Origin of the sequence: Pseudomonas sp. NY15437, assembly GCF_048068435.1 — a bacterium.
Classification (GTDB): Bacteria; Pseudomonadota; Gammaproteobacteria; order Pseudomonadales; family Pseudomonadaceae; genus Pseudomonas; species Pseudomonas nitroreducens_B.
The window spans coordinates 56,047-111,095 of sequence record NZ_JBLUQC010000016.1 but is presented as its reverse complement, the minus strand read 5'-3'; the positions used below and the strand labels follow the sequence as shown (position 1 = coordinate 111,095).

Below are 55,049 nucleotides of genomic sequence, written 5' to 3'. Positions count from 1 at the left end.
GCCCTGGCGGAGCACCAACAAGAGGACACGCTGATCCGCGCGCCCATCGACGGCGTGGTCGGCCAGCGCCGCGTCCGTCAGCGCCAGTACGTCACGCCAGGCTTGCCGCTGCTGGCGCTGGTGCCGGTGGAGCAGTCCTACGTGGTGGCCAACTTCAAGGAAACCCAGCTGCGCCGGATGCGCCCCGGCCAGCCGGTGGAGGTGCGCGTGGACAGCTTCCCCGATGCCCGCCTGCACGGCCGCGTCGAGAGCGTCTCGCCCGGTTCCGGGGCGATATTCGCCCTGCTGCCGCCGGACAACGCCACCGGCAACTTCACCAAGATCGTCCAGCGCTTCCCGGTGAAGATCGCCCTCGATGCCGACGCGCGCCGACAGGTGCCGATCCTGCCCGGCATGTCGGTGATCGCCGAGGTGGACACCCGTGGCCAAGACGAGGCGCAACGCCATGGCCAGTGATGCCGAGAAGACCTCGCTCAAGGCCTGGGTGGCGGTGATCGGCGGCCTGTTCGGCTGCTTCATGGCAGGCATGAACGTCCACGTCACCAGCGCCGCCCTGCCGGAAATCCAGGGCTCGCTGAGCGCCAGTTTCGAGGAGGGCTCGTGGATTTCCACGGCCTACCTGGTCGCCGAGATCGTGATGATCCCGCTGACCGCCTGGCTGGTGGAAGTATTCTCCCTGCGCCGGGTCATGCTGGTGGGGTCCGCGATCTTCCTGGCGGCCTCGGTGGCCTGTTCGTTCTCGCCCAACCTGGCCACCCTGATTGCCATCCGCGTCGTCCAGGGCGCAGCCGGCGCGGTGCTGATCCCGCTGTCGTTCCAGCTGATCATCACCGAGCTGCCCGCCTCGCGGGTGGCCATGGGCATGGCGCTGTTCAGCCTGTCCAACAGCGTCGCCCAGGCGGCCGGCCCCTCCATCGGCGGCTGGCTCACCGACGCCTACAGCTGGCGCTGGATCTTCTACCTGCAACTGATCCCCGGCGTGTTCCTGCTGGCCGCCGTGGCCTGGGCCATCGCCCCGCAGACACCGCAACTGGAGAAGCTGCGCCAGGGCGACTGGCTGGGCATCGCCAGCATGATCGTCGGCCTGGGCGCAGTGCAGATCGTGCTGGAAGAAGGCGGCCGCAAGGACTGGTTCGGCTCCGAGTTCATCGTCTGGATGCTGGCGATCGGCGTCGGCGCCCTGCTGCTGTTCATCTACACGCAGCTGTACGGCCGGCGCTCGTTCATCAACCTGCGCCTGCTGGCCGGCTACAACTTCGGCGTGGCCAGCGCGGCGATGTTCATCTTCGGCGCGGCGACCTTCGGCCTGGTATTCCTGGTGCCCAACTACCTGTCCCAGCTGCACGGCTACAACGCCCGGGAGATCGGCATCAGCCTGATCGCCTACGGCCTCGTGCAATTGCTGCTGGCGCCACTGATGCCGCGCCTGATGCGCTGGCTGAACCCCAAGCTGATGGTCGCCAGCGGGTTCGCCATCATGGCCCTGGGCTGCTACCTCGGCGCGCACCTGGACGCCGACAGCGCCGCCAACGTGATCATTCCCTCGACCGTGGTGCGCGGCATCGGCCAGCCCTTCATCATGGTGGCGCTGTCGGTGCTGGCGGTGTCCGGCCTGTCCAAGCAGGAAGCCGGTTCGGCCTCGGCGCTGTTCTCCATGCTGCGCAACCTCGGCGGCGCGGTGGGCACCGCGGCGCTGACGCAGATCGTCTCGCAGCGCGAACGCTTCCATTCCGAGCGCATCGGCGAGCAGGTGACGCTCTTCGCGCCGGCCCTGCAGGAGCGCGTGCAGGGCGACCCCGGCGGTGCATTCGCCCTCAACGAATGGTTGTCGGAGCAGGCCGAAACCCTCGCGCGGCTGGGCGCGCATATCCGCCACGAAGCGTTCCTCATGGCCTATGGCGATGCGTTCTACCTGTCCTTCCTCGCCCTGCTCGCCTGCGCGGTAGCCGCGCTGGCATTGCGCGGCAACCGCAACGCCTAGCGGAATGCGCCGCTGCCAGGAGCGCCGTTCGTAACTTCCACTGAACCCGCAGCCCCCTGCCCGCTCACACCCTCAGGGCGCGCTCGGCGCGCCCGTTTCGCCCATGTGCACGGGAGGTCTGAGATGAACGAGCAGAATGTCGATGGATGGGAGCGCGCCTTGTCCTTGGCAATCGGCCTGGCCGGTATCGGCAAGGGTGTGCGCCGCGGTGGCGTGAGCGGCTGGCTGGAGGTGGCGGCGGCGGTGCTGGTGGTCAAGCGCGGCCTGACCGGGCGCTGTCGGATGAAGGCGCTGCTGGGCGACCTGCAGCAGGCGTCGGTTGCCGAAGTGCACCCCTTGCCGGAGCCGGCCACGCGCCGTGGCCCGGGCCGCACCGGGAAACGCTGAGCGGGTCGCAACGCAGCCAGCCGCTCCGCTTGCCGCCGGCACGCTATAGTCAGCGGTGCCGGCGCCAGGGTGTGGTTCACACCGATGGAACGCGGCGGCTGCTCGTGTGCTCTTAACGACACAGTCCCCTCGCCACGACTCTTGCGGCCCCTGACGACATGGAACAGCTTTCCGACTTTGCCGCCGACCCGGATGTCTCCGCTGCGCACGCCTGCGCGGACGCCCCGGCGGACGTCGCCACCCTCATCCGCACGCGCGACTGGAGCGACTCGCCGCTCGGTGCGCCGGCCAGCTGGTCAGCCAGCCTGCAGACACTGATGCGCACGGTGCTGCCGGTGAAGGCGCAGATCGTCCTGTTCTGGGGCCCGCAATACGTCGCCCTGTACAACGACGCCTACGTGCCGAGCATCGGCGCCAAGCACCCGCGCGCCCTCGGCCGCCCCGCCCAGGAGAACTGGACCGAGCTGTGGGACGACCTCGAGCCACTGCTGCGCGGCGTGCGCGAAACCGGCGAAACCTTCGCCGCCAAGGATCGCCCCTTCTATATCGAGCGCCATGGCGCCGGCGAAACGGTGTACTTCGACGTCTCCTATTCCGCCGTGCGCGATGACGACGACTCCATCGGCGGCGTGCTGTGCATCGTCACCGAAACCACCGAGCGCGTGCAGTTCGAGCGGCGCCAGGCGTTCCTGCTGGAGCTGGGACGCGCCCTGCCCGCCACCAGCGCCCCCGACCACATCGAAGCCATCGCCGTGCGCAAGCTGGGCGAGGAACTGGGCGCCAGCCGGGTGTTCTTCGGCGAGGACAACGGCGATGGGGTCACTTTCGATGTCGCCCAGGAGTTTCTCGACGGCGCCCACAGTGCGCTGGGCCGCCACCGCTACCGCAACTTCGGCGGCGAGCTGCTGCGCTCCTTGCAGGCCGGCCTGCCGGTAACGCGGCACTACCGCAACGACGACGGCAACCTGCCCGAAGGCGAAGCGCAGACCCGGCGCGACCTGCAGCTGGCCGCGACCCTGCACGTGCCGGTGATCCGCCATGGCGTACTGGAAGCGGTGCTGGCGGTCCATCACGAACAGCCCCACAGCTATGCCGAGTTCGAGCTGCGCCTGGCCGAGGAAACCGCCAAGCAGGCCTGGACGGCGATCCTGCACGCCCGCGCCGAAGCGGCGCTGCGTGCCAGCTCCGCGCAACTGTCGGCGATGTTTGACCAGGCTAGCGCCGGCATTGCGCTGTGCGACCGCGAGGGGTACTTCAAACGCGTCAACGAGCGTTACTGCGAGATCGTCGGGCGCTCGCGCGAGGAGCTGTTGCATACCCGCCTGCAGGAGATCGACGAGCTGTCACCGAGCGGCTCGCTCATGCCAAAGGAGATCGTCCGTCGTCATCTGCGCCCCGATGGCAGCGACGTCTGGGTGCAGGACCAGCTCACGCCGCTGCTCGATGAACAGCGCGCCGTCACCGGCATGCTCTGCGTCTGCGTCGACATCAGCGCACGCATCCGCGCCGAGAACGAGCTGCGCGGGGTCAACGAGGGCCTGGAGGAACGCGTGGCCGCCATGGTCGCCCAGCGCGAGACCGCGGTGGCTCAGCTGCACGAGGCGCGCAAGATGGAGATGATCGGCCAGCTCACCGGCGGCATCGCCCACGACTTCAACAACCTGCTGACGCCGATCATGGCGTCGCTTGAGCTGGTGCGCCGACGCCTGGACGACGAGCGCTCCACCACCCTGATCGATGGCGCGCTGCAAGCGGCCGATCGTGCGCGCATCCTGGTCGGCCGCCTGCTGACCTTCGCCCGCCGGCAGACCCTCAAGCCCCAGGTGGTGTCGCTGCGCGAGCTGGTCAGCGACATGCGCGACCTCATCGAACGCTCCCTGGGCAGCATGATCGAGGTGGTGATCGAGATTCCCGAACGCCTGCCGGCGGTGATCGTCGACCCGCACCAGCTGGAGCTGGCGGTTCTCAACCTGGCGGTGAACGCCCGCGATGCCATGGCCGAGGGCGGCCAGCTGAAGATCGGCGGCAAGGTCAGCGACATTGCCGACGGCCAGTTCGACGGCATCGCCGCCGGGCGCTACGTCGGCCTGGTGGTGAGCGACAACGGCAGTGGCATGAGCGCGCAGACCCTGGCGCGCTGCCTGGAGCCGTTCTTCTCCACCAAGGGCGTGGGCAAGGGCACGGGGCTCGGGCTGTCCATGGTGCAGGGGCTGGCGGCGCAGTCCGGCGGCGGCCTGGGCATTGCATCGCAGGTCGGCAGCGGCACGCAGGTCACGGTGTGGCTGCCGATCACCGACGAGCTTGCCAGCGACGATGACGGGGAGGTCTTCGACGCGCCGGTGGCGCCGCGGCCGATCCACGTGCTGCTGGTGGATGACGAGGACCTGGTGCGCTACACCACGCGCCTGCAACTGCGCGACCTCGGCTACCAGGTCACCGATGCGCCGTCGGCGGCGGCGGCCATGGCGCTGATCGACAACGGCCTGGTGCCGGACGTGCTGGTCACCGACCACATCATGGCCGACCGCACCGGCGCGCAACTGGCCCAGGACCTGCGCCAGCGCTTTGCCCAGCTGCCCGTGCTGATCATCACCGGCTACGCCAACCTCACGCCGAGCCAGATTCGCGGCTACGAGGTGCTGTCCAAGCCCTTCCGCCGCGCCGAACTGGCCGCGCGCCTGCTGCAGCTGGTGAACCCCGGCTGAGGGAGTGGGGGCGCTGTCGCAGGAGCGGACCTTGTCCGCGAAGGCCGTTCGTGCGCAGCGGGTGACGGTGCGGGTTGGAGGGAATCGCCTGCCGGCGAGGTCGCGGGCATGGCCCGCTCCTACAAGGGAACGCCTGTGGTGCGGGCGCGCGTAGGAGCGGACCTTGTCCGCGAAGGCCGCCCGTGCGCAGCGGGTGTCGGTCGCGGGTTGAAGGGAATCGCCTGCCGGCGAGGTCGCGGGCATGGCCCGCTCCTACAAGGGAGCGCCTGCGGTGCAGGCGCGCGTAGGAGCAACTGTCTTCTTCTGAAATGCCTTGCCTGGGTTTCCCTCTCCCCCGCCCTCTCCCTGAAGGGAGAGGGAGCCGCCCGTGCCGGCTGATCCTATGGTTTCATCCTGCTCCGAAACAGTCCCCTCTCCCTTCAGGGAGAGGGTTAGGGAGAGGGCAAACCACAACGCAGGAGTTGAGGTAGGAGCGGACTTCGTCCGCGATCGGCCCCGGCCTATCCGTGGGGATTCAGGGGCGAGTCTTCTTCGACGACAGGCCAGGCCGGGCGAACTTGACGATCAGCAGGTTGCCGTCCTTGTCGCGCTTGACCGTGACCTCGGCCACGCGGATGTTCGCCGGCAGCGAGCCCAGCACCTGCTGGGCGCTCAGGCCCGGCTTGATGTACTGGTCGAGCTGCTCGTACAGGCGGTAGGTGATGCTGCCGTTGCGCAGCGCGTGGGTTTCGAAGTCGCCGATGGCCTTGGCGTCGGCTTCGGTGCGGTTAGGGTTCAGGGTGTGGGCCAGCACGTCCACGACGTTCTTGTCGTCGGCGATCGCCACCAGCATGTAGGTCTTCGCCACCTGCTGCAGCACGCGGCGGTAGTTCGCGTCGCTGTATTCGCCGTACAGCGAGGCGTCCACCAGTTTCTGCTGGTTGAAGGTCAGGGCCAGGCGGAAACGCGCGCCGGCGTACTCGACGTTCTCCTTGCAGCGCACGGTGGCGCCGGTGGACTCCAGGCACGGGGCAAAACCCTGCTTCTCGCCGATGCCCTTCTGCGCCGCGCCATAGTTGTACTTGCCGAACAGCGGGTCAGCCGCGCACGCCACGCCCGCCACGCACATCAACAGTGCCCCGATCGCCCATCTGCCCATCACACGCCAACCTCGTTCAATGCAAAGCACGCGAGGATAGAGGATTCGCAGCGCGAATGTTCATCCGATGCCGATGATCGGGCATGGAAGAAGGCAGGTTCGCGAGCAAGCTCGCTCCTACAAAAAGCAGGCGCTGCGTGTAGGACCGAGGGGGACGCCTAGTCCTTGCTCGCGAACCACCCGGCACTATCAGTCGAACCGGTACTCCAGCCCCGCCCCCGCATACCAGGAGCGTCCCGGCGCCGCCTCGTAGTAGCGGCCGTTGCTGTCGCCGACGATCACCGAGCCGACGTACTGGCGATCCAGCAGGTTGTCCAGGCGCACCAGCTGGTGGAAGGTCCAGGGCCCCACGTGCTGTTCGAAGCGGGTGCGCCAGTTGAACACCGCGTAGCTGGGGGCGGGCTTGTCCTCGTTGCTGTCCTCGACGTAGACCTTGCTGCGGTACTGGCCTTCGACGCCCATGCTGATGCCGTCCTGCGGCTTCCACACCAGCTCGCCGAACAGGCTGCTGCCGGGCACGCCGGGCAGGTGGTTGCCTTTTTCGATGGTGCTGCCGCTCTCGACGAAATCCTCGTCATAGGTGGCGTCCAGACGGGTGTAGGCCAGGTTGGCCTGCCAGTGTTCGGACAGGTCGCTCTGCACGCCCAGCTCGAAGCCGCGGCGCAGCGTCTTGCCGGCGTTCTGGTAGCTGGTGCGGCCACCGGTGGAGCTGGCGACGACGATCTCGTCGTCGGTACGGATGTCGAAGATCGCCGCATTGATCCGCGTGTTGCCGGCGACCTTGGCCTTCAGGCCGATCTCGTACTGGGTGCTGGTGGCCGGGTCGAGGCCGAAGTTGAAGCTCTCGGTCAGGCCCGGCGCATAGGCCATCTCGGCCTGGGTGGGGGTCTCGAAGCCCTTGCCGGCGCTGACGTAGCCGTGCAGCTGCGGGGTGAAGGCGTACATCACCGAGAGCGACGGGGTGTTCTGCTGGTACTTCTTCGAACCGCTGGAATCGCCGTTGGCCAGGTAGTGGTCGTCCACTTCCATCTTCATGGTGCTGTGCCGCAGGCCGGCGTCGACGGTCCAGTTGCCCAGCTCCCAGCGCGCCTGCACATAGGGGTCGAGGCTGGTGGCGATGTCGTTCTCGTTGCGCCGCAGCTCGCCCTTCACGCCCAACTGGTCGCCGCTGAAGTTCTGGAAGCCCTTGCGGTCATCCTCGCTGCGGTCGTAGTCCACCCCCGTGGTGACGGTCAGCTCGCCCGGCCCGCCGTGCACCGGCTGGATCCAGCGCAGGGTGCCGCCATGGAATTCGCGGTCGAAGTCCACCACACCGCCGCCACGCTGGGCGTTGGACACCACGCCCCGCGGGATCGACAGGTACTGCACCACGCTGCGCTGGCCGGCGTAGAGGTTGAACTGCAGGGTGGCGTCGCCGACGTAGCGCTCGTAGTTCATGCCCAGTTGCTGGTGGTCGATGCTCTTGCGCGTGTTGTACAGCTCGGCGGCTGGCGCGACCGAACGCGGGTCGTGCTGGTAGGCGTCCCAGGTCTGGCCCAGCGGGTCCTGGGTGTTGTTCTGCTCCAGGCTGCTGTAGATCAGCGCCATCCGGCTGTCTTCGTCGGGCTTGAAGTTGAGCTTGGCGAAGGTCTGGTCGCGGCGCGCGGCGCTGTGGTCGCGGTAGCCGTCGGTATCCATGCGCGAGGCATCGAGCAGGAAGCCGGCCTGGTCGGTGCCACCCTCGGCATAGAGGTGGTTCTTGTTGAAGCCGTCGCTGCCGACGGTGGATTCGGCGCCGACCTTCGGCGGGCCATAGCCATCGCGGGAGAACATCTGGATCACCCCGCCGCTGTTGCTGCCATAGAGCGTCGAGGCCGGGCCGCGCAGCACTTCGATGCGGTCGGCGACGTCGAGGTTCAGCGTCGCCGCCTGGCCCTGGCCGTCCGGCGTGCTGGCCGGGATGCCGTCGCTGAGCAGCTTCAGCCCGCGAATGCCGAAGGCCGAGCGCGCGCCGTAACCGCGCGAGGAAATCTGCAGGTCCTGGGCGTAGTTCTGGCGGTTCTGCACCACCAGGCCGGGTACGCGCTGCAGCACTTCGGAGGCATTGACGCCGAGCTGGCCGTCACCGAGCTGCGGTTGCTGCACGGTATCGATGGAGAACGGCAGGTCGAAGCTCGACACCGGCGCATAGGCCCCCGTCACCACCATGGGCGCGGCCAGCACGTCCTCGGCGGCCTGGGGTTCGGCCGCACGCACCGCCTGGCCATGGGCGACGCCGCAGATCAGCAGCGGCAGGAGCTTGAGCCGGGCGGGCACAGCGGAGCGGGAATCGGGCACGGCAGCTAGGATTCTTCTGTAGGACCGAGCAGCGATGCTGCCAGTCCGGGCGGCTTCTGCACAGGGGCTTCGCGCGCCGGCATGTTCCGGGCGGGGGCGGGAGTCCATCGGGTTCGTCCCGGCGTTTTTTGACAAAAGGCGCATCTTCGACGTTTGTACTATCTAGTTAATTAGCTTGCTAAGAGTATAATCGGCGAATCCAACAGTGAGAACCTTCTGTATGAAACCGATACAGCGTGCCTCCCGCGCGAGCACTTTCCTCCTCCTCGGCCTGGGCGTGGTCATCGCCCTCCTCGGCCTTGCCCTGGCGGCCGGCGGCGTTCGCCTGGTCAGCCTCGGCGGCTCCTGGTACTTCCTCATCGGCGGCCTGGCCATGGCCCTTTCCGGCCTGCTGATTGCGCTGCGCAAACCGGCCGGCGCCTGGCTGTTCGCCGCCTTCCTGGTCGCCACCGCGGTCTGGGCCGTGGCCGACACCGGCCTGGTGTTCTGGCCGCTGTTCTCGCGCCTGTTCATGTTCAGCGCCATCGGTGTGGTGGTCGCGCTGGTCTACCCGCTGCTGGCGCGCTCCGCTGGCCGCGCGGCCGGTCGCGGTGCGTACGGCGTCGCCGGCGTGCTGGCGGTGCTGGTGGCGATTGCCGCCGGCAACATGTTCGTCGCCCACCCCAGCGTCGCCCCCACCGGCAACGGTCCTGGCCTGACGCCGGTGGACCCGGCCCACGCCCAGAAGGATTGGGCGCGCTACGGCAACACCGAGGGCGGCAGCCGCTTCGCCGCGCTGGACCAGATCAACCGCAGCAACGTCGATAAGCTCAAGGTGGCCTGGACCTACCACACCGGCGACGTGGCCATCAGCGACGGCAACGGCGCGGAAGACCAGCTGACCCCGCTGCAGATCGGCGACAAGGTGTTCATCTGTACCCCGCACAACAACCTCATCGCCCTGGACGCGGACACCGGCAAGGAACTCTGGAAGAACGAGATCAATGCCCAGTCCAAGGTCTGGCAGCGCTGCCGTGGCATGGCCTATTTCGATGCCACCCAGGCCATCGCACAGCCGACCCAGCCCAACAGCTCGCAGGTCCTCCCGGCCAGCGTCCCGGCGGGCGCCAACTGCCAGCGTCGCCTGCTGACCAACACCATCGACGCGCGCCTGATCGCCGTCGACGCCGACACCGGCGAGTTCTGCCAGGGCTTCGGCCACAACGGCCAGGTCGACCTGAAGGCCGGCCTGGGTGACGTGCCCGACTCCTACTACCAGCTCTCCTCCGCCCCGCTCATCGCCGGCACCACCGTGGTGGTCGGCGGCCGCGTCGCCGACAACGTCCAGACCGACATGCCCGGCGGCGTGATCCGTGGTTTCGACGTCATCACCGGCGCCATGCGCTGGGCTTTCGACCCGGGCAACCCGGACGACAAGCAGGCCCCGGCGGACGGCAAGACCTACGTGCGCAGCACGCCCAACAGCTGGGCGCCGATGTCCTACGACCCGGCGATGAACACCGTCTTCCTGCCCATGGGGAGCTCCTCCACCGACATCTATGGCGTGGAGCGCACCCGGCTCGACCACACCTACGGCGCGTCCGTCCTCGCCCTGGACGCCACCACCGGTGCGCAGAAGTGGGTCTACCAGACCGTGCACAACGACCTCTGGGACTTCGACCTGCCGATGCAGCCGAGCCTGATCGACTTCCCGCTGGCCGACGGCAAGACCGTGCCCGCCGTGGTGATCGGCACCAAGGCCGGGCAGATCTACGTGCTCGACCGCGCCACCGGCAAACCGCTCACCGAGGTGAAGGACGTTCCGGTCAAGCCGGGCAACATTCCCAACGAGCCCTATTCGCCGACCCAGCCGCGCTCCGTCGGCATGCCGCAGATCGGCGCGCAGACCCTCACCGAGTCGGACATGTGGGGCGCCACGCCCTATGACCAGCTGCTGTGCCGCATCGACTTCAAGAAGATGCGCTATGACGGCCTCTACACCGCGCCGGGCACCGACCTGTCGCTGAGCTTCCCCGGCTCCCTGGGCGGCATGAACTGGGGCAGCCTCTCCACCGACCCGGTGCATGGCTTCATCTTCGTCAACGACATGCGCCTGGGCCTGTGGATTCAGATGATCCCCTCGGCGAACAAGGGCGCCGCGGCCGGCGGTGGTGAAGCGCTGAACACCGGCATGGGCGCCGTGCCGCTCAAGGGCACGCCCTACGCGGTGAACAAGAACCGCTTCCTCTCGGTGGCCGGCATTCCCTGCCAGGCGCCGCCGTTCGGCACCCTCACCGCCATCGACCTGAAGACCCGCCAGGTGGCCTGGCAGGTACCGGTGGGCACCGTCGAAGACACCGGCCCGCTGGGCATCCGCATGCACCTGCCGATCCCCATCGGCCTGCCGACGCTCGGCGGCACGCTTTCCACCCAGGGCGGCCTGGTGTTCATCGCCGGCACCCAGGACTTCTACCTGCGCGCCTACGACAGCAGCAACGGCCGGGAAATCTGGAAGGCCCGCCTGCCGGTCGGCAGCCAGGGCGGCCCGATGACCTATGTCTCGCCCAAAACCGGCAAGCAATTCATCGTCGTCACCGCTGGCGGCGCGCGCCAGTCCCCCGACCGTGGCGACTACGTGATGGCCTACGCCCTGCCCGACCAGCAGTGAGCGCCCAGGCGTAAGCATCCCATCGCGCCCACCTCGTGCGGGCGCTTCCTTGCGGCGCGGCCCTACTACCGCGCCTTTTTTATTCGCAGCACGATCAGGAACTACCATGCGCACTACCCTTCGCCTCACGCCCGGCCTGCTGCTGTGCGTCGCCTCGCTACCGACGCTGGCTGAAGAAGGCCTGCTTGAACGCAACACCCTCACCGGCGACTGGGGCGGCCTGCGCCACCAGCTGGAAGCGGACGGCGTCAAATTCACCGGCGACTACAGCGGCGAGACCGCCTACAACGCCCACGGCGGCCAGCACCGCTCGGCGCGCTATTCGCAGAACATCAAGCTGGGCGTGCAGTTCGACCTGTCGAAACTCTACGGCCTGGACAACGGCGGCAAGGTCCAGCTGACCCTCAATGACCGCCGCGGCAACAGCGCCTCGGAAGACCTGGTCGGCAACCGCCTGCCCATCCAGGAAAACTACGGCGGCCTCTACACCCGCCTGACCGAGCTGAGCTACGAGCGCGACCTGGGCCAGGCGGTGAACCTCAAGCTCGGCTACATGGCGATGGGCAACGACGTGGGCGGGCTGGACAGCGGCATCCTCTGCCACTTCATGAACGCCGGCTTCTGCGGCCACCCGCTGAACATGTCCGGCGGCAGCGGCTGGACCAACTACCCCAACGCCCACCTCGGCGCACGGGTGAAGTACAGCTTCGCGCCCGACTGGCAACTGCGCATCGCCGCCTTCAACGTCGACCCGCAGAGCAACGGCAACTCCAGCCGCGCCTGGCACCTCACGCCCAAGCACACCACCGGCACCGTGGTGCCCATCGAGCTGGTCTACAAGCCCCAGGGCGAGCTGCCGGGCGAGTACAAGCTGGGCTGGTACTACGACAGCTCCGACGCCCAGCGCATCGGCAGCAGCAAGGAGGTGGCCGGTCGCGGCGGCCACTACCTGCTGGTGGACCAGGCCGTGTGGAACGACCCGGCCTCCCGGGGCCGCAGCCTGCACCTGTTCGGCCAGGCCTCGGCCGCCAGCAGCGCCGCCTCGCCCTTCACCAAGTGGTACGGCGCCGGTGTCGTGCTCTACAAGCCGTTCGACGGCCGCACCAAGGACAGCCTCGCGCTGGGCTATGGCCGCGCCGTACCCAACCCGCGCAGCCGCGACGTGCAGCAGGACAACGCCTACGCCAATGGTCAGGACTACCCGAACCTCGACAGCGGCGAACAACTGATCGAGCTGAGCTACGGCTACCAGGCCACCCCCTGGCTGACCCTGCGCCCGGACCTGCAATACGTCATCGAGCCCGGCGCCTTCTCCGGCCAGGACATCGACAATGCCCTGCTGCTGGGCCTGCAGGTGAAAGCGAGCTTCTGAAACCTTCCTTGAGACAAATTGATACAGTAACTCTTTGTTTTATAGGACTTTTCCTATACGCCTGGCACGAGCGTGCTCCTACAATGGACTGTCACCCTGCGGGACCACCCGCAGATGTTGACACCGGTTATTTGGAGCGACTCATGCCTGGTTGGTATGAAATCAAGGAACTCAGCAGCGGCACTCGCCGTGTCCTTCTCAAGAACACCGCACACGGTACCCTGCTGGAAACTCTTGCCTACCCCACACAGGAGGCAGCCGAGCAGGCCATCACCAGCCTGCGCAAGTCCTGTGCGGCCGTCGAGCGCTACAAGCGCCAGATGTCCGCGGGTGGCAAGAATTTCTTCGTGATCCGCGACAATACCGGTGCCGAGCTGCACACCAGCAAGCTGTACGACTCCGAAGCGTCCCGCGACCAGGCAATCGACATCATCGCCCAGGCGGGCCTCAGCACCGAACTGCGTTCCCACGGTTGAGTGAAGCCTGAATGAAAGAGCCCCGCGTCCTGCGGGGCTTTTTTATGGGCGGACGATGGCGCTGACACGCGCGCCGCCCCCACCCTGTAGGAGCGAGCCATGCTCGCGACCCCAGCGCCGGCCCTGCCGGCGGATCGCGGGCATGGCCCGCTCCTACAACAGCCGGGCCACGGCGCCATGGGCGCGATCTACCACACCGGTGCCGCACCCTGTAGGAGCGAGCTTGCTCGCGAACCCAGCGCCGGCCTCGCCGGCGAATCGCGGGCGTGGCCCGCTCCTACAGGTCCGGGGCGGCGACGGTGGACATGCTCTTGCCATCCACCTGCCGCGCCGGCAGGGAGGCGGGGTCGAAGCCATCGATACAGCAGGCATTCACGCTCAGCAGCGCCGGGTTGCTGCGGCGCTGGTGATAGACGTAGATCCCGCACGTCCCGCAGAAATAATGCAGGGCCACGCCACTGTTCCAGCGATACAGGCGCAAGGCCTGCTCGCCGCGGGTCAGGCGAAATCGGTCCTTCGCCACGGTCGCCATCAGGGCATTGCGCTTGCCGCACAGCGAGCAGTCGCAGCGCACCAGTTCATCGAGTTCCGCCTCGAAGGCGAAGGCCACCGCGCCGCAGTGGCAGGTGCCGGTGTAATGCATGAGCAAAGTCCTCCTGCTGGATACCCACAGCCTAGACGGCCGCCCTATTCGTGAATGCAGTTCAACTATCCTTTGCCGTTCAGCGCGTTTTTCTCAATGACCGACTTCCGGACAATGCCCCCATCGCATCCCATTCGTCCGGAGCCCCACACCATGCCACTCGCCCTGCTGGCGTTGACCCTCAGCGCCTTCGCCATCGGCACGACGGAGTTCGTCATCGTCGGCCTGATCCCCACCATCGCCAGCGACCTGGGCGTCACCCTGCCCTCCGCCGGCCTGCTGGTCAGCCTCTATGCCCTGAGCGTCGCCATCGGCGCGCCGCTGCTCACCGCCATGACCGGGCGCATCCCGCGCAAGGCGCTGCTGGTCGGGCTGATGGCGCTGTTCACCCTCGGCAACCTGGTGGCCTGGCAGGCGCCCAGCTACACCTCGCTGATCGTTGCGCGCATCCTCACGGGCCTCGCCCATGGCGTGTTCTTCTCCGTCGGCTCGATCATCGCCACCAACCTGGTGAGCAAGGACAAGGCCGCCAGCGCCATCGCCACCATGTTCAGCGGCATGACCGTCGCCTTCGTCACCGGCATCCCGCTGGGCACCTTCATCGGCCAGCACCTGGGCTGGCGCGTGACTTTCCTGGTGGTTGCCGCCTTCGGCGTGGTCGCCCTGCTCGGCAGCCTGCTGTTCGTACCGAAGAACATCCAGCACACCCCGCCGGCGCCGCTGCTGCGCCAGGCCCGGGTGCTGCTGCAGCCGCGCCTGCTGCTGGTCTACGCGATGACGGCGGTGGGCTACGGCGGCTCGCTGATCGCCTTCACCTTCCTCGCGCCGATTCTCCAGGACCTCGCCGGCTTCAGCCCGAACATGGTCGGCGCCGTGCTCCTGGCCTACGGTGTCTCGGTGGCCATCGGCAACATCTGGGGCGGCCGTCTGGCCGATGCGCGCGGTCCGGTCAGCGCCCTGAAGATCATCTTCGGCCTGCTGGCATCGGTGCTGCTGGTGCTCACCTTCACCGCTGGCAACCCGTGGCTGGTGGTGCTGACGGTCCTGGCCTGGGGCGCCGTCGCCTTCGGCAACGTGCCGGGCCTGCAGGTCTACGTGGTGCAGCAGGCCGAGCGCGTGGCGCCGGACGCGGTGGACGTCGCCGCCGGCTTCAACATCGCCGCGTTCAACCTCGGCGTGGCCGGCGGTTCCTGGGCGGGCGGCCTGGTGGTCAGCCACCTGGGCCTGGGCCATACACCGTGGATCGCCGCCGTCGTCACCCTCGCCGCCTTCGGCCTGACCGCCCTCAGCGGTCGTCTGGACCGTCGCAATTCCACGGAACCGGCCGCCCCTGGCGCGGTTCCCACTCACTGATCGACCAAGGAGATTTCCCATGAGCGTTCCCGCATTCGGCCTCGGCACCTTCCGCCTCAAGGGCCAGACCGTCATCGACTCGATCCGCACCGCACTGGAGCTGGGCTACCGCGCCATCGACACGGCGCAGATCTACGGCAACGAAGCCGACGTCGGCGAAGCCATCGCCGGTAGCCGGGTCAAGCGCGACGAGCTGTACCTGACCACCAAGATCTGGACCGAGAACTACGCCGCCGACAAGCTGATCCCCAGCCTCAAGGACAGCCTGCACAAGCTGCGCACCGACCGTGTCGAGCTGACCCTGATCCACTGGCCGTCGCCCAAGGGCGAGGTGCCGGTCGCCGAGTTCATGGGCGCCCTGGCCGAGGCCAAGGCCCAGGGCCTGACGGGCGAGATCGGCGTGTCCAACTTCACCATCGCGCTGATGCAGGAAGCCATCGACGCCGTCGGTGCCGGCCAGATCGCCACCAACCAGATCGAACTGCACCCCTACCTGCAGAACCGCAAGGTGGTGGATTTTGCCCGCAGCCAGGGCATCCACATCACCTCCTACATGACCCTGGGCTATGGCAAGGTGCTGGGCGACGAGACCCTCATCGCGATCGCCAAGCGCCACGGCGTCACCCCGGCGCAGGTCACCCTGGCCTGGGCGATGCAACTGGGCTATTCGGTGATCCCGTCCTCCACCCGGCGCGAAAACCTCGAAGCCAACCTGCGTGCCGTCGACCTGCGCCTCTCCGACGCCGACCTGGCCGCCATCGCCGCGCTGGATCGCAACGAGCGCATCACCAGCCCGGAAAGCCTCGCGCCGGCCTGGGACTGATCCGCCGCCGTCCGACAGCCGCCCCCTCGGGGCGGCTTCGCCGTTTCCAAGGAGTTCCCATGAATACACCCGTGCATGACTACGCCGCCTGGACCTGGACGCCCGGCAATGGCCTCGACGGCCTGACCCTCGCCCGCCTGCCGGTGCCCACGCCAGGTCCGGACGAGGTGCTGGTGGCCAACACGGCCATCGCGCTGAACCCGGTGGACTGGAAGATGATCGACTGGGGCCGCGACGACTGGCAGCCTGGCCAGGTGCCCGGCGTGGATGGCGTCGGTATCGTCATCGCGGTGGGCAGCGAGGTGAACCTGCGCGCCGGCGCCCGCGTCGCCTACCACCAGGCGCTGAGCCGTGGCGGCAGTTTCGCCGAGTACAGCGTGCTGCGCGCCCGCGCCGTCTACCCGGTGCCGGATGCGCTGGACGACGCCACCGCCGCCAGCCTGCCCTGCCCCGGCCTCACCGCCGCGCAGGCACTGGACAAACTGCCGGCCTGCGACCACCGCGACGTGCTGGTGACCGGCGCCGGTGGCGCCGTCGGCTACCTGCTGGCGCAACTGGCGCTGCAACGCGGGCTGCGGGTGTGGGTGACGGCTTCGGCGAAACACCGCGAGCACCTGCTGCAACTGGGCGTCGCCGGGGTGTTCGACTACCGCGACGGCCACTGGCCCCAGCACCTGCTGGAGGCCCTCGGCCCGCGCCGCCTGCACGGCATCTTCGACACTATCAGCGGCAGCCATGCCGCCAGCCTTGCTCCGCTGCTGGGCTACAACGGCCACCTGGTGTGCATCCAGGACCGTCTGGAAAGCGCCCCGCTGCCGGCCTTCAGCACCGCCGTTTCGCTGCATGAAGTGGCGCTCAACAGCATCCACGCCCATGGCGAACGCCTCGATTGGCAGGTACTGCACGCCGCCGCGGCGCGCCTGATGCAGGGCGTCGCCGACGGCCAGTTGCAGGCGCCGGCCAAGCAGTTCTTCGAATTCTCCGAACTGCCCGATGCGTTGCGCCGCTTGAAGTCTGGCGACGGCGGCGGTAAATGGATCAGTCGCCTGCCGGCGCCGATGGTCATGGCCTGAACGGCGCCTTGGCGCAGGGGCGACATTTTACGTAGGAGCGGACTCCGTCCGCGATAGGTCGGCTGCGCGCCCTGGTTAGCCGAAGCCGCGATGAATCGATCGCGGACGGAGTCCGCTCCTACGCCAGTCTGACACTCCAGCGAATGACGCTGAACAGGAGAACAACATGGATCTTGGCATCAAGGGCCGCTGGGCCGTGGTCTGCGCCGCCAGCAAGGGCCTGGGCAAGGGCTGCGCCCTGGCGCTGGCCCGCGAGGGCGTGAACCTGGCGATCAACGCCCGCGACGGCGCCACCCTCACCGCCACCGCTGCCGAGCTGCGCCAGCTGGGCGTGGAGGTACGCGAAGTGGTCGGCGACATCAGCCAGCCGGAGGTGCGTGCCGCGCTGATCGCCGCCTGTCCGCAGGTGGACATCCTGGTCAACAACGCCGGCGGCCCGCCGCCCGGCGACTTCCGCGACTGGGAACGGCAAGACTGGCTGCGCGCCCTGGAGCTGAACATGCTTACGCCCATCGAGCTGATCAAGGCGACCATCGACGGCATGGCCGAGCGCGGCTTCGGGCGCATCGTCAACATCACCTCCGGCGCGGTGAAGGCGCCCATCGACGTGCTCGGCCTGTCCAACGGCGCGCGCAGCGGCCTGACCGGCTTCGTCGCCGGCCTCGCCCGCCAGCCCCGGGTGGCCGGGAATAACGTGACCATCAACGGCCTGCTGCCCGGCTCCTTCGACACCGACCGCCTGCGTAGCGGCCTCCAGCGCGCGGCGCAACTGAGCGGGCGCGACGAAGGCGAACTGGTGAACGCCGAAAAACGCGCCATCCCCGCCGGGCGTTTCGGCACGGCCGAGGAGTTCGGCACCTTCTGCGCCTTCCTCTGCAGCGCCCAGGCCGGCTACCTGACCGGGCAGAACCTGCTGCTGGATGGCGGGGCTTATCCGGGGACGTTCTGACCTCCGCGCAGGAGCGGACCGCGCGACGCCCTGACCTACCCTATCGCGGACGGAGTCCGCTCCTACGCCACCCCAAACATCTGTAGGAGCGGGCCACGCCCGCGATCCGCCGGCAAGCCCGGCGCTGGACACATACCGGCGCTCGCCGGGAACGACAAGGCACCGCACGGGACCTCGCGGACAAAGTCCGCTCCTACGCACCGCACTGACCCTGTAGGAGCGGGCCACGCCCGCGATCCGCCGGCAAGGCCGGCGCTGGGCACACGCCAGCGCTTGCCGGGAAACGACAAGGTCCCGCGCGGAACCCCGCAGACACGGTCCGCTCCCCCGATGGAGTCCGACGTTCAAGACAACCCGCCCGCGCCTCCCTACAATCACTCCGCCGCCCCCGAACAGGCCTGCCGATGAAAGCCCATTCCGACGAACTCAAGACCTTCGCCACGGTGATCGACTGCGGCTCCATCACCGCCGCCGCCGAGCAGTTGGGGCTGACGCCCTCCGCGGTCAGCCGGGCCTTGTCGAAGCTGGAGGAAAAGCTCGGCACCACCCTGCTCAACCGCACCACGCGGCGCATGAAGCTCACCGAGGAAGGCGAGTTCTTCCTGGAGAACGCCCGCCATATCCTCGAACAGATGGACGCCCTCGAAGAGCGCCTGGCCCTGCGCCAGCAATCCCCCGCCGGTCGCCTGCGCATCAACGCTGCCTCGCCCTTCATGCTGCACGCCGTGGTGCCGCACATCGGAGCCTTCCGCGAGCGCTACCCGGACATCGAGCTGCAGCTCAACACCAACGACCTGAACATCGACCTGCTGGAACAGAGCACCGACATCGCCATCCGCATCGGCCAGCTCGCCGACTCCAGCCTGCACGCCCGTCCGCTGGGCAGCAGCCGGCTGAACCTGCTGGCCGCGCCCGAGTACCTGGCGCGCCACGGCGCCCCGGCCGACCTGGAAGCGCTGCTCGACCACTCGCTGCTCGGCTTCACCCAGCCCGAGGCGCTGAACGTCTGGCCGATCCGCCATGCTGGCGGCGACACGCTGGCGATCACCCCGTCGCTGTCCGCCTCCAGCGGCGAGACCCTGCGCCAGCTGGCCATCGGCGGCCAGGGCATCGCCTGCCTCGCCAGCTTCATGACCTGCGACGACATCCGCGCCGGCCGCCTGGTGCGCGTGCTCCCGGAACTGACCAGCGAGCGCCGCCAGCCGATCCACGCCGTGTACTACCGCAACTCGCAACTGGCGCTGCGCATCCAGTGCTTCCTCGACTTCATCCAGGAGCGTCTGGCGCAGTCCCTTCACGCCACCGGCTGAACCAAGAAATTTCCCACAGCCGAAAATCCTCGACCACACTGAACAGGGTTCGCGACGCCCGCCGCCGGGGCGTCATCCCGCCAAGATCGAGGGGGTTGGCATGTCACCCATGCTGCTGTACCTGCGCGCCATCATCCACCCTGGCCGCGATACCCTGCTGTTCGCCCTGCGCACCGTGCTGGCGGGGCTGCTGACGCTGTACCTGGCGTTCCTGCTCGACCTCGACCAGCCCAAATGGGCGACCATGACGGTGGTGATCATCAGCACCCCGCTGGCCGGCATGACCCTGCAGAAGAGCTTCGCCCAGGTGATCGGCACCACCATCGGCGCCATGGTCGCCGTGGCCATCATGGCGCTGTTCCCCCAGGCGCCGCTGCCCTTCATCGTCACCCTGGCGCTGTGGCTGGCGATCTGCACGGCCGGCGGCACGCTGATGCGCTTCACCTACTCCCACGCCTTCGTCCTCAGCGGTTTCACCGCGGTGATCGTCGCCCTGCTGGCTCAGCCGGCGCCGGAGTCCACCTATACCCTGGCCATCACCCGCGTCACCGAAACCCTGCTGGGCGTGGCCTGTGTGACCCTGGTCAGCCTGTTCTTCGCCCGTCCGCAGAGCGTGGCGCGCGGCTACTTCGCCAAGGTCGACCAATTGATCCGCCTGATCGCCGTGCACGCTGCCGCGGTGATCCGGGGTGAAGAGCGGGAGGAGGACTTCCAGCAACGGCAGAAGCAACTGCTCAGCGAGATCGCCGCCCTGGAAATGCTCCGCCGCCACCTCTATTTCGACGCCCCGCGCCTGCGCGGCGCCGATGAACTGGTGCAACAACTGGCCAACCAGCTGGTGCTGATGACCTCGCGGCTGGCCATCCTGCGGCGCCAGCGCAAGCTGATCGAGGCGCGCCTGAGCGGGCCGCTGCCCGAATCCGTGCGACGCCTGCGCGAAGACGAGCTGGCCTGCCTCGCCGAACTGGCCGAGTTCGGCCGCGACCTGCCCAGCCCCACCCGCAAGCGCATCACCCAGCTGCGCCAGCGCTTCGACAGCGCCGCGCGGCAGGCAGAGGAGCTGGCCGACGGCCTGCCCACCTCGCTGCGTTCGCTGGCCTGGGCCCTGCGTTTCGAGCAGGCGCGGCTGATGCAGCAGCTCGACGAGATGATCGAGCTGAGCGAGGCGATCCAGGACGGCCGCCCCGGCAGCAGTTCCTATCCGCAGAGCCAGGCCCAGGCGCTGCACCTGGACTTCCACCTCGCCGCGATGAACGCCACCCGCGCCTTCGTCGCACTGTGCTGCGCCGGCTGGATCTGGATCGAGACCGCCTGGGATGGCGCCCGTGCCGGCATGATCCTGATCGGCATCCTCTGCTCGCTGCTGGCCACCTTCCCGCGCCCGCTGATGGCGAGCCTGGCGTACATGCGCGGGCTGGCCATGGCACTGGTGGCGGCAGCGCTGCTGCAGTTCCTGCTGCTGCCCAGCGTCGGCGATTTCGAGATGCTCGCGCTGTTCCTCACCCCGCTGCTGTACTTGATCGCGGTGGGTCTGGCCAACCCGCAGACCGCCGGCATCGGCATTGGTCTGGGGCTGTCCACCTTCCTGCTGGTCGGCCCGCAGAACCAGGGCGCGTGGATCAACACCTCGCTGCAGTGGTTCGAATTCGCCGGCGGTTATGTCAGCGCCGGCGTCCTGGCCCTGCTGGTGTACGCCTGGGTGTTCCCCTTCGATGCCGACGCGCGCCTGCGCCGCCAATCGCGCCGCACCCGCGCCGAGGTGCGCTCGGTGCTGCTGTCCAAGCCCAGCGAGGCGCGCCGCTTCCTGTTCGAAAGCCGCCTGGTGGATCGCCTGGCGATCATGCTCGGGCTGCTGCCGGCGGCGCGCGACAGCCAGTCCGCCGAACGCTTCCAGTGCAGCCTGGCGAGCATGACCCTGGGCGTGGTACTGCACCAGCTGCGCCGCGAGAGCCTCAATGCCAACGGCCTGCCGCAAGCCCTGCGGGCTCGGCTGTCGCTGCTGCTCGACGAACTTGCCGCCTGCCTCGACCAGCCGCCCGCCGCACCGCTGCACCGCGTGCTGCCGGCGATGCGCGAGCTGGGCAACGAGCTGGACGAACTGCAGAACCACGGCAACTACCCCAGCGGCGGCGCCCTGCGTCCGCTGTTCGTCAGCGGCGTGGCGCTGCTGGTGGCGGCCGACCTGCTGGAGCGCTTCCGCGACCTGTATGGCGAATCCACCGCCTTCCATGACGACCACGGGGAACCCGCCCTGCATGCCCGTTGATATCGAACTGGGCGGGGTCTACCTGCCACCGCTGGCCCAGGCGCTGCTGCTGGCGCTACCGATCTTCCTGCTGCTGGACTGGACCTTGCGCCGCCTCGGGGTGCTGCGCCTGGTCTGGCACGAGGCGCTGTTCGAGGGCGCGCTGTATGCCTGCCTCTGCGCCGGCCTGATCCTGCTCATGGGAGCCCTGCACTGAATGGCCGATCTGCGCAAAGCCGTGCCGCCGCTGATCACTCTCGCGGTGGTCGCGCTCGCCCTGGTCCTGGGTTACTTCGCCTGGACCTACTACACCCGCGCGCCCTGGACCCGCGACGCCCGCGTGCGCGCCGACGTGGTGACGCTGTCGGCGGACGTCACCGGGCGCATCGTCGAGTTGCGGGTGAAGGACAACCAGCACGTCCGCAAGGGCGAGCTGCTGCTGACCATCGACCCGGCGCGCTACGAGCTGGCAGTGCTGCACGCCGACCGCGCAGTGGAGGTCGCCCGCGCCGCGCTCGGCCAGTCCGAGGCGGCCATCGCCGCCAACCAGGCGCTGCTGCAACAGCGGCAGAGCGAGGAAGCCCGGCGCAAGGCGCTGAAGGCGCGCTCCGCCATCTCCAACGAGGAGTGGGAGAAAGCCCATACCGATGTCACCGTGGCCCAGGCGCAGCTGCTGCGCGAGCAGGCCAACCTGGGCCTGGCGCAAGCCAACGTGGCCCTTGCCGAAGCCGCACAGAAGCAGGCCCGCCTGGACCTGGAGCGAACCCAGGTGGTAGCGCCGGTGAACGGCTACGTGACCAACCTGCTGACCCGCGCCGGCGACTACGCCACCGCCGGCCACTCGCTGGTGGCGCTGGTGGACAGCGACTCCTTCTACGTCGGCGGCTACTTCGAGGAGACCAAGCTGCCGCGCATCCGCGAGGGCGATGCCGTGGCCGTGCAGCTGATGAGCGGCGAACGCTTCGACGGCCGCGTCGAGAGCATCGCCTTCGCCATCACCGACCGCGAGAACGCCCCCGGCGCGCGCCTGCTGGCCAACATCAACCCGAGCTACACCTGGGTGAAACTCGCCCAGCGCATCCCCGTGCGCATCGCCATCGACCCGGACTATCCGGGCCGCGACCGCCTGCGCGCCGGCACCACCGCCACGGTCAGTGTCACGTCCAGCAACAATGACGACGACGATCGATAGGCCGGTTGCGGAACTTTCATCACCGCCCGGTCATCAACCCATCGCGTGATTGTCACCGACCCGGTGCAGCATGCCCCCAGCTTCCCGCATTCCGCGCGGATGCCCGCGCCCGAGGATGCCCCTTGCCCCGCTTTCGCCTTCGACTGCTCGCCGTCGCCCTGCTGACCTGCACCACCCTCGCCCTGGCGGCCCGTTCACTGCCCTCGCCGCAGGACGAGGTGCCCAGCAGCAGCCTGTTCGCCCAGAACTGGGCCCGTGGCGGCGTCGTCCTGCTGGTGCGCCACATGGAGCGCTGCGACCGCTCCAGCGCCGAGTGCCTGGGCGCCGCCGACGGCATTACCGCTCGCGCCGCCGACCTCGCCAGGAGCATGGGCGACAGCATCGCCCGCCTGGGCCTGAGCGCCACCGACATCTACAGCAGCCCGGCCAACCGCACCGCGCAGACCGCCGACCTGATGTTCGACCACAGCGTGGCGCGCCAGGACTGGCTGCTCGGCTGCAAGGACGGCGATCTGGCCGCGCAGATCCGCGAGCACAAGGCCGCGCACCGCAACCTGGTGCTGGTCACCCACAGCGAATGCTTCGACCTGCTGCGGGAGAACCTCAAGGCGCGGGAGACCGATACCCCCGAGTACGGCAGCGCCCTGGTGCTGTTCGACGAGCGCGAACCGGCGCTGCGCATCGCCGGCGAAGTCGAGACCGACGAGTGGCGGACACTGCTGGACGCGCACAACCGCAGCTGAGGCCGCTGCCAGAACGCGCTTTCTGTGCCATCTTCTTGCGATCGTTCCAAGGAGAGGCTCGATGCCCGCCCTGCTCACTACCCACCCGCTGTTCGCCGCCCCCGTCCTGCTGCTGATCGACCTGCTGCTCTGGCGGCTGGTCGGTGCGGCCCACCCGCACTGGCGCCTGGCCGTGCGCCTGCTCGGCTTCCTGCTGTTCAGCCTGCTGCTGTTCAACGCCGGGATGAACCCGCTGCGCGCCGCGCCCTGGCCGGACGACCTGCCCAGCCACATGGTCGCCACCGCCGTGCAGATCATCTGGTGGCTGTTCGCCGCGCGCTGCCTGACGGTGGTGCTGGGCTTCCTGCTGGTGCAGCGCATCGGCCATGGCGGCCGGCTGCTGCAGGACGTGGTCGGCGCGCTGATCTTCCTGGTCGCCATCATCGCCGCCGCCGGCTACGTGCTGGAGCTGCCGGTGAAAGGCCTGCTGGCCACCTCCGGGGTGGTCGCCATCGTCCTCGGCCTGGCGCTGCAGAGCACGCTGAGCGACGTGTTTTCCGGCATCGTGCTGAACACCACCAAGCCGTACCAGCTCGACGACTGGATTTCCATCGACGGCATCGAGGGCAAGGTCACCGAGATCGACTGGCGCTCGACCTACCTGCAAACCTCCCAGGGCACCCTGGCCGTGGTGCCCAACTCGCTGGCGGCCAAGGCCAAGGTGCTCAACCTGAGCCGCCCGGCGAACCTCTACGGCGTCAGCGTGAGCCTGACGGTCAGCCCGCATATCCGCCCGCGCAAGGTGATCGAGGCGCTGGAACACGCCCTCGGCGGCTGCCGCGCCCTGCTGGCCAACCCGGCGCCGGCGGTCAGCGTGCGCAAGTCCGCGCCCGATGGGGTGGAATACGAAATGAGCGGCTTCGTCGCCGCCATGGGCGAGAAGCGCGAGGTGCGCAACCAGTTGTTCGACCTGGCCTACCGCCACCTGCAGGCCGCCGGCATCAACCTGCTGGCCGAGGCCGACGCGCCGATGCGCGAGAGCACCTCGCGGGCGCGGGCGCTGCTGGTGCGCTCCGGGCTGTTCGATGCCCTGCGCGATGAAGAACGCGACGAACTGGCGACGCGCATGCAGCGCCGCCCCTTCCGCCGCGGCGAAGTGCTGCTGGCGCCGGGGGATATCAGCGACCGCCTGCTGATCATCGACTCCGGCGTCGTCAGCGTCACCCTGCCCCACGATGGCCAGCCCATCGAGGCCGGGCGCATGGGGCCGGGGGAAGTCTTCGGCGAGGCCGGCGTGCTCACCGGCACCGCCTGGCAGGCGCAGTTCACCGCCATCAGCGACGGTGCCGCGTACTACATCGACAAGCAGACCCTGGCGCCGTGCCTGGAAGCGCGCCAGGAAATCGCCGACGCCATGGGCCGCCTGCTGGACTTCCGGCAGAAGGCCAGCGCCGCCCTGCTGGTGGAACAACCCACGGTGGTGCAGCAGCGCGGGCTGATGGCCTGGCTCAAGCAGCACGCCGGGCGCCGCTACAAGGCCTGAGGCCGAGGCGGAATCAGGCGCTGACTTCCTGCAGGCACTCCAGCGGCACCCAGCCGGCTTCGCCGCCGGCGCGGACGCACCAGAGCCAGCCGCCCAGCTCGCGGCCGCCTTCGAGCCGCTCGCCGACTTCCACATCGAGTTCGCGGGCGGTGTAGTCCTCCATCGCCACCCCGGCGCCCGGCGCGGTCATGTTGAACACCTGCGCCGGCACCCAGCCGTCGCGCTGGCCGGGCGTGGAGCAGAAATACCAGTCCTCCCAGCCCTGCGCGCCTTCGTAGCGCTCGCCGATGAACAACGGCGCGCCCTTGGCGAAGGTGATGGGCGCGGGGTACTCGCTGCGGTGGCGCTGAATCACTTCGTAGTGCATGTCGATCTCCCGGTTCCCTGGACCGATCCATGCTACTCCTCACAGCGCATCGTGGAAGATCACCCCGAGGTGAAGCGCTCGCCGGTATGCACGCGGCTGACGCCATGGCGCTGGTTGGCCCGGTGATCACCGTGCACGCCGCGGCCTACGTGTAGGAGCGGGCCACGCCCGCGACCGCGGGCAGAGCCCGCATCTGCCATGGGCGAATGAGTTCAGCGTGTTGCAGGGGATTCCGCCGCGTGGGATTTCGCGGACAAGGTCCGCTCCTACGGGGAGTCCGCCTCCCCAGGGAGAGGGAAAGCCGGCCCGTTGGAAAGCCGTGCCGTTCAGGTTCGCGAGCAAGCTCGCTCCTACGAAGAGTGCGCCGGGGTAGGCCTGTAGGAGCGAGCTTGCTCGCGAACCCGGCCACCGCCCATTCGCCAGTAGGTCGCGGGCGTGGCCCGCGGCTGCACGGCAACCCCCTGGGCCGGGCCCGTCACACCGGGCGCAGCTGCAACGGGTCGACCAACCCCGCCGCAATGGCCATGCCCACCAGGTCCGGCAGCGTGCCGGCCTGCATGCGTTTCATCACCCGCGCGCGGTACAGGTCGACGGTCTTCACGCTGATGTTCAGCTGCTCGGCGACTTCGCGGCTGGTGTAGCCGCGCACCAGCGGCAGGAACACGTCGCGCTCGCGGGGGGTCAGCGCGGCCAGGCGCTGCGCAAGCTCGCCCTGACCGGAGCGCGACGCCTGCTGGCGTTCGCGGGAGCTGAGCGCCTGCTGCACGCTGTCCAGCAGCAGTTGCTCGTTGTAGGGCTTCTCGATGAAGTCCACGGCGCCAGCCTTGAAGGCGCGGATCACGATGGGCACGTCGGCGTGGCCGCTGACGAAGATCACCGGCAGTTCGATGCCGCGCCGGCGCATTTCCTCCTGCACCGCCAGCCCGCCCAGGCCGGGCATGCGCACGTCCAGCAGCACGCAGGCGTGGGCGTCGTTCGGGCCGGCGTCGAGGAACTCGCGGCCGCTGGTGAACGGCCGCGCCTTCAGGCCCACCGACTCCAGCAGCCAGACCGTGGAGTCGAGCATCCGCTGGTCGTCGTCCACCACAAACACCACCGCCGCTTCCATCGCTGTCTCCGTCATTGTTCGATTTTCCGTGCCGGCAGCCGGCATTCCAGGCGCAGGCCGCCAGTGGCCGCGGCCATGGCGTCCAGCGTGCCGCCAAAGCCTTCGACGATGCCGCGGCTCATGGACAGCCCAAGCCCCAGGCCCTCCGGCTTGCTGGTGAAGAACGGCGTGAACATCTGCTCCAGCGCCGTGCCGCTCGCCCCCGGCCCTTCGTCCTCCACCCAGACGCACAGCTGGCCGTCAGCGTCGCGGCGGCTGCCGATACGCACGGTGGACGGCGCGCCCGCATGGCGTTCGCGGTTGGCCTCGATGGCGTTGCGCAGCAGGTTGAGGAATACCTGCTCCAGCAGCACCCGGTCGGCGTAGACGGGCGCGAGATTGTCGGCGAACGCCTCGCCGATCGCCACCTCTGCACTGGCAGCTTCCCAGGCACACAGGCCCAGGGCCGTGCGGGCCACCTGGTTGAGATCGAGCGCCTGCATGCGTCGCTGGCCCTTGCGCAGGAAGGCGCGCAGGCGACGGATCACCTCGGAGGCGTGGGTGGTGTGCTCGACGATCTGCGCCAGCCCCTGGGCCACGCGCTGCGCGGCGTCCGGCTGGCTGTCCAGGGTCTTCAGGTAGCGCTGGCTGGCGCTGGCGTAGTTCATCACCGCTGCCAGCGGCTGGTTCATCTCGTGGGCGATGCCCGAGGCCAGTTCGCCCAGGGTCACCAGGCGCGCGGTGTGGGCCAGTTCGTCCTGGTGCCGGCGCTGCTGGTTCTCGCGCAATTCGCGCTCGGTCATGTCGCGGGCCACCAGCGAGTAATAGCGCTCGCCGCCGGCCGCGCGGTGCGCCAGCAGGACCAGCGACAGCGGCGCAGCGGTGCGCCCGCGCAGGCGCCCCTCGGCGCTCCACACGCCCTCGCAGCGGGCCGCTTCCCAGCCTTCGCCTTCCAGCTTCTCCAGCAGGCCGTCGTCTAGCACCTGGGCGACCGATGCCGGCAGCGTCTCGCCGTCCAGGCCAAGCGCACGCCGCGCCGAGGGGTTGAGATAGGTGACGCGGCCACCGGGATCGACGAACAGCACCAGATCGGTATTGGCCTCCACCACCTCGGCCAGGCGCCGCAGGCCTTCCTCGGCGCGCACCCGGGCAGTGATGTCGCGGGACACGCTGACCACCTCCATCACATGCCCGGTGTAGGTCTCGCGGATGGCGCGGCTGGCGGTTTCGAACCAGAGGTAATGGCCGTCGCGGTGGCGCAGGCGGTAGGTCAGGGTCACGTAGCCGTCCTGCACCAGCGCGTCGCGGGTGCGATCGGCCACGCGCTGGCGATCCTGCTCGTGCAGCAGCGGCAACAGCTCCCTGCCGCGCAGTTCTTCGGGCCAGTAACCGAGCAGCGTCCAGGACGCCGGCGAGACGTCCAGCAGGCGACCGTCGAGGGTGCGCCGGGAAATCAGGTCGGTGGTGTTTTCGATGATCTGCCGGTACAGCCGGCTGGCACGGGCCGCTTCACGCTGTTCGCGCCGCTGCGCGGTGACCTCGCGGCCATGGACCAGCACCTGGCGCTCGGCGGGCATCGGCACGAAGCTCCAGAGGAACTGCCGGGCGTCGCGCTCGCCGCTCACTTCGTGCACCGCGCGCCCCTGCTCCAGGCAGGTGCGCAGCAGGTGTGCGTAGTTGCTGGGCAACAGGTCGTACACCTGGCTTGCGGGGAACTCGGCGAGCAACTGGCGCAGGGCCTGGTTGCCGTCCACCTGCACGGCTGCCTCATCCAGCACCAGCGCCGGCTGCGGGTCGGCGCTGAGCAGCGGCGCGGTGCGCCGGGCCTGATGAGCCAGGGCGAGCACGTCGCCCAGCAGCTCGGCGATCCACGCCAGCCACTGCTCGGCGTCAGCGCCAGTGCCTTGCACCAGCAACATCCCCTGCCGCCCGGCCTGCAACGGCAGGACCAGCGCCAGCCCCTGGCTCCAGCCGGCGCGGCGCAGACGGCCGCCGAGCCAGCTGGGCACGGCGAGCAACTCCTGGAGCGGCAGCCGGGCGCGCTCGCCGAGGTGTTCCAGCAGCGCCAGGTCGTTGGCCTGCAACGGATCGCCACTGCCCGGCGGCAGGCGCGAGCCGCCCGCCAGCGCTTCGAAGCTCTGGCTGCGCGGCTGCCATTGCAGGTACAGCGCGCGCTCCACGGTCTCGCGCTCCAGGCAGAGCCGCTGCAGGGCTTCGGCCTGCACGGCGACAGGCGCCTGTTCGCGCACCAGGCGCACCAGGGTGTTCAATTCGGTCATGGCAGAGGCTCGGAGGCGCTTCAGGTGGATATAGTAGTTATACCATACACCATAGGTTTAACTTCCATATCCCGTTCCAGGTTGCTATAAAACCTCGCACTGACCGCGCGACAGCTTGCCGCAGCGGTCACGACCCGCCTGCTGCCCAGCGAACCACGGGTCATACCAGAACAATGAGCTAACAATCAGCCACAGGGTGTCCTCATGTCGATCTTCGAACATGGCTTGCCGCGCGCGGCCGTCAACCACATCGCGCTGTCGCCGCTGAGCTTCATCGAACGCACCGCCCAGGTGTACCCCGAGCGCACCGCGATCATCCACGGCAGCCTGCGCCGCACCTGGAAGGAAACCTACCAGCGCTGCCGCCGCCTGGCCTCAGCCCTCGCCGCGCGCGGCATCGGCCATGGCGACACGGTGGCGGTGATGCTGCCCAACACCCCGCAGATGATCGAGGCGCACTTCGGCGTACCGATGATCGGCGCGGTGCTCAATACCCTCAACGTGCGCCTGGATGCCGAAGCCATCGCCTTCATGCTGCAGCACGGCGAAGCCAAGGCGCTGATCACCGACCGCGAGTTCCACGAGGTCATCCATGCGGCCCTCGGCATGCTCGGCCGGCCGCTGCTGGTGATCGACGTGGACGACCCCGAGTACGGCGAGGGCGAGGCGGTCAGCCCCCTGGACTACGAGGCCCTGCTCGCCGAGGGCGACCCGGATTTCGCCTGGCAGTGGCCCCAGGACGAGTGGGACGCCATCTCCCTCAACTACACCTCCGGCACCACCGGCAACCCCAAGGGTGTGGTTTACCACCACCGCGGCGCCTACCTGAACGCCCTGGGCAACCAGATGACCTGGTCCATGGGCCAGCACCCGGTGTACCTATGGACCCTGCCGATGTTCCACTGCAACGGCTGGTGCTACCCCTGGACCGTCACCGCGCTGGGCGGCACCCACGTGTGCCTGCGGCGGGTCGACCCGCAGAAGATCCTCACGCTGATCCGCGAGCACCAGGTCAGCCATCTGTGCGGCGCGCCCATCGTGCTCAACGCGCTGATCAACATGCCCGACTCCGCCAAGGCCGCCATCGACCACCCGGTGCACGCCATGGTCGCCGGTGCCGCGCCGCCGGCCAAGGTCATCGGCGCGGTGGAAGAAATGGGCATCAAGGTCACCCACGTCTACGGCCTCACCGAGGTCTACGGGCCGGTCACCGTGTGCGCCTGGCATGAGGAATGGGATGCGCTGACGCTGGACGAGCGTGCCCGTATCAAGTCCCGCCAGGGCGTGCGCTACCCGACCCTGGAAGGCGTGATGGTCGCCGACCCGAAGACCCTGGAACCGGTGCCGCGCGACGGCCTGACCATCGGCGAGATCTTCATGCGCGGCAACACCGTGATGAAGGGTTACCTGAAGAACCCCACCGCCACCGAGGAAGCCTTCGCCGGCGGCTGGTTCCACACCGGCGACCTGGCGGTCTGGCACCCGGACGGCTATGTGGAAATCCGCGACCGGCTCAAGGACATCATCATCTCCGGCGGCGAGAACATCTCCACCATCGAGGTCGAAGGCGTGCTCTACCGCCACCCGGCCGTGCTCGAGGCCGCCGTGGTGGCTCGCGCGGACGAGCGCTGGGGCGAGACGCCCTGCGCCTTCATTACCCTGAAGACCGAGCACGCGGCCGTCGAGGCGCAGGACATCATCGCCTTCTGCCGCGAACACCTGGCCGGGTTCAAGGTGCCGCGCACCGTGGTGTTCACCGAGTTGCCCAAGACCTCCACCGGGAAGATCCAGAAGTTCGTCCTGCGCGACCGGGCCAACGCCCTCTGACCCCACCCCTCGCCCGCCATTGCGCGCTCCCGCCGCCGGGAGCGCCGGAGCTCCGCCATGCCTGACTACAACGCTCCCCTGCGCGACATGCGCTTCCTGCTCGACGAGGTGTTCGACGCCCCCGCCCTGTGGGCACGCCTGCCGGCGCTGGCCGAGCGCATCGACGCCGACACCGCCGACGCCATTCTCGAAGAGGCGGCGAAGATCACCGGCAGCCTGCTCGCCCCGCTCAACCGCAGCGGCGACGAGCAAGGCGTGCAGTTCGCCGACGGCGAGGTGCGCACGCCGGCCGGCTTCCGCGAGGCCTACGCGACCTACGCCGAGGGCGGCTGGGTCGGTCTGGCCGGCAACCCCGACTACGGCGGCATGGGCATGCCGAAGATGCTGTCGGTGCAGTTCGAGGAGATGATGTACGGCGCCAACGCCAGCTTCAGCCTCTACTCCACGCTTTCCGCCGGCGCCTGCCTGGCGCTGGATGCCCATGCCGACGAAGCGCTCAAGCGCACCTACCTGCCCAGGATGTACGCCGGCGAATGGGCCGGCTCCATGTGCCTGACCGAACCCCACGCCGGCACCGACCTGGGCCTGATCCGCACCCGCGCCGAGCCACAGGCGGACGGCAGCTACAGCGTCACCGGCACCAAGATCTTCATCACCGGCGGCGAGCAGGACCTCACCGGCAACATCGTCCACCTGGTGCTGGCCAAGCTGCCCGACGCCCCGGCCGGCTCGCGCGGCATCTCGCTGTTCCTGGTGCCCAAGTTCCTGGTGCAGGCCGACGGCTCGCTGGGCGCGCGCAACGCCGTGACCTGCGGTTCGGTGGAGCACAAGATGGGCATCAAGGCCTCGGCCACCTGCGTGATGAACTTCGACGGCGCCACCGGCTGGCTGGTGGGCGAGCTGAACAAGGGGCTGGCGGCAATGTTCACCATGATGAACTACGAACGCCTGTCCATTGGCATCCAGGGCATCGGCTGCGCTGAGATGTCCTACCAGAGCGCCGTGGCCTACGCCCGCGAGCGCCTGCAGAGTCGCGCCGCCACAGGCCCGGTGGCGAAGGACAAGGCCGCCGACCCGATCATCGTGCACCCCGACGTCCGCCGCATGCTGCTCACCATGAAGGCGTTGACCGAGGGCGGCCGCGCCTTCTCCACCTATGTCGGCCAGCAACTGGACGTCGCCAAGTACGCCGCCGACGCCGCCGAGCGCGAAGCCGCCCAGTCCCTGGTGGCGCTGCTGACGCCGGTGGCCAAGGCGTTCTTCACCGACACCGGGCTGGAAAGCTGCATCCATGGCCAGCAGGTGTTCGGCGGCCACGGCTTCATCCGCGAATGGGGTCAGGAGCAATTAGTGCGCGACGTGCGCATCGCGCAGATCTACGAAGGCACCAACGGCATCCAGGCGCTGGACCTGCTGGGGCGCAAGGTGATCGCCGACGGCGGCCAGGCACTGGCACTGTTCGCCGGGGAAATCCGCGCCTTTGCCGAAGCGGCCCCAGCCGATCTGCACGCCTTCACTGCGCCGCTGCTGGATGCGCTGGAGCGGCTCGAATCCGTCACCCGGCAGGTGCGCGAGCGCGCCGCCAGCCAACCGCAGGAGGTCGGCGCCGCCTCGGTGGAGTACCTGCACCTGTTCGGTTACACCGCCTATGCCTACCTGTGGGCACGCATGGCGCAGGCCAGCCTGGGCAAGGACGACGAGTTCCATCGCGGCAAGCTGGCCACCGCACGCTTCTATGTTGCCCGCCTGCTGCCGCGCGTCGAGTCGCTGGCAAGCGCCATCCGCGCCGGCAGCGAGAGCCTGTTCGCGCTGCACGCCGAGCAGTTCTGACGATTTGAGCGTGATTGCGCGGCCAGCCCTGACGGGCGCGCCGCGCTTTTTTCGTCTCGGCGAAAGGCGTGGCGCCACGTAGAATGGGGCATCCATTCGCCAGCGGCCTGCCTCATGAGCACCCACGATCCGTTCCTGCGGGACATTTCCCGCGTCACCCTGCAGCACTACCAGGACAGCGCCGAGTCCTTCCGCGAAGGCACCTGGGACCACGACGTCAGCCAGAACATCGCCGCACTGCTGCGGCACATCCAGGGTGAACCGCCCTTCGCCCTGCTCGATTTCGGCTGCGGCCCGGGGCGCGACCTGTGTGCCCTTAAGGCCATGGGGCATGCGCCGGTGGGCCTGGACGGCTGCGCCGAGTTCGTCGCCATGGCCCGCGAGGCCAGCGGCTGTGAGGTGCTGCAACAGGACTTCCTGGCCCTGGACCTGCCCACCGCGCGCTTCGACGGCATCTATGCCAATGCCAGCCTGTTCCATGTGCCGCGCAGCGAACTGCCGCGTGTGCTGCGCCAGTTGCAGGCGGCGCTGAAGCCCGGCGGCGTGCTGTTCAGCTCCAATCCGCGCGGGGACAACCAGGAAGGCTGGAATGGCGGCCGCTATGGTGCCTACCATGATCGCGAGAACTGGACGCGGCTGATGGAAGACGCGGGCTTCCGCGAGCTGGAGCACTACTACCGTCCCGCCGGCCTGCCGCGGGAACAGCAGCCGTGGCTGGCGAGCGTGTGGCGCAAGGTGTGACGGTACTCCGCTGCGCTTTTCGTAGGAGCGAGCTTGCTCGCGAACCCGCCTGACGCCGGCCCTGCCGGCGGTGTCGCGGGCGTGGCCCGCTCCTACAAGGGCGCGATGCCGCGGGCTCATCGTCAGGATCAGAGCCCGCCGCGGGGGATTTCGCGGACAAGGTCCGCTCCTACAGGGATACTCCAGCGCTCGGGCCTGTCCTCACCCTAACCCCCTGGACCAGTCGGTGCAGGATGAAACTACAGCGTCAGCCGGCACAACCTGCTCCCTCTCCCTCCGGGAGAGGGCTGGGGTGAGGGGGAAACGTCGGTACGAACTTGCCAGGAAGGAGACAGTTGCTCCTACTGGAAACTGCTGCGACGGGACCTACCCCTTCCCACCCCGTCATCGCCGATGTCACCCCCGCGCCAACAGACGTATCACCCCTTCGCCGCCCAGGCGTTGAAGCGCTGCTCCAGGTCCTCGCCGTGGTCCACCCAGAACTCGAAGTTCACCGGCACCGCCTGTTCCAGGTTGGCCGGCGCGGTGTTCAGCCGCTCGACGAGCGCAGGATCGAGCAGTCGAGTCGTCCCCAGGTTCACCGAGCCGTAGCCCAGTTTCACCGTGTGGATCTTCTGCTGCTCAGGCTTGAGCGAGAAGGCGATGAAGTCCTCGGCGGTCTTCTTGTTCGGGCTTCCCTTGGGGATCGCCCAGGAGTCGATGGCGTACAGGCTGCCGTTCCACACCACCTTCATCGGCGCGCCCTCCTCCTGCGCGGCGAAGGCGCGGCCGTTGTAGGCGGTGCTCATGGCGACGTCGCCACTGGCGATGAACTGCATCGGCTGCGCGCCCGACTCCCACCACTGGATCGACGGCTTGATCTGATCCAGCTTGCGGAACGCACGGTCCACGCCGTCCCGGGTCGCCAGCACCTTGTACAGGTCTTCCTTCTTCACACCGTCGGCCAGCAAGGCGATTTCCAGGGTGTACTTGGCGCCCTTGCGCAGGGAGCGCTTGCCGGGGAATTTCCGCGTGTCCCAGAAATCCGCCCAGCCGGTAGGGCCGTTGGCGAAGCGCTTGCCGTCGTAGACCATGGCCATCGACCACACCAGCAGGCCGGCGCCGCAATCGGAAAGGGTCCCCGGCACATAGTCCTCGGCCTTGCCGAGGATCGCCGGGTCGAGGGGTTCGAACAGGCCCTCTTCGCAGCCGCGCAGCAGCTCCGGGCCTTCCACCTGGACGACGTCCCAGTTGACGCTGCCGGTGTCGACCATGGCCTTGATCTTGCCCATCTCACCGTTGTATTCGCCGGCGATCACCTTCACCCCCTCCTTCTTCTCGAAGGGTTTGTAGAAGGCTTCGGTCTGCACGTCCTTGCTGGCGCCGCCGAAGGAGATCACGGTCAGGTCCGCGGCCATGGCGCCGGACGCCACGCCCATGAGCAGGGCTCCCAGAATCGGATTCTTCATTTCCACCTCTTGGCTTTGTTGTTGGCAGATGGTTCAAGCACGCAGGCGCCCGGTCTCTGCGGACCGGGGCACGCTATCGGACGGATGCGCCCGTTGTCTCACGTGCGATAGTCGGCGCCGCCGTCCTCGATCAGGCGCAGCGCCGACTCCCAGGCCAGCAGGTGCAGGCCGTCGACCAGCGCCTCCTCTTCCTGCACGGCCACGCGCTCGCACACCGCGTGCGGCGGATAGCGCAGCTGGCGTCCGCCGGCCAGCGCCTGGACCTGCGCCTGGCAGGCGCGCTCGAGGAAGTAGATCTGGTTGAAGGCTTCGGCGATGCAGCGACCGGTGGCCAGCAGGCCGTGGTTGCGCAGGATCATCACCATGTGGCCGCCCAGGTCGTTGACCAGGCGCGAACGCTCGTCCGGGTCCAGGGCGATGCCTTCGTAGTCGTGGTAGCCCAGGCGGTTGTAGAACTTCAGCGCGTGCTGGCTGATCGGCAGCAGGCCGTCTTCCTGGGCGGACACCGCGATGCCGGCGGCGGTATGGGTATGGATCACGCAGGCCACGTCCTCGCGGGCGGCGTGCACCGCGGAATGGATGTTGAAGCCGGCGCGATTGACGCTTTTCGGCCCGAAACGCGGATCGATGACGTCACCCGCGTGGTCGACCTTCACCAGGTCCGAGGCGCGCATTTCATGGAACATCACGCCGTAGCGGTTGATCAGGTAGTGGCCCGGCTCGCCCGGCACCCGCGCGGAAATGTGCGTGTCGATGTGGTCGGTCCAGCGGAAGTGCGCGATCAGCCGGTACAGCGCGGCGAGGTCGCAGCGGGCCTGCCATTCTTCGGCGGAAATACTCGACGGGTCGATGTTGTAAGCTGTGTCACGCATTGCGGGCGGTCCTTGTTCTTTTCAGGCAGTGCGGCGGATTGCCGCTTCACGGGCCCGAGTGTGCTGGCCATGCCCGGCCCGCACCATGCACAGGGACCTCGCAGATTTTGCAGTGCTGTTATGGTCCGCCGACCTGTACAGATCCCCTCCACAAGAACCGGACCTTCGGATGCTGTTGCTCGACCCCACCTCGGACATTCCCCTGGTCACCCAGATCGTCGACGGCATCGCCCAGGCCATCGACGACCAACGCCTGCGCCCCGGCGCCAAGCTGCCCTCGATCCGCAAGTTCGCCCAGGCCAACGGCGTCAGCCACTTCACCGTGGTCGAGGCCTACGACCGGCTGGTGGCGCGCGGTTGCCTGAATGCGGTGCCCAACGCCGGCTTCTATGTGCGCGGCCCGCTGGTGGAGGACAGCACCGGCGATGACGCACCGCCGGAGTTCGACTTCGACGCGCACCTGCTGCTGCACAAGGTCTTCCAGCCGCTGGGCATGGAACTGCGCCCCGGCGTCGGCCTGCTGCCCGAGCACTGGCTCGATGGCGAGGGCCTGCTGCGCGGCCTGCGCAGCCTGGCACGGGAGGAGCCGACGCAGTTCGGCAACTACGGCCACAGCAAGGGCAACCTCAAGCTGCGCGGCAAGCTGGCCGACCGCCTGGGCGATGCCGGCGTGGCCGCCAGCCCCGAGCAGATCCTGCTCACCGCCGGCGCCAGCCAGGCGCTAGACCTCACCGTGCGCTACCTGGTGCAACGCGGCGACCCGGTGCTGGTGGACGAACCCGGCTACCACAACCTGTTCCTCAACCTGCGCCTGCAGGGCGCGCAGCTGCTGGGCGTGCCGCGCAGCGCCGATGGGCTGGACCTCGACCGCCTGGAGCAACTGGCCCGCGAGCACCGCCCCAAGGTCTACTTCACCCAGGCGCGCCTGCAGAGCCCCACCGGTGGCAGTCTGTCGCTGGCCGCCGCGCATCGCCTGCTGCAACTGGCGGAGAAATACGATTTCCTCATCGTCGAGAACGACATCTACGCCGACCTCGACCCCGCCGGCCAGTTGATCCTCGCCAACCTCGACCAGCTGGCGCGGGTGATCTACATCGGCAGCCTGTCCAAGGTCATCGCTCCGGCGCTACGCACCGGCTTCATCGCCGCGCACCCCGAACTGATCGAGGAGCTGGTGCCGCTGAAGATGGTCAGCGGCCTGACCAGCTCGGAACTCACCGAAACCCTGGCGCTGGACATCCTCCTGCAGGGCCGCCACCGCAAGCACGTGCGCCAGTTGCGCGACCAGCTCGGCGAAGCCCACGACAGCGTGGCGCGGCGCCTGGAAGCCGCCGGCATGGACATCTTCCACGAGCCCCGCGCCGGCCTGTTCCTCTGGGCCCGCCATCGCGCGGTGGACGACGCCACCCTGCTCGCCAGCCGTGCCAAGGAGGCCAAGATCCTGCTGTTCCCCGGCCAGCTGTTCATGCCCGACGGCCGCAGCGTGCCGTGGATGCGCTTCAACGTTGCGCACTCGCTGGACGAGCGGCTCTACACCTTCCTCGCCGCCCAGGGCTGAGCAACCAGCGGGCGCGAGCTGCATGCGAACGGACTCGCCGTCGGAGACAATGCCTGGGCTGTTCGCGAGCAAGCTCGCTCCTACAAAAAAGACCAACGAGCCGCGTGGGGTCGATAACCCGCGTCGGGGTCTACGCCCTGCAAAAGCAGGCATCGGTCCGCCAGATATCGCCAGCGGGCGCGCCAGCCCTTAGACTTGCCGCCCATCAGCAACCGCCAGCAAGAGATCACTATGGGCGCCCAGTGGAAAGCCAAACATAAAGAAGCCGCAGCCAACGCCAAGGGCCGCGTGTTCGGCAAACTGTCGAAGGAAATCATGATCGCCGCGCGCAACGGCGCCGACCCGGACATGAACCCGAAACTGCGCCTGGTCGTCGAGCAGGCGAAGAAAGCCTCCATGCCCCGCGACACCCTGGAGCGCGCCATCAAGAAAGGCGCCGGCCTGCTGGACGGCGGCGCCACCTTCGAGCGCGTGGTGTACGAAGGCTTCGCCCCGCACCGCGTGCCGGTGATCGTCGAGTGCCTGACCGACAACGTGAACCGCACCGTCGCGGAAATCCGCGTGCTGTTCCGCAAGGGCCAGCTGGGCGCATCCGGCTCGGTGGCCTGGGACTTCGACTACCTGGGCCTGGTGGAAGCCACCCCGGCCAGCGCTGACGCCGATCCGGAACTGGCGGCCATCGAAGCCGGCGCCCAGGACTTCGAGCCGGGCGAGGAAGACGGCGACACCCTGTTCCTCACCGACGCGACCGACCTCGACGCCGTGTGCCGCGCCCTGCCCGAACACGGCTTCACCGTCGCCTCGGCCAAGCTGGGCTACAAGGCGAAGAACCCGGTGAGCCTGTCCGGTGCGGAGCTGGAGGAAGTCGAAGCCTTCCTCGATGCCCTGGACGGCAACGACGACGTGCAGAACCTGTACGTCGGCCTGGCGTAAGACGAAACGGGCGGTCAACAGGCCGCCCGTTTTCATTCCGCGTGCGCGTGAATTGTAGGAGCGAGCTTGCTCGCGAACCCGCTTCACGCCCGTCATTACCGGTAACCCCGGTTCGCGAGCAAGCTCGCTCCTACAAGGGCGCACGGCGGTTGATCTGGCGGTCACAGCTGACGCGCCACCAGGGCGGATAACGCTCTGGTGTTATTCGCCGTCCCGGCGTGCGGTCGCAATCTCTTCCTTCTGCAAGCACCTCGGCGGATAAGTCGTTCCAATGTAAGCGCCCTACGCGCCCCGCCCCATCAGCACCTCCTGGCTGCCTTCCGCCTTCTCCCGGAGAAAATCCCAGGTGGTGCGCATCCGTGCGATGTCCTTGAGCTCCGTGGGCATCAGCATCCAGAAGGTCCGCACGAATTCGATTTCGCCCGTCAGCACCGGCTGCAATGCCGGGTCTTCGCTCGCCGCGAACGCCGGCAGGATCGCCAGCCCGGCGCCCTCCGCCACCGCGCGCTGCTGGGCAAGGATGCTGGTGCAGCGCAGCGCCATGTGCAGCGGCCGGCCGATCTCGTCGAGGTACTGCAGTTCCTTGCTGTAGAGCAGGTCGTCGACGTACCCCACCAGCGCGTGCTCGCGCAGGTCGTCGCGGGTGCGGATCGGCCCGCGCTCGGCGAGGTAGTCCTTCGAGGCATACAGGCGCAGCACGTAGTCGGTGAGCCGGGTGATGATGTAGGGCCCTCGGCCGGGGCGCTCCAGGGTGATGACGATGTCCGCCTCGTGGCGCGACAGCTGCAGCGCGCGCGGCACCGCCAGCAGGTCCACGCCCAGGTGCGGATGGCGCTGGTTCAGCTCCACCAGCTGCGAGGTCAGCAGCGTCGAGCCATACCCCTCGGTGGCGCCGATGCGCACCTTGCCGGAGAGATTGTCCTCGGCGCCCGCCAGGCGTTTCTCGATCACCTTGCAGGCGCTTTCCATGGCTTCGGCTTGCGGCAGCAGGCCGTGCCCCGCTTCGGTCAGCCGATAGCCGCCGGGCTCGCGCACCAGCAGTTGTGCGCCGATGCTCTTCTCCAGCGCCTGGAGACGGCGTGCCACGGTGGTGTGGTCCACGCCCAGGCGGCGGGCGGCGACGGTCAGCTTGCCGGCCCGTGAAAGTTCGAGGAAGAACCGCAGGTTGTCCCAATCCATAACCGCCTCATTGTGCCGCACGTGTGCAAAAACGCAGACCATACTTGCACATCACCGCATTGAGCACATCAAAAATGCACTGTTAGGATCGGACCACACAACAAGAAAGCCTTCAGGCTGGGAGAACCCCGATGACCGCACCTGCCGTCCCGACCGTCAAACTCTTCCTCGACGGCAAGCCCGTCGAGTCCACCACCTCCGAATGGCGCGAGGTGATCAACCCCGCCACCCAGGAAGTCCTCGCCCGCGTACCCTTCGCCACGCCCGAGGAAGTCGAGCGCGCGGTGGCCAGCGCCAAGGCCGCGTTCAAGACCTGGAAGAAAACCCCCATCGGCGCCCGCGCCCGCATCTTCCTCAAGTACCAGCAGCTGATCCGCGAAAACATGAAGGAACTGGCGGCGATCCTCACCGCCGAACAGGGCAAGACCCTGCCTGACGCCGAAGGCGACGTGTTCCGCGGCCTGGAAGTGGTCGAGCACGCGGCCGGGATCGGCAACCTGCAATTGGGCGAGCTGGCCAACAACGTGGCCGGCGGCGTGGACACCTTCACCCTCCTGCAGCCCATCGGCGTCTGCGCCGGCATCACCCCGTTCAACTTCCCGGCGATGATTCCGCTGTGGATGTTCCCGATGGCCATCGCCACCGGCAATACCTTCGTCCTCAAGCCGTCCGAGCAGGACCCGATGGTGACCATGCGCCTGGTCGAACTGGCCCATGAGGCCGGTGTGCCGCCGGGCGTGCTGAACGTCATCCACGGCGGCCCGGACGTGGTCAACGCGATCTGCGACCACCCCGATATCAAGGCCGTCTCCTTCGTCGGCTCGACCCGCGTCGGCACCCACGTGTACAACCGCGCCTCCCTGGCCGGCAAGCGCGTGCAGTGCATGATGGGCGCGAAGAACCACGCGGTGGTACTGCCCGACGCCAACAAGGAACAGACTCTCAACGCCATTGCCGGCGCGGCCTTCGGCGCGGCGGGGCAGCGCTGCATGGCGGTGTCGGTGGCGATCCTGGTGGGCGAAGCCGGCCAGTGGATCCCCGACCTGGTGGCCAAGGCCAGGACCCTCAAGGTCAGCGGCGGCACCGAGGCCAACACCGACGTCGGCCCGCTGGTCTCCTGCGCCGCGCTGGACCGCGTCAGCGGCCTGATCGAACGCGGCGTGCAGGAAGGCGCCACGCTGGAGCTGGACGGCCGCAACCCGCAGGTGGCCGGCTACGCCAAGGGCAACTTCGTCGGCCCGACCGTGTTCTCCGGCGTCACGCCGCAGATGACCATCTACCGCGAGGAAATCTTCGGCCCGGTGCTCTGCGTGGTGTCGGTGAAGACCTTCGACGAGGCCATCGAACTGATCAACGCCAACCCCAACGGCAACGGCACCGCGCTGTTCACCCGCTCCGGCGCCGCCGCACGGCACTTCAAGGAAGAGATCGACGTCGGCCAGGTGGGCATCAACGTGCCGATCCCGGTGCCGGTGCCGCTGTTCTCCTTCACCGGCTCGCGCGGCTCCAAGCTGGGCGACCTGGGCCCGTACGGCAAGCAGGTGGTGCAGTTCTACACCCAGACCAAGACCGTCACCGAACGCTGGTTCGACGAGAACGAGGTCGGCGGCGCGGTGAACACCACCATCAACCTCAAGTAGCAACGCCTGCCCGCCCGCTCGCCCCGAGCCGGCCCGGACATCAGCACGGATGCTGGTCCGGACCCGGCGCCACGCGGGCGGGCACCTCCTTTCGCGCCTGCCCTGCGGGCGCCCCGAACAAGAAGAAGAGGACCACCCCATGCGCATCGGTTTCATCGGACTCGGCAACATGGGCGGCCCCATGGCCGCCAACCTGCTCAAGGCGGGCTTCGACCTGAGCGTCTTCGATCTGTCGGCCAAGGCCGTGGAAGCGGCCGTCGCCCTCGGCGCCCGCGCCCTGGCCTCGCCCGCCGAGGTGGCGCGCGACGATGTCGAGGTGATCATCACCATGCTGCCCGCTGCCGCCCACGTGAAGCAGGTGTTCCTCGGCGACGACGGCCTGCTGGCCAACGTGCAGCCGGGCGTGCTGCTGATCGACTCGTCCACCATCGACCCGCTGAACGCCCGCGACGTCAGCGCCGCCGCCCTCGCCCACGGCAACCCGATGCTCGATGCGCCGGTGTCCGGCGGCACGGCGGGCGCCGCGGCGGGCACCCTGACCTTCATGGTCGGCGGCGAACAGGCCGATTTCGAGCGCGCCCGCCCGGTGCTCGCCGCCATGGGCAAGAACATCGTGCACTGCGGCGGCGCCGGCAACGGCCAGGTGGCCAAGGTGGCGAACAACCTGCTGCTGGGCATCTCCATGATCGGCGTGGCGGAAGCCATGTCCCTGGGCGTCAAGCTGGGCATGGACGCGGAGGTACTGGCCGGCATCATCAACACCTCCAGCGGCCGCTGCTGGAGTTCGGAAGTGAACAACCCGCTCACCGGCGCCCCGGCGGCGCGCGGCTACAGCGGCGGCTTCGGCACCGACCTGATGCTCAAGGACCTGGGCCTGGCCAGCGAAGCCGCCCGCCAGGTGCGCCAGCCGGTGCTGCTCGGCGCGCTGGCGCAGCAGCTGTTCCAGACCTTCAGCAATCAGGGCAACGGCCAGCTGGACTTCTCGGCCATCGTGAAGCTCTACGAACAGAACTGACCTCTGCAGGAGCGGGCCATGCCCGCGAATTCGCCGGCAGGCGAATCTCGGCGCTCCTTGCCCTGGCTGCGCGCACGGACAGTCTTGGCTTCGAAGGCCCGCTCCTATCTGGGAAACTACTGCGCTGGGGCTCCCCTCTCCCCAGCCCTCTCCCTGAAGGGAGAGGGAGCTGTCCTGCCGACTGACGCCGCAGTTTCAGCCGGTACCGATCCAGTCCCCTCTCCCTTCGGAGCGGGGCGCGCAGCCAGGGTTAGGGAGAGGGAGTTATCGGCACGGGCTTTCAGGGAAAGACAGTTGCTCCTACGGCCGCAATTCTGGTCCATCCGTCCCCTGTCGCCGCGTCCCATGGACGCGATCGCGGGCATGGCCCGCTCCTACAGCGGTATCCCGCCCCTATCTCGGTTATCATCCGCGCTCCGCCCCACCGGATGCCGCCCGATGATCCTCCGCCCGCAAACCCCGACGCTCTGGGTCCTGCTGTTCTCCCTCAAGGGTTCGATCATCCCGGCGATCTGGCGCAAGGTGCTGTACACGGTGCTGCTCAGCTCGCTGGTGGTGGCCACCCACGGCACGCTCTACCACTACAAGGTGATCATCACCTCCACGCCCTTCACCCTGTGGGGGCTGACGCTGGCGATCTTCCTGGGCTTTCGCAACAACGTCGCCTACCAGCGCTTCTGGGAAGCGCGCACGCTGTGGGGCGAGTTGCTCATCGTGACCCGCAACCTGGCGCGGCAGACCCGCTCCCTGCTGCCCACGCTGGATGCGCAAGAGCGCCGCCAGCTGTGCAATCCGCTGATCGCCTTCAGCTACACCCTGCGCGACCAACTGCGTGGCAACCCACCAAGCGACGACGCAAAACGCCTGCTCGGCGATGACGCCGCGGCCCTGGCCGCCAGCCGCAGCCCGACCAATGCCCTGCTCGCCAGCCTCGGCCAGCGCTTCGCCGAGCGCGGCCGCGCCAGCGGCGCCAGCGACGTCACCCTGGCCGCCATCGACCAGCAGATGACTCGCCTGTCCTACGTGCTGGGCGGCTGCGAGCGGATCCGCAACACGCCGATCCCCTATCCCTACATCCTGATGCTGCACCGCATCGTGCATGTCTATTGCTTCCTGCTGCCCTTCTGCCTGGTGGACAGCATCGGCTGGTTCACCCCGCTGGCGGTGTGCGTGCTGGCCTACACGTTCTTCGGTCTGGACGCCCTGGGCGACCAGATCGCCGACCCGTTCGATACCCAACCCAACGACCTGCCGCTGGATGCCATGAGCCGCAACGTGGAAATCGCCGTGCTGGAAATCCTTGGCGAGACCGACCTGCCCGAACCGCTGAAGCCGGTGGACGGCCTGCTGCTCTGAGCCAGCCCTGAGGACCCTCGAATGAACCACCTGAAAGACGTGCCGCTGAACAAGGCCTACCTGCTGCTCAACCACGGCCCGAGCACCCTCGTCACCAGCGAGCACGACGGCGTCGCCAACGTCATGGCGGCCGCCTGGGTCATGCCGCTGGACTTCGACCCGCCCAAGCTGATGCTGGTGCTCGACCGCAACACCTGGTCGCGCCATCTCGTGGAAGGCTCCGGCGCCTTCGTCATCCAGCTGCCGTCGCGCCAGCAGGCCGAGCTGACCCTGGCGGTGGGTTCGAGCAACGGGGGCGAGGCCAACAAATTCGAGTTGCTGGATATCCGCACGTCCCGTGCGAAGCAGGTCCAGGCGCCGGTCGTCGACGGCTGCGTGGCCTACCTGGAATGCAAGGTGATCAGCGAGCCGCACAACCAGGAGAAGTACGACCTGTTCATCGCCGAGGTGGTCGCCGCCTATGCCGACGAGCGCGCCTTCTCCCATGGCCGCTGGCACTTCCCCAGCGATGAGCTGCGCACCATTCATTACCAGGCCGGCGGCGCGTTCTTCGCCACCGGCGAGGCCTTCCAGGTCAGTCGGGGCTGACCGGCTGCCAGGCGGCCGGCGCTGAGCCCAGCGCGGAGGCCGGCCACTCCCAGTAAAGCGGCGACCCGGCTAACTGCAGCGGCGCGCGCAGGCGCCGCGCCGGGCCCCAGGTGGTGCTTTCGATACCCGGGGCCAGATCAGCGGCCGTCTCGGCCGCCAGTTCCAGCGCGCCCACCGACGAAACACCCGCCTCCAGCAAACAGTGAGCCGTGCGGGCCAGCGATAACCGCCAGCGGCTGCCGCGCCCGCTGCGACGGCGCTCCGCCAGCCCGCGCAGGGCCGCGGCGGCGATCAGATAGCCCGTCGCATGATCCAGGGCCTGCACCGGCAACGGCACGGGCTTGTCCTCGCCACGCCAGATGCGCCCCGCCTCCGCGATACCGCTGCTCATCTGCACCAGGCTGTCGAAACCGCGCCGATTGCTCCACGGCCCCGACCAGCCATAGGCATTCAGGCTGACGTCCACCAGCCCCGGCGCGATCGTCCGCCGCACATCGGCGCCGAATCCCAGGCGTTCCAGGGCATCGGCGCGATAGCCGTGGACCAGCACGTCGGCGCTGGCGAGCAGCGCCTGGAAGCGTTCGCGGTCCGCCGGCTGGCGCAGGTCCAGCCGTGCACAGTGCTTGCCCAAGGTGACTTCCGGCACCACGCCCGGCTCGTCCCAGCCAGGCGGGTCGATGCGCAGCACCTCGGCGCCGAAGCCGGCGAGGAAGCGCGTGGCAACCGGCCCCGCCAGTACGCGGGTCAGGTCCAGAACGCGCAGGCCGGCCAGCGGACGCTCGCGGTCGATTTCGATATCCAGGGCAGGCGCGGACACCAGTTGCAGATCACGCAGCACCAGCGGCTCGCGGGCTACGGCGATACCTTGCGGATGTGCTTTCCAGGCGTCCCAGGAGCGCATCTGCGCCCCGCAGCCGCCTTCCGCGACGATCGCCAGCTCCAGATCACCCGCATTCCAGCCCGCCACCGCGGCCGCAACCTGCTCGCGATCGTTCCCGGTGCCCAGCACCCGCAGGGCCGCGTCGCGGTGATGTGGCGCATTGGTGTGCAGGCGTATCCAGCCGTCGCGCGTAGCGTAATTGCCGGCAATGGCGTCCCACATGCCGGGCGGCGCCCAGCCCTGCGGGCGCAGGGAAGTGGAGAACCAGAAGGAAGCGAGACGGCGGTCCACGACCAGCGAAGTGCCGGCGCCGGAGTCGGGCTCCAGCCATTCGCCCAGCGCCAGTCCCGCGCTGGCGATACTGGCGGCCGCCAGTTCGGTGGTGAAGAACGCCGAAGGCAGCGAGCCTTCGCTGCGAAAGGCCAGGTGGCTGAGGCGCTCGGCCTGGCCGCCCAGGGCTGTCCAGAGTCGTTCGACGAGAACCCGCTGCATGTCTATCTCCGCCATTTCCGTGGAGTTTCACCTTAGCCGCGCTGCGTCGAACGGGCGAGCCGATCGTGGACGACAGGCAATAAAAAGCCCGCAATCAAGCGGGCTTTTCGATGGGGAGCTAATCCCTTAGCTGGTTTTCATCCTCTGCCCCTGGGTGTGAAAAAAACGTGAAGAAAGGAGCAATCGAAACATTTTGTTGGAGATCAGACCGGGCGGGCTTGATCAGCTCGAATAATCCAGCGCGGTCCACACGCGACTCAGCCCTTCGCTGATCTGGCAGCTCGACAGATCGTCCGCTTCACCGCGCGAAGACAGGCGCACGGTGGAATCTCCCTCGCCTTCGGTCAACCACTGCAGGCGGCCGCAATTGGGCGTGTCGATGACGTAGCTGGCGGCGATCGCCGAACGCTGCCGGGGCAGACGAATGGCATCGCGCACGGTGCCGCGCTCCTCGATGCGCTTGCCGTCCGCCACCAGCACCGCCCAGGCCTCCTTGCCCTCGATGATGAGGTAAGCGCCATTGGCGCGCGGGACATCCGCCTGGGGCTGGGCACAGCCCGCCAGCATTGCCACACCGGCACACAGCATGAGTTTCTGCAGCATCGCCATCACTCCTGTTCGTCGAGGAATGCCTGTCAGACCACTGCTGACGGGCGCTTCAGGGTTTCTGTCAGACCGTGAAAGCGATACTAGGAGAAAATACTGTTCATGCATACAGTATTTTGCGAAAATTTTTTAAACCTCGACGAATGGCCGCAGTCCATTGGCTACGTCGATCACCCCGGAACAGGGCATGGGCCTGATACCCATTGAGGAGCAAGCGATGGTGAGCATCCATCAGCTGAAATACACCGTGAACCACATGGCCATCGAGGAAGTCAGCGAGGCGGTGGCGGAATTGCTGCTGGAGGGGTTGGTCACGGAGGGCAAGACGCCTTTCAGCCGTACCCACTTCAATGTGTGTTTCGCGGAAATCGAGGCCCTGATGCAGCGCGCCGGCTACCACCGCCCGCTGGATGTGGTGGGCTACCAGGGCCAGGCCTACGCCATGTTCGACCCCAGTCGCTGGGACGCCGTGGAAGTGCTGCGCTGGCTGAAGGAGTACGTCGAAGAGTCGAAGGCGGTCAGCATCGCCTGACGACACGGCCTTTTTCGCAGGTCGCGATTGCGGGAGCAGCGACTTGCGAAGGCCCAGCCGGCGCACTAATGTCCCATGCACTCTTTCCCGCTTGCCGAATCAAGGACGATTCCATGCGCGCTTCTTCTTCCAACGACAGCTGGCTCTGGGCCTACCGCAAACTCCGTAGCTGGGATGTGGGCCGTTGCAGCTCCGCGTTTCTCGCCACACTCTTCCACTGGCGCGGCGACACCGGGCTGTTCTACAGCCACGGCGGCCTGCGCAAATCCCGCCTGACCCGCGACGACCTGCTCGACTGACCCGGTCTACTGCTGCTGGTAGCTGCCATTGCCACGCGGGTAGACCGCGCCGTTGGGGTATTCGATGCTCTGACGGATACCGCCGCTGCCCTGGTCGATGATCACCGTGCCCGAACGCGACTCGCCGTAGCCGCTGGGCACGCGCACGCCACCGTAACCGTCCTGTCGCTGCCAGGTGGAGGAGCTCTCCACGCTGCCGCTGGCGCCTGGGCTGATGTAGATCCGCTGGATCACCGGCGGGGACTGCTGCCATTGCGGCGAAACCGGCTGGCCCTGTCGCTGGTTTTGTTGCCCGGTGAACGTCTGCGCGAAGACCGGCATCGCCAAGCTGCCGCAGAGGATGAATGCCAGGCTTCTGAGACCGATCATGGCGATCTCCCACTGATGGAAAGGCTTCAGCTTACCAAGCTCTGGGCAGATCGTGGAGACGGCTTTTATAAACACAAAAATCATTATCTATCAATAAGTTACGACCGTTATCTAAGGTTTTGAATCACAAAAACCGCTTGAACCCAGCGCAGCCGACTCTCTGCCTGGCAAAAAAGCCTCGCACCCAATCGGTTAGGTCGCATTCTTGAAGTGATTTCTAGTTATTTTTATGCTTTAAAAACAAAGTTTTACAGGTATAACCTCATGCGCTTCATAAAGCTTAGCGCTCCTATCGCGATACTCTCTCAATCCCAGAAACGCCCGCCCCGTCCTATCAACCGCCGGCCACCGTTCTGGCCGCGTTGCCATTCCATTGCCACGATTGGCATTTCCCTATCAATCAGTAAGATGCAGCGACTTTCGTAAGGAACGCCTCATGTTCGGACGCTGCCTGACCCTGCTGCTGGTCCTCACACTGCCCACTTTCGCGTCGGCTGCCGCGCCGCGCACCTTCGAGGAAGCCAAGAAGGTCGGTCGCACGCTGTATGCCCGCCAGTCGGTGGAGTTCTATTGCGGCTGCCGCTACAACGGCACCAAGGTCGACCTGAAGAGCTGCGGCTACTCCCCGCGCAAGAACGCCCAGCGCGCGTCACGCATTGAATGGGAGCACATCGTCCCCGCCTGGGTGATCGGCCATCAGCGCCAATGCTGGCAGAAAGGCGGCCGCAAGAACTGCTCGCAGAACGACCGGACGTACCAGAAGGCCGAAGCCGACCTGCACAACCTGGTGCCGAGCATCGGTGAGGTGAACGGCGACCGCGCCAACTACAGCTTCGCCTGGCTGCAGCAGAAACCGTCGCAGTACGGCGCCTGCCCCATGGTGGTGGACTTCAAGGCACGCAAGGCCATGCCCCGGCCGCAGATCCGCGGCATGATAGCCCGCACCTACTTCTATATGAGCGACCGCTACGGCCTGAAGCTGTCGAAGCAGGACCGCCAGCTGTTCACCGCCTGGAGCAAGCAGTACCCCGTGGAAGCCTGGGAGCGCCAGCGCAACCAGATGGTTGGCTGCGTGATGGGTTGGGGCAATCCGTACGTCGGCCCGATCGAGACCGAGCGCTGTCCGGCCCCGAAAATCGCCAGGCGTTGAAGCCTGGCGACAGCCGCAAACGCCAGCAGTAGACTCCGACAGCCGTCCCACGGGACGAGCTCAACCTTTATCTGTCTGGAGTAAGCAGCATGTCCTTCTCGATCTACCAGGCTTCGGTTCCCGTCTTCATCCGCATGCTCGGCAACCTTTCGGCGATTCTCGCCAAGGCCGCCGCCCACGCCGAAGCCAAGTCCATCGATCCTTCCGTCCTGATCAACGCCCGCCTCGCCCCGGACATGTTCGCCCTGGCGCGCCAGGTGCAGATCGCCTCGGATTCGGCCAAGGGCGCTGGCGCGCGCCTGGCCGGTGTGGAAGTGCCGAGCTTCGCCGACGACGAAACCACCTTCGACGAGCTGCAGGCGCGCATCGCCAAGACCGTCGAGTTCCTCAAGGGCCTCAAGCCCGAGCAGTTCGAAGGCGCCGAGGCGCGCACCATCGAGCTGAAACTGCGCGCCCGCGAGGTCAGCTTCACCGGCGCGGACTTCCTGCTGGGCTTCGTCAATCCGAACTTCTATTTCCACATCACCACGGCCTACGACATCCTCCGCCACAACGGCGTGGAAATCGGCAAGATGGATTATCTGGGCGGCGTCTGACCGCCCGGGCGCCGGCCAGCCCGGCGCCCTTCAGCCGCGCGGCAGCGGCAGGCTGGTGGTGGACTTGATCTCCGACAGGGCGACGATGGAGTTGATCTCCTGCACGCCGGGCACCTGGGACAGCCGCTCGAAGAAGAAGCGCTCGTAAGCCTCGACGTCCTCGGTGACGATGCGCAGCATGAAATCCACGGCGCCCATCAGCACATGGCACTCCAGCACCTCGGGGAACTCCTGCATGGCCTGGGCAAAATCGGTCAGGTGATTGCGCCCGTGGGCGTTGAGCTTCACCTGGGCGAAAATCTGCGTGTTCAGGCCAATCTTCTTGCGATCGAGCAACGTCACCTGCTTGCGGATCACCCCTTCGTCCTTCAGGCGCTGAATCCGACGCCAGCACGGTGACTGCGACAGCCCGATGCGTTCGGCGATCTCGGCCGTCGACAGGGTCGCCTCTTCCTGCAGGAGGGCGAGAATCCTGCGGTCATGGGCATCGAGCGAAACGGACATGAACAAGTCCTTCATGCTGACTATGAAGACTTATTAATGCACAAATAATCAGAAACCGGTAGAAAACAGGCAAATCTATCCGCCGCCACGGCCGCAGAATATCTGCACTCCAACTGCATCGGCCGGCTGTCATGACTCTTCCAGCACTCAACCTCGTCGACCTCCCCCTGGACCATCAGGATCGCCCCGTTCCGACCGAGATCGCTGCCGACGTGCGCTACCTGATCCGCGCCGAGGTCGACGCCGACATCCTTTGCCGCCTGCTCAACCAGTTTGCGCTGCAGGGCCATGTGCCCGCAGAGGTGGAGGCCTCGCGCCGGGAGGACTGGATGGATATCGCCCTGCGCGTGAATACGCTGCCGCGCTACCGCGCCGAGGTGATCGCCCAGCGCATGCGCGGCATGGTCAGCGTCTGTTCCGTGGACCTGCATGTGCAGGGTGCGGAGGCTGTCCTTTCGGCGACATAAGCTGGCTTTCTGGCGTTAGCCGGCACAATCTCTCCCCAGTAGAGTGCGAACCTGACCCGACGTGGTCGTTCACACAACAACGAAGAGAGATGTGCCCATGGCCCGCCCACGCCTGCTTCCCGACAACTTCACCCTGGCGCTGATCGCCACCGTGACCGTTGCCAGCCTGTTGCCTTGCGAGGGCACCGCTGCGGTGGTCTTCGGCTGGATCACCAACCTGGGGATCGCACTGCTGTTCTTCCTCCATGGCGCGAAGCTGTCGCGCCAGGCGATCATCGCCGGCGCCACCCACTGGCGCCTGCACCTGCTGGTGTTCGCTTGCACCTTCATCCTCTTCCCGATTCTCGGCATGGCGCTCAAACCCGCGCTGTCGCCGCTGGTGACCCCGGACCTGTACCTGGGCATGCTCTACCTCTGCGCCCTGCCCGCCACCGTGCAATCGTCCATCGCCTTCACCTCGCTGGCCCGCGGCAACGTGCCCGCGGCAATCTGCAGCGCCTCGGCCTCCAGCCTGATGGGCGTGTTCCTGACGCCGCTGCTGGTGCAACTGCTGATCGGTGCCCACGGCGATACCGGTATGTCGACCCTCGACGCCATCGGCAAGATCACCCTGCAACTGCTGGTGCCCTTCCTTGCAGGCCAACTGCTGCGCCCGTGGATTGGCGGCTGGGTCGAGCGCAACAAGCCGGTGCTGAAATACGTCGACCAGGGCTCGATCCTCCTGGTGGTCTACACCGCGTTCAGCGCCGCGGTGATTCAGGGGCTGTGGCACCAGATCCCGCTGCCCGCCCTCGCTGGCTTGGTGGTCGCCTGCTGCGTGCTGCTGGCCCTGGCGCTGATCGCCACCAACCTGCTGGGCCGCTACCTCGGCTTCTCCCTCGAAGACCGCATCACCATCGTCTTCTGCGGCTCGAAGAAGAGCCTGGCCACCGGCGTACCCATGGCCTCGGTGCTGTTCGCCAGCAGCACAGTCGGGGTGATCCTGCTGCCGCTGATGCTCTTCCACCAGATCCAGCTGATGGTCTGCGCCGTTCTCGCCCAGCGCTACGCGCAGCGCCAGGACGCCAACCCCGCCTCCCTGGAGCGCGTCAACTGACGGCATACCCGGGCATGAAAAAGCCGGTGCAGATGCACCGGCTTTTTTCTTGCCGACGAAGCGATCAGGCGCCGACCGGCGTGCGCAGCGTGACGAACTCTTCCGCGGCCGTGGGATGAATGCCGATGGTTTCGTCGAACACCCGCTTGGTTGCCCCGGCTTTGAGCGCCACGGCGATGCCCTGCAGGATTTCCCCGGCGTCCGGCCCGACCATGTGACAGCCCAGGACCTTGTCGCTGTCGGCATCGACGATCAATTTCATCAGGGTCCGCTCCTGACTTTCGGTCAAGGTGAGCTTCATTGGCCGGAAGCGGCTTTCGAAGATTTTCACCTTGTGCCCGGCAGCCCGGGCTTCGTCCTCGGTGAGCCCGACCGTACCGATGTTCGGCAGGCTGAACACCGCGGTTGGGATCAGCTTGTAGTCCACCGGGCGGTACTCTTCCGGGCGGAACAGCTTGCGTGACAGCGCCATGCCTTCCGCCAGCGCCACCGGCGTCAGTTGAACGCGGCCGATCACATCGCCAATGGCATGGATCGACGGCTCGCTGGTGCCATACGCCTCGTCCACCTTGATGTAGCCCCGCGCATCCAGCTCGACCGAGACATTCTCCAGCCCCAGGTTGTCCAGCTGCGGGCGGCGGCCCGTGGCGTAGAACACGCAATCGGCCTCCAGCACGCGGCCGTCCTTCAGGGTGGCCGCCAGGGTGCCGTCGCCCTGCTTGTCGATGCGCACGATGTCGCTGTTGAACTGCAGGTTCAGGCCCTTTTTAGTCAGCTCGTCGCGCAGATGCTCACGCACGCTGCGGTCAAAGCCGCGCAGGAACAGCTCGTTGCGGTACAGCAGCGAGGTTTGTGCGCCCAGCCCGTGGAAGATGCCGGCGAATTCCACCGCAATGTATCCCCCGCCCACGACCAGCACGCGGCGCGGCAGGGACTCCAGGAAAAACGCCTCGTTGGAGGTGATCGCATGTTCCTTGCCGGGAATGTCCGGCACCTGCGGCCAGCCGCCGGTGGCAATGAGGATGTGCTTGGCGCGCAAGCGCTGCCCGTCCACTTCCACGGTATGCGCATCCTGCAGCTTGGCGTGGCCCTCCAGCAGGGTGACACCGCTGTTCACCAGCAGGTTGCGGTAGATGCCATTGAGGCGATGGATTTCGCGGTTCTTGTTGGCGATCAGGGTCGCCCAGTCGAAGCTCGCCTCGCCCAGGGACCAACCGAAGCCGGCGGCCTGCTCGAAGTCCTCGTGGAAGTGCGCTCCGTATACCAGCAGCTTCTTCGGCACGCATCCGACATTGACGCAGGTGCCGCCCAGGTAACGACTTTCCGCCACGGCCACCTTGGCGCCAAAGCCCGCGGCGAAGCGCGCGGCACGCACACCGCCGGAACCCGCACCGATGACGAACAGGTCAAAATCGAAAGACATCATGGTTCTCCGCTTGGATATGTCGGGCAGCATACCTCAAGGCGCCTGTCCTATCCTGCAATTGCCGGCCCCGAAGGAGGTAACGCCATGCGCCCGACCCTCACCCACCTGGCCCTGCATGTGCCCGACCTGGACGCCTGCGTAGCCTTCTACGAGCGCTTCTGCGGCATGCGGATCATCCACCAGCGCGACGGCAAGGGCTCGCGCATCGTCTGGATGGCGGAGCCGGGCAAGGAGCACAGCTTCATCTTCGTCATCATGCCCGGCGGCCAGGAACGCCACCTCGCCAGCGACGACTACAGCCACTTCGGCTTTGCCGTGGCCACGCATGATGAGGTCGACCGTATCGCCAGGGATGCCGAAGCCGCAGGCTGCCTGATCTGGGCGCCGCGGGAGGAACCCTACCCCGTCGGATACTACTGCGGCCTGCGCGACCCTGCGGGCAACTACGTCGAGTTCAGCTACGGCCAGCCGCTGGGGCCCGGCTCGGAAGCCATGCCGATCCCTCGCTCGCTGTAGGCCGGAAACGAAAAAGCCACCCGAAGGTGGCTTCTTTCAGGAACGGAAAGCTCGGGATTACCAAGCCTTGCCGGTCTTGTAGAGGTGCTCGTAGCAGAAGTTGGTCGCCTCGATGTAACCCTCGGCGCTACCGCAGTCGAAACGCTTGCCCTTGAACTTGTACGCCAGCACGCAACCGTCCTGGGCCTGTTTCATCAGGGCGTCGGTGATCTGGATCTCACCGCCCTTGCCCGGCTCGGTCTGCTCGATCAGGTCGAAGATGTCCGGGGTCAGGATGTAGCGGCCGATGATCGCCAGATTGGACGGCGCATCCTCGGGCTTCGGCTTCTCCACCATGGTGTTCACGCGATAGATGTCGTCACGGATCATCTCGCCGGCGATCACACCGTACTTGTTGGTTTCTTCCGGCGGCACTTCCTGAATCGCCACGATCGAGCAGCGGAACTGGTTGTACAGCTTGACCATCTGCTTGAGGACGCTGTCGCCTTCGAGGTTCAGGCACAGGTCGTCCGCCAGCACGACAGCGAACGGCTCATCGCCGATCAGCGGGCGGCCGGTCAGGATGGCGTGGCCCAGACCCTTCATTTCGATCTGGCGGGTGTAGGAGAAGGTGCACTCGTCGATCAGGCGACGAATACCGACCAGGTATTTTTCCTTGTCGGTGTTGCGAATCTGGTGCTCCAGCTCGTAGCTGATGTCGAAGTGGTCTTCGAGGGAGCGCTTGCCGCGACCGGTGACGATGCCGATTTCGCCGAGACCGGCTTCCAGCGCCTCTTCAACGGCGTACTGGATCAGCGGCTTGTTCACCACCGGCAGCATTTCCTTGGGCATGGCTTTGGTGGCCGGGAGGAAGCGGGTACCGTAGCCGGCGGCCGGGAACAGACATTTCTTGATCATGAGAGTCCTTCGAGAGGGACAGGGGTGCGAGTTGCGCGCAGTCTAATCAGGCTGCGCCCGCCTTACAATGCCCCGTATTGCAAGCTGCACGACTCGTGTGAAGACTTGCGAATCGGGTGGCACCGGCATCTGACCACCCAGGCGCAGATTTAGTTCGTGAAATTAATGGCAAAGCGTCAGCATCCTGCTCCATCGCCCGTCAACCGTGCGCTCGGCTGTCCTGAACCACCTCGCTGCCGGACAACCGCTGACGCACCACGCCCCAGATCGACAGCTCATCGCCCTCCTCAACCTTGAGCGTTGGAAAATCATCGCTCGCCGCCTGCAATGCGAACGTGCCATCGACGATGGCCAGACGACGGATCAGCGCTTCGCCATTGAGCGCCGCGACGACAATCTCACCGGGCGACGCCAGTTCGGAGCGATCCACCAGCAGCAGGTCGCTGTGATGAATGCCGGCCTTTGTCATCCCTTCGCCACAGGCGCGGATTATGTAGGTATGAACAGAGGCAGCGGTCGCCGCACCACCGCGACCCACCACGTCCCCGACTTCCAGAATGGCTTGCTGCATGGGCCTTCTCCGAATACTGTATATCCATACAGATAACAGATACTCGTCGGCCCGACAAGCCATTGAATGGAACCTCTTGAGAGAAATGCCGCTCAACCGAAAGGACAGCGCACCGATGACGGTGGACTACCCTTAGGGAGGGGTGAGGATATCGATATGAATCCAGGCACGTTCGTCACGCTCATGATTCTGGGCTGGGTCCTGCTGGCGCTGGTCACACTGTGGGCCATTCTGCGCGTACCCATGCGTCGAGCCCGACTGCAGAAGCCCAACGGCAAGGCCAAAACTACGTCTTCGCAACACCACCCGATCCCGCACTGAATATCGATCGTGCAAAATGCCACGAAGTTTTCCCACAGCCTTGCAAGCTGCATGGAAAGCGAGTCGGCATAAAAATATAAATTACTGATTTTAAAGGACTTTTTATTTTCTAGAGATTGGTATGCACCCTGCAAAGAAAGGGAAGGAACCGCCCATTCATTGCCGAGGACGACACCATGCCAATCGACCGCCTGCCTGCCGCCCAATATCTCTGCCAGGTCTTCTCCGATTTCGACGTGAGCTTCAGCGCTCGACCGGACGGCAATCTGATCATGACATTGAGCAAGGACGCGGGCGAACACGTTGCCTGCCGCGTCATCCGCCAGGAAGAACAACGCAACGAAGCCTTGCTGACCAGTCTGGTCAGCCGCATTCGTCGCGACCTGGCCACGGAATTCGGCCCGCTGCAGGAGCGCGACGCCGATCACTTCAAGGAGGAAGTGCCACTGCAGAACTTCTACGAGTCCGCCGGCCCGCGGCGCCAGCGCCGAATCGTCAAGGCCGGTGCGAAACTGCGCTCGATGGCGCAAATCAGCGCTTGAATTGCAGGAAATAAAAAACCCGGCCGAGGCCGGGTTTTTCATGTGTGATGCGCCCCCCAAGTCGGGACTTCAACGGTAATGACTCGGGGAGACTGGAAGTGGTGCCCGGAGCCGGACTCGAACCGGCACGCCCAAAGGGCGAGAGATTTTAAGTCTCCTGCGTCTACCGATTTCGCCATCCGGGCGGTAG

At 67.3% G+C, this 55,049-nt stretch carries 50 protein-coding genes, 1 tRNA gene and 1 pseudogene (1 of these 52 running past the window's edge); 34 read left to right on the top strand and 18 right to left on the bottom strand.

What is annotated here, in order from left to right; genetic code table 11:
• From ACNFIA_RS27315 to ACNFIA_RS27300, 4 genes are all read left to right on the top strand, one after another.
• On the top strand, window positions 1-456 hold the final stretch of the coding sequence (locus ACNFIA_RS27315) for an HlyD family efflux transporter periplasmic adaptor subunit (RefSeq protein WP_416790112.1). The gene continues 693 nt to the left of window position 1, outside the view; 456 of the gene's 1,149 nt are visible here — the last part of the coding sequence; its start codon lies off the left edge, out of view; the stop codon is at window positions 454-456.
• Window positions 446-1,981 carry an MDR family MFS transporter gene (locus ACNFIA_RS27310; RefSeq protein WP_416790173.1) on the top strand — a complete coding sequence of 512 codons (1,536 nt, stop codon included), beginning with the start codon at window positions 446-448 and terminating at the stop codon, window positions 1,979-1,981. Before ACNFIA_RS27315 ends, ACNFIA_RS27310 begins: the two co-directional genes overlap by 11 nt.
• Before the next feature lie 123 nt (window positions 1,982-2,104).
• Complete coding sequence (locus ACNFIA_RS27305; protein WP_416790111.1) at window positions 2,105-2,368, top strand: DUF2892 domain-containing protein; 264 nt, start codon at window positions 2,105-2,107, stop codon at window positions 2,366-2,368.
• A 158-nt stretch (window positions 2,369-2,526) separates the two neighbouring features.
• Complete coding sequence (locus ACNFIA_RS27300; RefSeq protein WP_416790110.1) at window positions 2,527-5,073, top strand: PAS domain S-box protein; 2,547 nt, start codon at window positions 2,527-2,529, stop codon at window positions 5,071-5,073.
• Between the two features lie 514 nt (window positions 5,074-5,587).
• Here ACNFIA_RS27300 and ACNFIA_RS27295 read toward each other — a convergent pair.
• Together ACNFIA_RS27295 and ACNFIA_RS27290 are read right to left on the bottom strand one after the other, a co-directional pair.
• Window positions 5,588-6,211, bottom strand: coding sequence for a hypothetical protein (locus ACNFIA_RS27295; RefSeq protein ID WP_416790109.1), 624 nt, complete (start codon window positions 6,209-6,211; stop codon window positions 5,588-5,590).
• A 189-nt stretch (window positions 6,212-6,400) separates the two neighbouring features.
• Window positions 6,401-8,398, bottom strand: a complete 1,998-nt coding sequence (locus ACNFIA_RS27290; protein ID WP_416790172.1) for a TonB-dependent receptor family protein — start codon at window positions 8,396-8,398, stop codon at window positions 6,401-6,403.
• A gap of 349 nt (window positions 8,399-8,747) precedes the next feature.
• Here ACNFIA_RS27290 and ACNFIA_RS27285 point away from each other — a divergent pair, with 349 nt between their 5' ends.
• The 3 genes from ACNFIA_RS27285 to ACNFIA_RS27275 all read left to right on the top strand — a co-directional run bounded on the left by ACNFIA_RS27285 (window position 8,748) and on the right by ACNFIA_RS27275 (window position 13,022).
• A complete protein-coding gene (locus tag ACNFIA_RS27285) occupies window positions 8,748-11,174 on the top strand; it encodes a glucose/quinate/shikimate family membrane-bound PQQ-dependent dehydrogenase (protein WP_416790108.1) in 2,427 nt (808 codons plus the stop codon).
• A 106-nt stretch (window positions 11,175-11,280) separates the two neighbouring features.
• Window positions 11,281-12,546, top strand: a complete 1,266-nt coding sequence (locus ACNFIA_RS27280) for a carbohydrate porin (protein ID WP_416790106.1) — start codon at window positions 11,281-11,283, stop codon at window positions 12,544-12,546.
• A gap of 143 nt (window positions 12,547-12,689) precedes the next feature.
• Window positions 12,690-13,022: a hypothetical protein gene (locus tag ACNFIA_RS27275; protein ID WP_259755034.1), complete on the top strand. Its 333-nt coding sequence runs from the start codon at window positions 12,690-12,692 to the stop codon at window positions 13,020-13,022.
• Window positions 13,023-13,299: 277 nt separating this feature from the next.
• On the opposite strand, the gene ACNFIA_RS27270 is transcribed toward ACNFIA_RS27275, so the two are convergent.
• The gene (locus tag ACNFIA_RS27270; RefSeq protein WP_416790105.1) at window positions 13,300-13,665 is read right to left on the bottom strand and encodes a GFA family protein; all 366 of its coding nucleotides are present in this window, start codon (window positions 13,663-13,665) and stop codon (window positions 13,300-13,302) included.
• A gap of 153 nt (window positions 13,666-13,818) precedes the next feature.
• On the opposite strand from ACNFIA_RS27270, the gene ACNFIA_RS27265 reads away from it, so the two are divergent.
• The 10 genes from ACNFIA_RS27265 (at window position 13,819) to ACNFIA_RS27220 (ending at window position 24,875) form a co-directional block, all read left to right on the top strand.
• Complete coding sequence (locus tag ACNFIA_RS27265) at window positions 13,819-15,018, top strand: MFS transporter (protein WP_416790104.1); 1,200 nt, start codon at window positions 13,819-13,821, stop codon at window positions 15,016-15,018.
• A 19-nt stretch (window positions 15,019-15,037) separates the two neighbouring features.
• Window positions 15,038-15,841, top strand: a complete 804-nt coding sequence (gene dkgB / locus ACNFIA_RS27260) for a 2,5-didehydrogluconate reductase DkgB (RefSeq protein ID WP_416790103.1) — start codon at window positions 15,038-15,040, stop codon at window positions 15,839-15,841.
• 59 nt (window positions 15,842-15,900) lie between these two features.
• Entirely contained in the window at window positions 15,901-16,914 is a 1,014-nt protein-coding gene (locus ACNFIA_RS27255) for a zinc-binding dehydrogenase (protein ID WP_416790101.1), read from the top strand.
• A 166-nt stretch (window positions 16,915-17,080) separates the two neighbouring features.
• Entirely contained in the window at window positions 17,081-17,863 is a 783-nt protein-coding gene (locus ACNFIA_RS27250) for an SDR family oxidoreductase (protein WP_416790100.1), read from the top strand.
• A 404-nt stretch (window positions 17,864-18,267) separates the two neighbouring features.
• Entirely contained in the window at window positions 18,268-19,173 is a 906-nt protein-coding gene (locus tag ACNFIA_RS27245; protein WP_416790099.1) for a LysR substrate-binding domain-containing protein, read from the top strand.
• Window positions 19,174-19,273: 100 nt separating this feature from the next.
• Window positions 19,274-21,439, top strand: coding sequence for an FUSC family protein (locus ACNFIA_RS27240; RefSeq protein WP_416790097.1), 2,166 nt, complete (start codon window positions 19,274-19,276; stop codon window positions 21,437-21,439).
• Window positions 21,429-21,635, top strand: a complete 207-nt coding sequence (locus ACNFIA_RS27235; RefSeq protein WP_259755042.1) for a DUF1656 domain-containing protein — start codon at window positions 21,429-21,431, stop codon at window positions 21,633-21,635. The genes ACNFIA_RS27240 and ACNFIA_RS27235 overlap by 11 nt, the downstream gene beginning before the upstream one ends.
• Window positions 21,636-22,610 (top strand): HlyD family efflux transporter periplasmic adaptor subunit, encoded by a 975-nt coding sequence (locus tag ACNFIA_RS27230; protein ID WP_416790096.1) that lies wholly within the window; start codon window positions 21,636-21,638, stop codon window positions 22,608-22,610.
• A gap of 122 nt (window positions 22,611-22,732) precedes the next feature.
• On the top strand, window positions 22,733-23,353 hold the full coding sequence (locus ACNFIA_RS27225; protein ID WP_259755044.1) for a histidine phosphatase family protein: 621 nt from the start codon (window positions 22,733-22,735) through the stop codon (window positions 23,351-23,353).
• Between the two features lie 61 nt (window positions 23,354-23,414).
• A complete protein-coding gene (locus ACNFIA_RS27220) occupies window positions 23,415-24,875 on the top strand; it encodes a mechanosensitive ion channel domain-containing protein (protein ID WP_416790094.1) in 1,461 nt (486 codons plus the stop codon).
• 13 nt (window positions 24,876-24,888) lie between these two features.
• Here ACNFIA_RS27220 and ACNFIA_RS27215 read toward each other — a convergent pair whose 3' ends face one another.
• From ACNFIA_RS27215 to ACNFIA_RS27200, 4 genes and pseudogenes are all read right to left on the bottom strand, one after another.
• Window positions 24,889-25,242 carry an SH3 domain-containing protein gene (locus ACNFIA_RS27215; RefSeq protein ID WP_259755046.1) on the bottom strand — a complete coding sequence of 118 codons (354 nt, stop codon included), beginning with the start codon at window positions 25,240-25,242 and terminating at the stop codon, window positions 24,889-24,891.
• Window positions 25,243-25,281: 39 nt separating this feature from the next.
• Window positions 25,282-25,385 (bottom strand): annotated as a pseudogene (locus ACNFIA_RS27210) (2OG-Fe(II) oxygenase); the annotation flags it as partial.
• Between the two features lie 332 nt (window positions 25,386-25,717).
• A complete protein-coding gene (locus tag ACNFIA_RS27205) occupies window positions 25,718-26,350 on the bottom strand; it encodes a response regulator transcription factor (RefSeq protein WP_416790169.1) in 633 nt (210 codons plus the stop codon).
• Between the two features lie 11 nt (window positions 26,351-26,361).
• The gene (locus ACNFIA_RS27200; RefSeq protein WP_416790093.1) at window positions 26,362-28,608 is read right to left on the bottom strand and encodes a PAS domain-containing sensor histidine kinase; all 2,247 of its coding nucleotides are present in this window, start codon (window positions 28,606-28,608) and stop codon (window positions 26,362-26,364) included.
• A 204-nt stretch (window positions 28,609-28,812) separates the two neighbouring features.
• Between ACNFIA_RS27200 and ACNFIA_RS27195 the strand changes: the two genes are divergently transcribed.
• The 3 genes from ACNFIA_RS27195 to ACNFIA_RS27185 all read left to right on the top strand — a co-directional run bounded on the left by ACNFIA_RS27195 (window position 28,813) and on the right by ACNFIA_RS27185 (window position 33,006).
• Entirely contained in the window at window positions 28,813-30,435 is a 1,623-nt protein-coding gene (locus ACNFIA_RS27195) for an acyl-CoA synthetase (RefSeq protein ID WP_416790091.1), read from the top strand.
• 57 nt (window positions 30,436-30,492) lie between these two features.
• Window positions 30,493-32,265 (top strand): acyl-CoA dehydrogenase C-terminal domain-containing protein, encoded by a 1,773-nt coding sequence (locus ACNFIA_RS27190; RefSeq protein WP_416790090.1) that lies wholly within the window; start codon window positions 30,493-30,495, stop codon window positions 32,263-32,265.
• A gap of 114 nt (window positions 32,266-32,379) precedes the next feature.
• Window positions 32,380-33,006 (top strand): class I SAM-dependent methyltransferase, encoded by a 627-nt coding sequence (locus tag ACNFIA_RS27185; RefSeq protein WP_416790088.1) that lies wholly within the window; start codon window positions 32,380-32,382, stop codon window positions 33,004-33,006.
• A gap of 419 nt (window positions 33,007-33,425) precedes the next feature.
• Here ACNFIA_RS27185 and ACNFIA_RS27180 read toward each other — a convergent pair whose 3' ends face one another.
• Together ACNFIA_RS27180 and ACNFIA_RS27175 are read right to left on the bottom strand one after the other, a co-directional pair.
• Complete coding sequence (locus ACNFIA_RS27180) at window positions 33,426-34,454, bottom strand: ABC transporter substrate-binding protein (protein ID WP_416790086.1); 1,029 nt, start codon at window positions 34,452-34,454, stop codon at window positions 33,426-33,428.
• Window positions 34,455-34,552: 98 nt separating this feature from the next.
• On the bottom strand, window positions 34,553-35,326 hold the full coding sequence (locus ACNFIA_RS27175; RefSeq protein WP_416790084.1) for a class II aldolase/adducin family protein: 774 nt from the start codon (window positions 35,324-35,326) through the stop codon (window positions 34,553-34,555).
• Between the two features lie 169 nt (window positions 35,327-35,495).
• Here ACNFIA_RS27175 and ACNFIA_RS27170 point away from each other — a divergent pair, with 169 nt between their 5' ends.
• A complete protein-coding gene (locus tag ACNFIA_RS27170) occupies window positions 35,496-36,884 on the top strand; it encodes a PLP-dependent aminotransferase family protein (RefSeq protein ID WP_416790082.1) in 1,389 nt (462 codons plus the stop codon).
• A gap of 231 nt (window positions 36,885-37,115) precedes the next feature.
• Window positions 37,116-37,817, top strand: a complete 702-nt coding sequence (locus tag ACNFIA_RS27165) for a YebC/PmpR family DNA-binding transcriptional regulator (RefSeq protein WP_416790080.1) — start codon at window positions 37,116-37,118, stop codon at window positions 37,815-37,817.
• A 282-nt stretch (window positions 37,818-38,099) separates the two neighbouring features.
• Here ACNFIA_RS27165 and ACNFIA_RS27160 read toward each other — a convergent pair whose 3' ends face one another.
• Window positions 38,100-38,996 (bottom strand): LysR family transcriptional regulator, encoded by an 897-nt coding sequence (locus ACNFIA_RS27160; RefSeq protein WP_416790078.1) that lies wholly within the window; start codon window positions 38,994-38,996, stop codon window positions 38,100-38,102.
• Between the two features lie 131 nt (window positions 38,997-39,127).
• Here ACNFIA_RS27160 and ACNFIA_RS27155 point away from each other — a divergent pair, with 131 nt between their 5' ends.
• The 4 genes from ACNFIA_RS27155 to ACNFIA_RS27140 all read left to right on the top strand — a co-directional run bounded on the left by ACNFIA_RS27155 (window position 39,128) and on the right by ACNFIA_RS27140 (window position 43,595).
• Window positions 39,128-40,636 carry a CoA-acylating methylmalonate-semialdehyde dehydrogenase gene (locus ACNFIA_RS27155; protein ID WP_259755060.1) on the top strand — a complete coding sequence of 503 codons (1,509 nt, stop codon included), beginning with the start codon at window positions 39,128-39,130 and terminating at the stop codon, window positions 40,634-40,636.
• Between the two features lie 139 nt (window positions 40,637-40,775).
• Complete coding sequence (gene mmsB / locus ACNFIA_RS27150; protein WP_416790076.1) at window positions 40,776-41,651, top strand: 3-hydroxyisobutyrate dehydrogenase; 876 nt, start codon at window positions 40,776-40,778, stop codon at window positions 41,649-41,651.
• 438 nt (window positions 41,652-42,089) lie between these two features.
• Window positions 42,090-43,007, top strand: a complete 918-nt coding sequence (locus tag ACNFIA_RS27145) for a bestrophin family protein (RefSeq protein WP_416790074.1) — start codon at window positions 42,090-42,092, stop codon at window positions 43,005-43,007.
• 21 nt (window positions 43,008-43,028) lie between these two features.
• On the top strand, window positions 43,029-43,595 hold the full coding sequence (locus ACNFIA_RS27140) for a flavin reductase family protein (protein WP_259755064.1): 567 nt from the start codon (window positions 43,029-43,031) through the stop codon (window positions 43,593-43,595).
• Here ACNFIA_RS27140 and ACNFIA_RS27135 read toward each other — a convergent pair.
• Both ACNFIA_RS27135 and ACNFIA_RS27130 read right to left on the bottom strand, forming a co-directional pair.
• Window positions 43,582-44,967: a CoA transferase gene (locus ACNFIA_RS27135; RefSeq protein ID WP_416790072.1), complete on the bottom strand. Its 1,386-nt coding sequence runs from the start codon at window positions 44,965-44,967 to the stop codon at window positions 43,582-43,584. The two genes, ACNFIA_RS27140 and ACNFIA_RS27135, sit on opposite strands and share 14 nt — an antisense overlap.
• 222 nt (window positions 44,968-45,189) lie before the next feature.
• Window positions 45,190-45,570 carry a hypothetical protein gene (locus tag ACNFIA_RS27130; RefSeq protein ID WP_259755067.1) on the bottom strand — a complete coding sequence of 127 codons (381 nt, stop codon included), beginning with the start codon at window positions 45,568-45,570 and terminating at the stop codon, window positions 45,190-45,192.
• 220 nt (window positions 45,571-45,790) lie between these two features.
• Between ACNFIA_RS27130 and ACNFIA_RS27125 the strand changes: the two genes are divergently transcribed.
• Both ACNFIA_RS27125 and ACNFIA_RS27120 read left to right on the top strand, forming a co-directional pair.
• Window positions 45,791-46,105: a transcriptional regulator gene (locus tag ACNFIA_RS27125; RefSeq protein ID WP_259755068.1), complete on the top strand. Its 315-nt coding sequence runs from the start codon at window positions 45,791-45,793 to the stop codon at window positions 46,103-46,105.
• Window positions 46,106-46,218: 113 nt separating this feature from the next.
• Window positions 46,219-46,404 (top strand): hypothetical protein, encoded by a 186-nt coding sequence (locus ACNFIA_RS27120; RefSeq protein WP_259755070.1) that lies wholly within the window; start codon window positions 46,219-46,221, stop codon window positions 46,402-46,404.
• A gap of 6 nt (window positions 46,405-46,410) precedes the next feature.
• On the opposite strand, the gene ACNFIA_RS27115 is transcribed toward ACNFIA_RS27120, so the two are convergent.
• Window positions 46,411-46,773: a hypothetical protein gene (locus ACNFIA_RS27115; protein ID WP_416790070.1), complete on the bottom strand. Its 363-nt coding sequence runs from the start codon at window positions 46,771-46,773 to the stop codon at window positions 46,411-46,413.
• Window positions 46,774-47,209: 436 nt separating this feature from the next.
• On the opposite strand from ACNFIA_RS27115, the gene ACNFIA_RS27110 reads away from it, so the two are divergent.
• Together ACNFIA_RS27110 and ACNFIA_RS27105 are read left to right on the top strand one after the other, a co-directional pair.
• Entirely contained in the window at window positions 47,210-47,923 is a 714-nt protein-coding gene (locus ACNFIA_RS27110; protein WP_416790068.1) for an endonuclease, read from the top strand.
• An 89-nt stretch (window positions 47,924-48,012) separates the two neighbouring features.
• Window positions 48,013-48,519, top strand: a complete 507-nt coding sequence (locus ACNFIA_RS27105; protein ID WP_416790067.1) for a DUF1993 domain-containing protein — start codon at window positions 48,013-48,015, stop codon at window positions 48,517-48,519.
• Window positions 48,520-48,549: 30 nt separating this feature from the next.
• Here the strand turns inward: ACNFIA_RS27105 and ACNFIA_RS27100 are convergent, their stop codons facing one another.
• On the bottom strand, window positions 48,550-49,023 hold the full coding sequence (locus ACNFIA_RS27100; protein WP_416790066.1) for an Lrp/AsnC family transcriptional regulator: 474 nt from the start codon (window positions 49,021-49,023) through the stop codon (window positions 48,550-48,552).
• Between the two features lie 131 nt (window positions 49,024-49,154).
• Between ACNFIA_RS27100 and ACNFIA_RS27095 the strand changes: the two genes are divergently transcribed.
• Both ACNFIA_RS27095 and ACNFIA_RS27090 read left to right on the top strand, forming a co-directional pair.
• Window positions 49,155-49,490: a hypothetical protein gene (locus ACNFIA_RS27095; protein WP_416790065.1), complete on the top strand. Its 336-nt coding sequence runs from the start codon at window positions 49,155-49,157 to the stop codon at window positions 49,488-49,490.
• Window positions 49,491-49,587: 97 nt separating this feature from the next.
• A complete protein-coding gene (locus ACNFIA_RS27090; RefSeq protein WP_416790064.1) occupies window positions 49,588-50,586 on the top strand; it encodes a bile acid:sodium symporter family protein in 999 nt (332 codons plus the stop codon).
• A gap of 64 nt (window positions 50,587-50,650) precedes the next feature.
• On the opposite strand, the gene gorA is transcribed toward ACNFIA_RS27090, so the two are convergent.
• On the bottom strand, window positions 50,651-52,009 hold the full coding sequence (gorA, locus tag ACNFIA_RS27085) for a glutathione-disulfide reductase (RefSeq protein ID WP_416790063.1): 1,359 nt from the start codon (window positions 52,007-52,009) through the stop codon (window positions 50,651-50,653).
• 87 nt (window positions 52,010-52,096) lie between these two features.
• Between gorA and ACNFIA_RS27080 the strand changes: the two genes are divergently transcribed.
• A complete protein-coding gene (locus ACNFIA_RS27080) occupies window positions 52,097-52,528 on the top strand; it encodes a VOC family protein (protein ID WP_259755079.1) in 432 nt (143 codons plus the stop codon).
• Between the two features lie 57 nt (window positions 52,529-52,585).
• Here the strand turns inward: ACNFIA_RS27080 and galU are convergent, their stop codons facing one another.
• Together galU and ACNFIA_RS27070 are read right to left on the bottom strand one after the other, a co-directional pair.
• The gene (gene galU, locus ACNFIA_RS27075) at window positions 52,586-53,425 is read right to left on the bottom strand and encodes a UTP--glucose-1-phosphate uridylyltransferase GalU (RefSeq protein ID WP_088421520.1); all 840 of its coding nucleotides are present in this window, start codon (window positions 53,423-53,425) and stop codon (window positions 52,586-52,588) included.
• Window positions 53,426-53,624: 199 nt separating this feature from the next.
• Entirely contained in the window at window positions 53,625-53,996 is a 372-nt protein-coding gene (locus ACNFIA_RS27070; protein ID WP_416790062.1) for a LexA family protein, read from the bottom strand.
• A gap of 497 nt (window positions 53,997-54,493) precedes the next feature.
• Between ACNFIA_RS27070 and ACNFIA_RS27065 the strand changes: the two genes are divergently transcribed.
• Window positions 54,494-54,859: a DUF3509 domain-containing protein gene (locus tag ACNFIA_RS27065; protein WP_416790061.1), complete on the top strand. Its 366-nt coding sequence runs from the start codon at window positions 54,494-54,496 to the stop codon at window positions 54,857-54,859.
• A gap of 99 nt (window positions 54,860-54,958) precedes the next feature.
• On the opposite strand, the gene ACNFIA_RS27060 is transcribed toward ACNFIA_RS27065, so the two are convergent.
• Window positions 54,959-55,044, bottom strand: a tRNA-Leu gene (locus ACNFIA_RS27060).
• Window positions 55,045-55,049 lie beyond the last annotated feature (5 nt).

What these genes read in the sequence shown, in the direction of transcription:
- ACNFIA_RS27185 (WP_416790088.1), top strand. Translation starts at nt 32,380, where the DNA reads ATGAGCACCCACGATCCGTTCCTGCGGGACATTTCCCGCGTCACCCTG.
- ACNFIA_RS27265 (WP_416790104.1), top strand. Translation starts at nt 13,819, where the DNA reads ATGCCACTCGCCCTGCTGGCGTTGACCCTCAGCGCCTTCGCCATCGGC.
- ACNFIA_RS27230 (WP_416790096.1), top strand. Translation starts at nt 21,636, where the DNA reads ATGGCCGATCTGCGCAAAGCCGTGCCGCCGCTGATCACTCTCGCGGTG.
- ACNFIA_RS27090 (WP_416790064.1), top strand. Translation starts at nt 49,588, where the DNA reads ATGGCCCGCCCACGCCTGCTTCCCGACAACTTCACCCTGGCGCTGATC.
- ACNFIA_RS27240 (WP_416790097.1), top strand. Translation starts at nt 19,274, where the DNA reads ATGTCACCCATGCTGCTGTACCTGCGCGCCATCATCCACCCTGGCCGC.
- ACNFIA_RS27270 (WP_416790105.1), bottom strand. Translation starts at nt 13,665, where the DNA reads ATGCATTACACCGGCACCTGCCACTGCGGCGCGGTGGCCTTCGCCTTC.
- ACNFIA_RS27100 (WP_416790066.1), bottom strand. Translation starts at nt 49,023, where the DNA reads ATGTCCGTTTCGCTCGATGCCCATGACCGCAGGATTCTCGCCCTCCTG.
- ACNFIA_RS27195 (WP_416790091.1), top strand. Translation starts at nt 28,813, where the DNA reads ATGTCGATCTTCGAACATGGCTTGCCGCGCGCGGCCGTCAACCACATC.
- ACNFIA_RS27180 (WP_416790086.1), bottom strand. Translation starts at nt 34,454, where the DNA reads ATGAAGAATCCGATTCTGGGAGCCCTGCTCATGGGCGTGGCGTCCGGC.
- dkgB (WP_416790103.1), top strand. Translation starts at nt 15,038, where the DNA reads ATGAGCGTTCCCGCATTCGGCCTCGGCACCTTCCGCCTCAAGGGCCAG.
- ACNFIA_RS27095 (WP_416790065.1), top strand. Translation starts at nt 49,155, where the DNA reads ATGACTCTTCCAGCACTCAACCTCGTCGACCTCCCCCTGGACCATCAG.
- ACNFIA_RS27065 (WP_416790061.1), top strand. Translation starts at nt 54,494, where the DNA reads ATGCCAATCGACCGCCTGCCTGCCGCCCAATATCTCTGCCAGGTCTTC.
- ACNFIA_RS27280 (WP_416790106.1), top strand. Translation starts at nt 11,281, where the DNA reads ATGCGCACTACCCTTCGCCTCACGCCCGGCCTGCTGCTGTGCGTCGCC.
- ACNFIA_RS27125 (WP_259755068.1), top strand. Translation starts at nt 45,791, where the DNA reads ATGGTGAGCATCCATCAGCTGAAATACACCGTGAACCACATGGCCATC.
- ACNFIA_RS27135 (WP_416790072.1), bottom strand. Translation starts at nt 44,967, where the DNA reads ATGCAGCGGGTTCTCGTCGAACGACTCTGGACAGCCCTGGGCGGCCAG.
- ACNFIA_RS27120 (WP_259755070.1), top strand. Translation starts at nt 46,219, where the DNA reads ATGCGCGCTTCTTCTTCCAACGACAGCTGGCTCTGGGCCTACCGCAAA.
- ACNFIA_RS27310 (WP_416790173.1), top strand. Translation starts at nt 446, where the DNA reads ATGGCCAGTGATGCCGAGAAGACCTCGCTCAAGGCCTGGGTGGCGGTG.
- ACNFIA_RS27080 (WP_259755079.1), top strand. Translation starts at nt 52,097, where the DNA reads ATGCGCCCGACCCTCACCCACCTGGCCCTGCATGTGCCCGACCTGGAC.
- ACNFIA_RS27200 (WP_416790093.1), bottom strand. Translation starts at nt 28,608, where the DNA reads ATGACCGAATTGAACACCCTGGTGCGCCTGGTGCGCGAACAGGCGCCT.
- ACNFIA_RS27145 (WP_416790074.1), top strand. Translation starts at nt 42,090, where the DNA reads ATGATCCTCCGCCCGCAAACCCCGACGCTCTGGGTCCTGCTGTTCTCC.
- galU (WP_088421520.1), bottom strand. Translation starts at nt 53,425, where the DNA reads ATGATCAAGAAATGTCTGTTCCCGGCCGCCGGCTACGGTACCCGCTTC.
- ACNFIA_RS27140 (WP_259755064.1), top strand. Translation starts at nt 43,029, where the DNA reads ATGAACCACCTGAAAGACGTGCCGCTGAACAAGGCCTACCTGCTGCTC.
- ACNFIA_RS27245 (WP_416790099.1), top strand. Translation starts at nt 18,268, where the DNA reads ATGAAAGCCCATTCCGACGAACTCAAGACCTTCGCCACGGTGATCGAC.
- ACNFIA_RS27155 (WP_259755060.1), top strand. Translation starts at nt 39,128, where the DNA reads ATGACCGCACCTGCCGTCCCGACCGTCAAACTCTTCCTCGACGGCAAG.
- ACNFIA_RS27300 (WP_416790110.1), top strand. Translation starts at nt 2,527, where the DNA reads ATGGAACAGCTTTCCGACTTTGCCGCCGACCCGGATGTCTCCGCTGCG.
- ACNFIA_RS27215 (WP_259755046.1), bottom strand. Translation starts at nt 25,242, where the DNA reads ATGCACTACGAAGTGATTCAGCGCCACCGCAGCGAGTACCCCGCGCCC.
- ACNFIA_RS27170 (WP_416790082.1), top strand. Translation starts at nt 35,496, where the DNA reads ATGCTGTTGCTCGACCCCACCTCGGACATTCCCCTGGTCACCCAGATC.
- mmsB (WP_416790076.1), top strand. Translation starts at nt 40,776, where the DNA reads ATGCGCATCGGTTTCATCGGACTCGGCAACATGGGCGGCCCCATGGCC.
- ACNFIA_RS27255 (WP_416790101.1), top strand. Translation starts at nt 15,901, where the DNA reads ATGAATACACCCGTGCATGACTACGCCGCCTGGACCTGGACGCCCGGC.
- gorA (WP_416790063.1), bottom strand. Translation starts at nt 52,009, where the DNA reads ATGTCTTTCGATTTTGACCTGTTCGTCATCGGTGCGGGTTCCGGCGGT.
- ACNFIA_RS27165 (WP_416790080.1), top strand. Translation starts at nt 37,116, where the DNA reads ATGGGCGCCCAGTGGAAAGCCAAACATAAAGAAGCCGCAGCCAACGCC.
- ACNFIA_RS27190 (WP_416790090.1), top strand. Translation starts at nt 30,493, where the DNA reads ATGCCTGACTACAACGCTCCCCTGCGCGACATGCGCTTCCTGCTCGAC.
- ACNFIA_RS27290 (WP_416790172.1), bottom strand. Translation starts at nt 8,398, where the DNA reads ATGGTGGTGACGGGGGCCTATGCGCCGGTGTCGAGCTTCGACCTGCCG.
- ACNFIA_RS27295 (WP_416790109.1), bottom strand. Translation starts at nt 6,211, where the DNA reads ATGGGCAGATGGGCGATCGGGGCACTGTTGATGTGCGTGGCGGGCGTG.
- ACNFIA_RS27175 (WP_416790084.1), bottom strand. Translation starts at nt 35,326, where the DNA reads ATGCGTGACACAGCTTACAACATCGACCCGTCGAGTATTTCCGCCGAA.
- ACNFIA_RS27160 (WP_416790078.1), bottom strand. Translation starts at nt 38,996, where the DNA reads ATGGATTGGGACAACCTGCGGTTCTTCCTCGAACTTTCACGGGCCGGC.
- ACNFIA_RS27205 (WP_416790169.1), bottom strand. Translation starts at nt 26,350, where the DNA reads ATGGAAGCGGCGGTGGTGTTTGTGGTGGACGACGACCAGCGGATGCTC.
- ACNFIA_RS27105 (WP_416790067.1), top strand. Translation starts at nt 48,013, where the DNA reads ATGTCCTTCTCGATCTACCAGGCTTCGGTTCCCGTCTTCATCCGCATG.
- ACNFIA_RS27235 (WP_259755042.1), top strand. Translation starts at nt 21,429, where the DNA reads ATGCCCGTTGATATCGAACTGGGCGGGGTCTACCTGCCACCGCTGGCC.
- ACNFIA_RS27110 (WP_416790068.1), top strand. Translation starts at nt 47,210, where the DNA reads ATGTTCGGACGCTGCCTGACCCTGCTGCTGGTCCTCACACTGCCCACT.
- ACNFIA_RS27250 (WP_416790100.1), top strand. Translation starts at nt 17,081, where the DNA reads ATGGATCTTGGCATCAAGGGCCGCTGGGCCGTGGTCTGCGCCGCCAGC.
- ACNFIA_RS27115 (WP_416790070.1), bottom strand. Translation starts at nt 46,773, where the DNA reads ATGATCGGTCTCAGAAGCCTGGCATTCATCCTCTGCGGCAGCTTGGCG.
- ACNFIA_RS27275 (WP_259755034.1), top strand. Translation starts at nt 12,690, where the DNA reads ATGCCTGGTTGGTATGAAATCAAGGAACTCAGCAGCGGCACTCGCCGT.
- ACNFIA_RS27305 (WP_416790111.1), top strand. Translation starts at nt 2,105, where the DNA reads ATGAACGAGCAGAATGTCGATGGATGGGAGCGCGCCTTGTCCTTGGCA.
- ACNFIA_RS27220 (WP_416790094.1), top strand. Translation starts at nt 23,415, where the DNA reads ATGCCCGCCCTGCTCACTACCCACCCGCTGTTCGCCGCCCCCGTCCTG.
- ACNFIA_RS27285 (WP_416790108.1), top strand. Translation starts at nt 8,748, where the DNA reads ATGAAACCGATACAGCGTGCCTCCCGCGCGAGCACTTTCCTCCTCCTC.
- ACNFIA_RS27130 (WP_259755067.1), bottom strand. Translation starts at nt 45,570, where the DNA reads ATGCTGCAGAAACTCATGCTGTGTGCCGGTGTGGCAATGCTGGCGGGC.
- ACNFIA_RS27070 (WP_416790062.1), bottom strand. Translation starts at nt 53,996, where the DNA reads ATGCAGCAAGCCATTCTGGAAGTCGGGGACGTGGTGGGTCGCGGTGGT.